Here is a 57,671-nt window from a genome sequence, read left to right as displayed (position 1 = left end):
ACAACTAACTCAAAGCCTTGGAAAATGACTGCATTTAATATAGCAACTACGATTGCTAGGATCATTAGTGGAATTGTTGGTAGTTTACGAATTGCACCAAATAAGATGATCATTGGAGGAAGAAGTAAAAGAATATTTAAGCTGAATAGTTGGTCTAAATTTGCAAGAATCGCTGTGATTTTTTCAGGTGTTGCTGCTGAAACTGAGCTATCACCAGCAAAGAAAAAGACAGTTGCAGCTAATAGAAATGCAGGGATTGTTGTCCAAAGCATATGTTGAATATGTGCATAAAGTGTTGTGCCAGCAACAACAGGAGCAAAGTTAGTTGAATCAGACAACGGTGAAATTTTATCCCCAAAGTAGGCACCAGAAACAACAGCACCAGCAACAGCGGCAAGATTAGCTTCCATACCAGCTGCAACACCCATTAATGCCACACCAACAGTACCTGCAGATCCCCAAGATGTACCAGTACACAGTGAAACCAAGCTTGTAACTAAAAATGAAGTTAAAATAAGGTATTCAGGACTAATAACATCTAGACCGTAATATACAAGCATTGGAATTGTGCCGCCAATCATCCAGCTACCAATCAAACCACCGACTAATACAAGAATAAATACTGCGGGTAATGCTTTAGCAAGGCGATTGATGATTGCATCTTGAATTTCGTTCCATGTGTAACCGAGCTTCCAGGCGACTGTAGATGCGACAATGGCAGAAGCGATAAGTAATGACTCGATCGGTAAACCAAAGAGGCCATAACCAACGACTAAAAATAGAAGCATTGTACCAATAGGTAGCAAGGCTAGTGTTGTTGATGGTGTTGCTTTAGAATTGTCCATGTAATTTACATCCAATGTTTGTTATTATGAGTGTCTGTGCTGCATAGTACATGAGGATAATTAAGCATTCTGTGACGAGATTCACTAATGTAATATTATGTAACCCAATGTAATTTACATGGAGAGTTTATGACAACGATAAAGAAAGTCGCCCAAAGAGCTGGCGTTTCCACCGCGACGGTATCAAGAGTGATCAATGGTTCAAGTAAAGTATTGTTTCATACTGTAGATGCTGTTGAACAAGCGATGAAAGAAGTCGGGTATACCGTATCTGGAAATCAAAGACTGACGATTAACCAAAGTTCAGATACCGTTGGTTTAGTGATTAGTAAATTAAACTCTCCTTTCTATGGCTTATTGAGTCAAGGTGTCGAAAAAGTCGTTAAGAAACACAACAAAATGATGTTGGTGATTAATACTAACTACATTGCAGAAGAAGAAATTAATGCGATTGAATTTCTTCTTAGCAAAGGGTGTAAAAATATTATTTTACACAGTAAAGGCTTAAGTGATTCACAGCTTATTGAGTATGCAAAGAAGATCCCAACACTCACGATTGTTAACCGATATATAAAACAAATAGAAAAGCAGTGTGTTTGGTTAGATAACTCAGAAGGGACATACCTTGCAACTCTTCACCTGATAGAACAAGGGCACACTCGAATTGCCTATATTTCTTGTGAAGCAGAAATTGATGATAAAACACTTCGTTTTGATGGATATTGTCGTGCTTTAGAGAGTGCGGGGTTGACTGTTAATCCTGATTGGGTCGAAGAAGCTCCTTTTGGTGATAATGGCGGAGTGATTGCAGCAAGTAACCTATTAAATAAAGGGTTACCCGTTACTGCTATAGTTTCTTATAATGATTACTTTGCCGCAGCAGCGATGCAAGTGTTTAAATCTCATGATATTGATATACCAAATGAAATATCGATTGTGGGGTTTGATGATATTTTACCTCAATGTTATTTTTCTCCGGCTTTAACTACGATTAGAAACCCGATTGAAAGTATGGCTTCTAATGCAACATTAATTTCATTGAATGGATTTAGTTCTGAGATTTCTCGAGAGTTCCACCCTATTTTAATTAAGAGGGATAGTGTAAAGAGAGTGGAAAGTTAAACTATCCCAATTAACATTGTTTTCATATATAAATAAAGACGTCTTCGTGCGTCTTTAGGGCTGAATACTTTTTTGATAACCATGAATCAGGTCGAGAAATAAAAATAGTCCTCAATATGTTTAAGTGATGAAGCTGATCTTACTGTGAACACTATTTTTCTTTCTGACCCACCAGAAGTGCGAAGCACTGGCGGTAGGTTTTTTCATTGTTATTCTTAATTCTAAGCTAGGCTTCACCACCAAAATTTCAAACGCTATGTTGTCTTACCTTTTTCATATTGTGTAGTTTAAATTAGATTCTGTATTACGGTTAGTTGTCTATCATACTATAAACTATCTAATATTATTGAGTTGAACGTACTTGCATAGGAACTGTGGAAGCGCTCTATACTCGTTTACATTCAATTCATCGCTCAAACTACGATGAATAAAGTCTAAAATGAGCATTATATCGCAGATATAATGCAAAGTTCATATAAACTGCATTTTAGTGTTTGTGCTCTATTTTCTTTTTGATTGTTTTGTGTATAATTCGCGCCTATTTTTTGCTCAATGATTGATAAGATGACACAATTATCCAACTCAAAGTTCGCTGTTCTTATTGCAGCATTATTACTATCTGCTTGTGATAGTGGAGGTAGCTCCTCTAGTGATACAAGTGCAAATTCTGGTGACCACCAACTTTTAAATGCCACTGTTATTGACGGTTACCTGACGAATGCAAATGTTTGGTTAGATTTAAATCATAACTATATGCAAGATAACGATGAACCTACGGCTATTTCAGGCGCTGGCGGTCAAGCATCCCTAGATGTGACAGGGATTGAAAGCCCAGAAAACTACCCACTTATTGCAGAATCTAAAATTGGAATGACAGTTGATGAAAGTACTGAGCAGTCTGTTGCTCAAGACTTCTTTTTAGTTGCTTCTGCTGGTCAAAGTGCTATTACACCTTTATCTACATTGGTTGATATTGATACGCAGCAAAGTCTTACGGGATCTGAGGATCAAGCGCAAAGACAAGAAATTCAAAGCAATGCTATTGAAGCTGTTGCAGGCAGTTTAGGTCTTGCTTCTGACGAAATTTTAGGTGACTACATTTCAAATGGTTATTCAGATGTTCAATATGCAGCAGAGAATATTGTTGCGTCAGGCGTTTTACCTAAGACACAAGATGAATTGATGTTGGTCGTTGATGAATCGGCTGATTCAGAGTTTAACCAATCTATCCGTGCCGTAAATCAAACGATTAAGAATTCCATTGAGCATATTAATGCTACAGGTGATGATTTTTCAGATCAGAGTCCGTTGTTTGTACCAAGTGATAATGGAAGCTGTTTACAAGGTTATGCATATATCAGTGGAATATGTGGGATTGATACTGATAATGATGGACAGGCTGATGTAGTAGATACTGATGATGATAATGATGGTCTTAGTGATATTGCTGAACAAGAAACTGGAACAGATTCATTGATGCTTGATACTGATGGCGATGGGGTTAATGATAATGACGATGCATTTCCACTAGATAAAGACTTATCCGAGTCGATTCCTTCGACACCGATTGGCCCATCAACATGTTCTGAAGGGTTTGCACCTAATGCTCAAGGTCAATGTTCCGTCGACACAGATAAAGATGGGGTTGCTGATGTTATTGATACTGATGATGATAATGACGGCGTAAGTGATATTGATGAGCAGAAAAATGGTACTAATTCATTAAATGCAGATACCGATGGTGATGGAGTTAATGATAATGAAGATGCATTTCCACTAGATAAAGATTTATCCGAGTCGGTACCGTCGACACCAATTGGTCCATCAACGTGTGCTGATGGATTTGCTCTTGCAAATGGAGTGTGCTCACTTGATACAGATAAAGATGGTGTTGCTGATGTTATCGATACTGATGATGATAATGATGGTGTGCTTGATATAGATGATGCATTTCCATTGGATAAAGATTTATCTGTCTCAATTCCTTCAGTACCAGTTACTCCATCAACCTGTACTGATGGTTTTGCTCTTGTTGATGGAGTGTGTTTAGTAGATACGGATAAAGATGGTGCTGCTGATGTTATTGATACTGATGATGATAATGACGGTGTAATTGACAGTGAAGATGCTTATCCTTTAGATGAGAGCAAATCTGACTTCTATGATGTTGCTAATATTCAGTCTACTACTTATGCATTTGCAGCATTAGCTAATAATGGACATGTAACTGCATGGGGAAAAGCAACTTATGGTGCAGATGTAAATAATACAACAAATAGTAATTCACTGCTGCCTTCTCAAAAAATAGTATCAACTTATTCAGCTTTTTCCTCCATCCAAAGTGACGGAAGTGTGTTTTCATGGGGGAGTCCTGCTTCCGGAGGCGATATAAGTGCGGTTTTTGAACAATTAAATGGAGATGTTCCTGTTCTTAACATTGTTTCGACTGATTATGCTTTTGCAGCACTACGTGATGATGGATCTGTAATTGTATGGGGGAACCCTAATTATGGTGGTGATGCGAGTGCAGTTATTGAACAATTAAATGGAGATAACCCTGTTGTTAAGATAATTAGTAATCAGTTTGCATTTTCAGCAATTAGATCTGATGGTTCAATTATATCTTGGGGGGACCCTTCTTTTGGTGGTGATTTTATTGATTTAACCTCAAGAAGTATTATAAATGCTTATGCAACACAGGGAGCATTTTTAGCGGTGCTTGCTAATAATGATGTATTAACATGGGGTAGCTCAAATTCTGGAGCAGATATATCTGTAGTACATGATAAGTTAACTGCTCAATCAATTTTACAGGTATTTGCAAGTAATGATGCTTTTGCTTCCATAATGGAAGATGGTTCAGTAGTTTCATGGGGTGATGTTGAAATACCAGATGATAAGCAAAGTGAACTTTCTGCAGAGTATGATTATCAAAAAGTTGTAAAGATAGTGGCTTCTGATGGTGCTTTTTCTGCCTTAAGATCAAATGGCTCCGTAATTTCTTGGGGAAGTGTGCCATATGGTGGAGACAATTGTATTTCATATAATGCATATTCATGCACATCATCCTCATCGGTTGATGATGAGATAAATGGTGTGATTCCTGTTATCGATATTATTGCTAGTAATGCATGTATAGCAGCTTTAAGGGAAGATGGAAGTGTTATAAGTTGGGGTAATGGTCAAACTGCATCTAATCATAATGGCAAATTTACAATGTGTGGCAGTACTGGATCGATGAATAATGAACTTTATAATATAACAAAGCTTCTCTCTACAGATTATGGTGTTTTGGGGGGCTTTCGAGATGATGGGGTACTTATTACCTGGGGACTTACTCAAGCGGGGGGCTATCAACAAATTGGTGATAGTAATAATAATGTTATCGCTATTTATGGGACTACTACAGGATTAGCTGCTTTAATGATGGATGGTTCAATTCAAATGAAAGGTAAAGGTGATGACTCACGAATACCCTCAGAAGAGTATTTTTATGTTGATGGCATTGATGGGAATGAGCCTAACTAGCTTCAGTTATACCTATTCTTTTCAGAATAACTCACTCTAAGTTAGATAGGTACTCCCCCTGTATAGCTGGTAGACAGGGAGTATGTACGTATAAAGTACAGGCTCTTTTACCTAATAGTGCGTAAAGCCTCGCCCAAGGAGTGGGGAGAAGTCAGTCCAAGATAAAGGAGTGCAACTAGGTAGGCCTAATGCCGATACTTTAAACGGTTCAAGCATAAGAATATGAAAGAATTGAGAGTTCAAAGTAATGGTAAGCCTATACGAGTATTTTATGTGTTTGATCCTGAAAGAACTGGGATTGTGTTGTGTGGTGGTGATAAAACGGGTGATAAACGTTTCTATAAGAAAATGATACCTATCGCTGATGCCGAATATGACGAGCATTTAGAGGAGTTATAAGATATGGCTAAAAAAAGTAAACCTCTTAGTGAATTAGATAAAAAGTTATCTTCTCATGTTTTGAAAGAAGCCAAGATCAAAGCTGAAAATATGCTCCTAGATCTCAGACTTGCTGAATTACGTGAATTAACTGAAAAATCTTAAGTTCAAATAGCAGAGGCTATGGGGGTGACTCAACCTACAATTGCAAGCTTAGAAAAGAAAGGCAAAGATGCACGTCTTTTAACACTAAAGCGTTATATTGAGGCCGCTGGGTGCAAATTAAGGATTGATATTGAAATGCCTGACGGCTCTAGCCGAGGTTTTCCGCTATAAGTTCTATTTTTGGGTATTCCTAAAATAGAACTACCCAAATTTATGGTAATTTGAGTGTGGCTATAACAGTCGTGTCTAAATGTAAGTTAACTGCACACTCTAAATTAGCACTGTTATCTTATTTTCTTCGATTAATATCCGCACTCTGTTCAGTTTTCGACATTACATTCTTCAATCATTATAATTACGCTAATCTAATTTTCCTTGGTAAACATTAAAAGAGGGAATGAAGCAAAAAGGGGCTCTGTAAGGCAACTTTTTCATGATCTTAGGTTCTATTAATGTGGCTACTTCTCAAGAATGTGACAACAAAGTTTGAAATTAATTATGAACATTTTTAATTTTCGAGCGCTCTACTTTCGATTTGTGAATATTCATCATTGGTGAATTTAAATTTACTGAAACCTTACTATAGGTCTCATGTTTTATCTCAAATCTATTGTGTCTATACCGTACTCAATCATCTAATCTTTTTATCGCTTTACGGTAAACTTCGCTACGTTCGCGTTTTCCGACTGCTAAGACGGTTACGATTATAACATCGTCTTCAACTTTGTAGACTAGGCGGTAGCCCGATTGGCGCAGCTTAATTTTATACAAACTATCAGCTCCAGATAGTTTTGAAGCAGGGACGTGTGGATTATCTAAGCGCTCGATTAACTTTTTCTTAAATTGCTGTTGTAAGGTTGAACCAAGCTTTTTCCACTCTTTTAATGCGCTCTTTTTAAAATCGAGTTTATAGGTCATCAATGTTTACCGAAATGCTTTCTTCATCTTCACGTTCTTTAGCAAGGGCTAATAGTTCAAAATCTTCGAGTTTGTCCATCATCATTTCATATGCTTCGGCAGGTACGCAATAAAATACAGGCTCATTTCGGTTCAATACAGCAACAGGTTCACCATAAGCACTAGTTGCAACTTTCATAGGGTTAGCTTTCAACTCAGTAATGCTTGCGGCAACATCAGCCAAAATTCTAGTGGTCATATAATCGGTCTCTTAAGTGGTCTTTGTATTGGTTATTTTAGCGGTAACCAATCGACATAACAAGTCAATCAATTGAGAGAAATACGTTTAGAATTGCTGATGTTTTTTTAAAACTGAGAGCTGTTTTAAAATATCGATTATTTCTCGTATGTTCATTCATGACTTAGCCTATGACTCAATTAACTTTAGAAATTCACTAAATCTTCTTTAAGTTAATTGAGCCTATAAGACTAATTTTTGATACGCAGCACATCATGTTACTCACACATCATCCAAACCAAACATATCAACTTGCTCACCAAATCGATTCTTAGGTTGCTGAATTGTAGATTCTATTAATGGACGTACTTCTGGAATAAGATGAGGAACTGACTCTACCGGTACAAGGCGATGCGGGTGCTCGGGTTTTTTATAATGATAAAAAGCAAGATAGTAATCATTTTGGTTTTTTTCTAAAATCGTTAGCTTGATATTATTTTTTCCTGTGATTTTTTGAATGGGTATATTACTGAGTTGGTTCAAAGAGATACAGTATAACCCTTCTTTAGCTGTTTTTATTTCTACGATTGGAAGTGCTATCGCTGAACCTGTTGAAACCGTTGAACTAAGTAAACAGACATTGCCTTCACTAACATACAGGAAAATATAACCTTCTTTTTTTACTTCTCCCATTTTGAGGAGAGCTGCAATTTCATCGCGTAAGACAGAATTACTTAATATCAGTGTAGACACTTTTTTGCCCGACGTTTTTTTGAGCTCTTTATATATACGAACCTCTGCTGATGATAATGTAAAGGTCATTTCACTGTTCGAATACACTAATTGCTCATCATTACAATAGATGTCTAAATCGTCTTGGCGATTTTGTTGTAATGCTGCTTGGATATGATTAATGATATTTGGGGTTAACATTAAGTTGGTTTCTAATTCAAGATCTGATGGATGATCTTCAGAATGAATACTTTTACCGACTAATATATTGATTTTATTTTCTTTTGTGATCTCAATGACATCAAAAGAGGGATGTTGTGCGGCGATTTTAATTATTTCATTTAAAGTTGAACGTTTAATTTTATATCGTGGACTTTGATTATAGTTTTTGAAGAAATGGACATGTTTTTCGCAAAGCGGCAGGTTTTTAAAAAAGCGAATCGATTCAAACTTGGTGGTTCCTTGAAGCTGAAACCCTACCTCTAAATGGTTTTCTAAAATATTTAAAGTAAGGAACTGATTATTTAGCGTTGTGGTGTCTTGTTGCTCTAACCAACTACGAAAAGCGGTCGCCTCAATAGAAAACCCTTCACCAAGAAAAGGGAGATCGGCTTCTTTTTCTAGTGTGAACATGAATAAATTATCACTCTGACCACCAATCATGTAAATCTTATCCTCACTAATTATGAAAGAGATAAACATGTTTTTTTCATCTCGAGGTGTTGATTTACACATCGATTTTATACTGGAATACATATGGATTGGAAAATTAAGCTGTTGCATAGTGCTTCCTTATTATTTGCGTAATGAGTCAATATTTTTGTTCCACCAATCGATAAAAGGTGTGATGGAGACAGGGGTGATTTCGAATTGGCGAGCTAATTTACTTTCTAACTTAATCGTCATTTCAAGATAACTCTTTCCCGTTGCGATGATGTTTCTATGGCATATTTCACCTCTTTTTTTAAATTGTTCATTAATGATCTCCCACTTGTGACTCCCTGTTTGTTTACGGTTTTGATATAAGGTAAAGCTGGCTTTAAACGCTAATGGGGAAACCCTTAATAGCGTTAAAGCGGTGAGTGTTTTTTGATTACATGGGCAACAAAAGATCGCGGTATCTTCTTTATCTTCTTTTAAGGACAGGTGGCCAAGTTGCTGTAAGGCATACCATTGTGTTTTTGTGAAATGAATCTCTTTATGCTTTCCAAAAACATGCCATGCGTGACTGAAATCCTCAAAGCTCAAGGTATTATCTATAACACGTTTGACGTTGGGTCCGTTTTGCCACATAAAAGGTGGGAATGTCTCATGTTGTTCAGAGTGAGGCGCGAGCGTTGATACCCATTGTTTTCGCCAATGATCATGGTCAACGGTATCTTTATGATGATCATTTTTATTGTTGAGAATATCGGGTTTAACCGATGGCATCTTTTTACTGATCCTCTCAATAAGATCTTTATCATTAATGAGAGAAGAGTAAGATTTCTTCTCTTGAGTTGAGAGTGTTTTATAATGAGGATCGAGCTGGCCAATAATACGAGAGACATCATTGGATGCGGGAGAAAGGTCGAGAATATACCTAAGCTGTGCATGCGTATAGTGCCGTGATGAAGAAACAAAAACAGGGGTGACCCACTCAAGTCCATGTAAATAGGATAATCGAGTTGTCGCATAATAAGTGTGTCCGATCTCTTTACTCATCAAGTCAAATAAAATGGAGTGATTCAGATCATCAAAATCTCGATTATCAAGCCAGAAGTTAAAACGCTTTTCTGCCATATCAATAGTAAGAAAGTCGCGAGTATATTTTCCTTTCGCTTCTAACCACTCATCTGGAACCGCATTGTTTATCAATGAGAATCCTTGTTGGTACATTAACTTTGCACCGGAATGACGAAAGTGTTGAAAACGTGCTTTTTTACCAAACAGATATTTCATGGCGCGACTCACCGGTTGTAAGTAGTGACGCTCACGTGAGGCCATGTTTTCTCCCATGAGGCTAATTAATGGCGTATTGCGTGGGCACGTTTGTTTTATTAGAAGTATCGAGCGAATGATCTGAGCGGCTATCTCTGGCATCACAACATGCACCTCTCTGGTTTTATTGCCCTTTGTTGTTCCCTCATCGGTATTGGTGATGACCAAGTGAAACGCTTGACCTTTTTCATGGATACAATAGATATCCTTGATGCGTAAACGAAGCACTTCACCTCGTCGAAGCTTTCCATAAAAAGCTAAAATGACCGTGCTGATTGAAAAGAGAATTTGCAGGGGTTGCGCCTTGGCACTGAGAAGCACCTCTATAATTTGGTGAACGTCATCAATACTTAATGAGAGGGCATCAACAATGATATTTGGCGTGGGTTTCTTAAAAGCATTCAAATCGAGGTGTTCTGTCATGCTATTTTGTGTCATAAAGCAGAAAAATTGATAAAGATGATAACGATCCATCGGTGAATCAACGTTATCAAAGACCATTTTGGCCCATTGTTGTAATGTTTGATGTTGAGACGCGACATCGTAACTCAGTGGGTTTTCGGCAAGCACTTTTGCTATTTGTGTATAGCGTTGTATTGAACTGCTAGCAAGTTGGCTTTTTCTTATTCCGCCATGTTCAATCAGATCGTCTATGTACTCCAGCAATAGAATGGGCGTGATATTATTTTTATCCAGTAATGGGATTGCTGATTGAGTCAGACTTGAATCTTTTAATTGTTTAATACGTTTGTTATGAGGCCAATTTCGATGTGACGCGATTTTTACTCTATCTTCACGCGGTGCAAATTGAGGCTGTGCAAAGAAATCTATATCATCGAGTGATGCGATATTAGCGATGTCTTTGGACGCCTGGCGCTTCATTTCATTGAGTAACTCACTGGTATGTCGCAAAGGATCTGAGTGATCTTTTAACATCTCAGGTGGTAAGTGGAAATTATGCTTAGCAAGACATTGAAAGGCTTTATTCCATTTTGAGGCCGAGAGCTTAACTTGCGATGGAAAATATTGTTGATAGCATTGATTGAGTGCATTTAGTGCGTGTTTGATGGTGACGGTATGGTTCTCTTTGGATTTCCAATTTGAAATGGCTCTTGCGACAAGAGGAGATACAGTCACACTTGTATAGCTCTGGGGTTCATGTTTTGGAAAATAAGAGAGCCCTTTAGGATGGTAAAATAAAATGATGAACTGTCCATTAAACGTGATGATGTCATCATCGTTACTAAGAAATTCACACCAGTAATGGATTGGAAAGGGTAAGCCATCAATCATAATGGTGAGTAAGAGCCAAGCGAGGTTATCATTATCACGCGACGTATACTGCAATGCAGACATATCTTTATAAATAGCATTGATGTTTGAGGCCAACGCACTTTGTTGATAAATGCTCTGTATAAAACCACCTTGTCCATCTTGATTCGTGTTTAATCGTGATCTGTCGACCTTCCAGCCACCGTGTTGTTCAAGGTAACGCAGTATGATATTAAGGCTCTGCTTTGCATCATATTGCCCCCTTGTCATCTGCGCTAAGTTTCTTTTGATATTGATGAGATCATGTTGAGATATTGAGCCGCTTGTTTGGCAAACATCATTTATCAAACTTAATATGAAATGAATGCAATCTTGAGTAATCGATATTTGAGTTCTCGAATGACAATACGCATAAACTTGTTTTGTTGTATTTTTCGCATTCATCATTTGTCATCCTCTTCTCTTCTTTTCACTTAAAAACAGCACTCAAGTGGTGCCTAAATATTTTGTCTTCTATTTAATTCTAGATAGGGCATATGGGCAAAAGCCGAAATAAGCGACCCATTTTTGCGGTTTAAGAAAATAATTCTTCAAAAAATCGATTGATTTCTTCTTTTTGATTCAAAAAATCGATTAATAAGGTGTTTTACGAGAAATCAGCGGCTTTTTTGATTTAAAGGTAATCATCGACGTGAGGTGAAAAATGAGGTCGAAAAAGAAGAGTAGTATTGAGGTGATAATGTCATCATGAGAGTGAATAGGGTAAAGATGATTCTTCTTTCTGATCCAATAAAAGTGCGAAACACTGACGGTAGATTTTATCGCTATCAACGAGATGGACATATCATGTTGGTGACTCTATTTCATCGTGAACTTGGCAACTAATTTCTCAAAGATGTTTTTGATCGAATACTTGTTTGGCAGGAGAATGTGAGCGAAGAATGAAAAGTGGATATTTTTGTCAAAAGAAAGTCGATAAAGGGGATTGTATTGTGTTTGTCCAAGACCTAAAGAATCTCGGAAATGAACCTAAACAAAGTCAGAGAGCAGTATTGTGCTGGCGATTTGGCTTTAAGCTTTTCTATATTACAAACAACTCGTCGAAAATGTAATTGAGTCACATCACGAGCTAACGATTACCTTATTGGGGGAATGTTTAGTATTTTCATAAAGTTCTATTTGGTACTGAATACTTGCTCATAACAACGCGCTAGCTATGGGCTAGATTGATTCGTTTGTTTACTCACTCCCGTTAAGCTAAGCCATAACCATGAAGCTTGAAATCTTAAACATAGATATATCAAGCTCCATGGTTGGTAATCGCTATTATCGCGCATGATTCTTACTTTTTTTAGGCGAATAGCATGATGGAAGGTTAAGGCGCTCGGGCCATCGATTTAAGTGTTCCATGAGTTTATGTTGTATTTTTGGTGTTGCATAATAATCCTCAATACCTTCACCTTGTTCAAAGTGCCCCATTAAATAGTCGATTTGTTGTGTAGGAAGACGAGGTGCTGAAGCTAACAAGGCGTGTTGAGCAAAGCTATGACGTAGTTGATAAGGAACCACTTTTGCTTTTGTATTAGGAAAGCAACGTTGCCATGCGTCATTCATGTATTCTCTTAACGTTTTCGCTGTTAATGGAATGCCGTCATTATCGTCATTAATGAGGTACCACATTAAATGGCGGGTTTTAAGCTGTGTTTTATCGATACTCATTTTCTTGAGAAGCTGATGTTGAACGAGCAAATAATCATTAATCGCAGATGCTAAATAGTCGCAAAGGTAAATGAGTCGCTCTCGTCCTTTATCTTTAATGAGCGCGCTTTTTATTTCAAAGCAGCTATGTATATTGAAAGTAATATGATGGTTTGGTCTTGCCCCTGTTAAAAGAACAAATAACAACCCCAGCTCAAAAGTTCGTGCATTATAATACTCCCTTAACTCATCGATAGATTGCGCTTTTTTGGGGCGATATCGTTCTATATCCTGACGAATGAAGTTAAAAAAAGAGGTTAAATTTTCTTGAGATAAGGCTCGAATAGAACCATGTTGCAGTGCAGGTATTGCTTCCATTTGCCATGTGCTGTCGAAATTCATTCTATTATAAGCGAGGATTTCGCCTTTTTTAGATAGGTGTGTAGGAAACTCAACGCCAACGGCTAAGATAGGCAGCCTTTTATGATCAGCCATGGAAAAGTCTCGATAGTCAGCACATTTGGTATCATTTATATAGGGGACTAATCGATTTAGGTACGCCTCATGAGCTTGAAATAAGTCATAACGGATTTGATTACTATTTAGTGACTGATAATAAATAGCATATCGGTGATGTAATCGACCATTTAATAAAATATCTTTCACGGGCGTGGATAAGTAAGGATCCATCCTTGTTTGTTTTATCATGTAATCAAAAAACAGATCTTTTTTTAGGCGCACAATATTATTGATAGGAGAAGGCGCACGCCATTTTTTCACTTTTAATGCATTAAATAGATTCTCTTTTTCTATTTTGCTTAAGGTGAGTGTGTTGTGTTTATCTATCCATGCAATAAATAGATGAACAATTGCAGATGGAAGGGGCTGCCATTGAGACAATTCTCCGTTACGCGTTTGAAAGGTCATCGCATATTCTATCCATCGTTTATTTGAGCGGTACATCCGTCGTAAACGATGAGGTTGGCAACTATCAGCACCTGTTACAACAATAAGGTCTGGAATATCAGCAGGAGACGATAATGAATTAATCGATCCCGTGATCCAAAGATAGATAAAATATAGGTATTCTGCGCTCAATTCTGTCGGTTGATTAGGGCGTTTATTTGATGATCGTGGTTTTAATTCTTTTAATGCATTGATCAGTGCTAAAACGACTTTATAGCCCTCAGCTGGTACGCCCCCGGCATTTTTTGCTCGATTTCGTTTTTTTTCTTGAGTTCTTCGGTTGAAAATGAGCGTTAATTTTATGACAGAGTGCTCAATACAACCTATTGCTCTATGATGAGTCATATGAATCGCTGATTTGAAAATCAGTAGAAGTGAAAGTAACGCTTGCTTTAGGGTATATAGGTAAAGCATCAAAGACTTTTTCCCGTACTTGATGCTGTTTTTCTTCTTTATAGTGATGACATTTATCATAACTTGACCTCTATGGTTAATATTATCGTTTCAAAACCAAGGGGAAATAAACGGTTACTAGGATGACAACCTAATACTCGACAAGTTTATTTTGCCCCTGAGCAATGATTAGCCTTCTTTTATATTTGATTTTAGAATAGTGAAATGGTGTAAAAGCCATTTAAGCGACCCATTTTTGCGGTTTAAGAAAATAGTTTGATGCAATGATGATTAGTCAGAGCGTTTTAACTCTTCTTTTTGACTCAATTGAAGATGGACGAGTAAAGAGGCGCTTTTTGAGGTATAGGGAATAATTGAATTGGGGGAAATATTAGGTCGAGGAATAAAAATAGTTCTCGATATGTTTAAGTAATGAAGCCAATTTTACTGTTAACGCTATTTTTCTTTCTGACCCACCAGAAGTGAGAAGCACTGGCGGTAGGCTTTGTTTAATCGAATCATCAGATTAATGCTTGGTGCAGAGTCATAACAAGAAATTGCCCAATAGTTTTTTAGAGGAGTGTTCTATCAAGTTATAAATGAAGGCACTCTGCTTAATACATCTCATTCTAATAACATCTAACGATGTGACCAAATTTAGCTACCATAACAATGTGACTAGACCTAGTATTGGAGCCTATTTAGGAGGTACATATTTTAACTCAAATCCACTTGAAACGTCGAAGAGCCAACAATCAGTGCATTTGCTGAAATAGAGAGAAAGCGTACTCTTGATCGTTGTAATGAAGATAGAGCAAAAGCTGAAGGTAAACATTTAGGTCGAAAGACGAATAGTGAGCTACACAGGCAAATTTTTGATCTAAATGAAAAAGGCGTGCCTAAGTCGCAAATAGTGGAGAGATTAAGTTGCAGCAGACAAACGTTTTATAATGCATTGGGTGATAATTGAACAACCAAATCAAGTGTAGTCAATACTATTTATCGTATTTTTGTGTATCTGCTGATTAAATCGCATTATCAAATAAAGTTCCCTAGTAATTATACTGGTTTCATATGATGTAATATTGTGCAAATATCTTTATAAATGTAGATTCCTTTTATTGCTGATAACAAGCAGACAATATGACAAAGAAACGGATTTCTTTAATGCTTTCAACTTTTAGAGATCCATTTATGACTAATAAAACACTTCTTGCTTTATCGATTGCCGCCGTTCTTTCTTCTCCTGTTTATGCGGATACAACAACTAATACTTTAATTACTAATAACGCAACAGGTACTATTGTACCTGATTCAAGCAATGGGCAGGTAACTGCAAATATTCAAAACTCTGGTGATTATACAATTACTAGTAATACTACGACTGTTGGTGAAAATAAAAAAAATGTATTAAATATTGGTGAAAATCAAGATGTGACATTAGACGGGGATATCAATTTTAATGGTGTTGCTAAGACCGCTATTTTAGTGAATTCTGGCGCAACATTAGATTCAAATACTGACATTAATGTTAATGGACTATCTCAAACCGGCATTGCGAACGAATCAAGTAGTGAAGGCAATACTGAGATTAATAATAATGGTAACATTAATGTTAATGGTGCAGGCTCTTTTGGTGTTCAGCTAAATACGACAGACTGTAAAACAGACGCATCTGAAAATTGTTATAACCCAGAAAACGGTGGAGATGGTTCTGGTGATATTACGGCAACTAACTCAGGAACTATCACAACAAATGCTATAGCATCAACAGCAATGCAAGCTAATGGTGAGAATAAAACCATTGTAAATAGTGATGATGGTCATGTTGTCGTTCAAGGAACATTATCTCGAGGTATGTCTGCAACAGATGGTGCTACTGCGACAAACAACGGTACGATCGATGTTAACGATCAGCAAGCCAATATCATTTCAGATGTGACCTTGACCGAAGACCAAACGAATACAATTCAAGCTGCTTTAGGTGAAAAACCTCTTGCTGCTCAATTAGTTTATGGTTTAGCTGATACTCAAGGCATGATTGCATTCCTTAATTCAGCTGCGGACATGACTGATATTGAAGCAAGAAATGAGCTTGTACATAATGTTCTTATTCAAGCTTACCCATCATATATGGGAGCATCAAAAGGTGATCAAGAGGTAGCAGCACAAAATATTGTTTCTTATATTGATAGCCTTGGGACCGATGAACAAGCAGCTGCAATCGAAACATTAAATTCAATTTCAATTTCATTTAGTGCAGATCAAAGTGATGGTTCATTTGGCTTGAGTCTTATGGACTTCGTTAATTGGCAAGCAAACCCATCTGAAGTACCTAACTTCCCAGAAAATGTCACACAACAAAACCTTAATTATATTATTGCTGCTCATAATATAAACTCACAAGCTCGCGAAGACCGTAATAATGGTTGGAACGCAGGTATGGTTGCTCGTGGGGAAGAAAGCGAAGCAAATAACACAGGTACGATTAATTTAAATGCGGATCATACTACGGGTATGCTAGCAGCTAATGGTGCAACAACTACGAACTCTGGCGATATAAACGTAAACGGTGATAATTCTGTTGGTATGTCGGCTCATGGTAAAACAGAGCTTTCTGGTGATGGACTTAATGCTAAGTTAGATGTGGCTTCTGATCATGTGGCAAATAATGAAGACTTATCGAAACCAGCAGCAGCTGCGAGACAAGCCGCAATTGTTACAGCAAGAGGTGTGGTAAATAGTTCGATAGATACATTAAACTCTGGTGATGACCTCACTGGTGACAAGGTGAATTTAGCACTTACAGGACATGATACAGCTCAGAAGGTTGCAAGTGGCGTTATTAAAACAATAAATACCTTGAGTACCACTGAGGGAACTATCGATAACCAAGGAACAATCAATGTTTCTGGTGATAACTCTGTTGGTATGCAGGTTGGCAACGAACGAGTAAGCGCAGTTAACGTAGTTAAAAATACAGTTCAGTGGGGAACTGATGTGCATGCGGTAGATGCACAAGCAGGCTTAACTGGTAATGCGTTGAATGGTGTTGATGATAATGGCAACAATACTTCCAATGGTGCAGCAACAGAAGCAGGACAGCAATGGCTTTCTGCAACATTTGATGCGAATTCAACAGCTCAACAGCTATTAAATTATGTCAAAGTTGGCTTATCTTATGATGGCCTTGAATATAATGGTAGTGAAATTACTAATGTAACTATTCAAGGTTTTGATGATATCAACTCTGAATTGAAGGGTACATTAGGCGGAGATGAGGTTCTTGCAGCCCTAGATAATGCTTGTAAAGAAACAGGATCAAATACATTACAGGTCTCTTTAACGGTTGACGGGCAAAGCGACCCAATAGAATATAACATTGTACGTATTGGTAGTACAAATGATACAGACGAACATTCATATCAATTACAAACAATGACTGGAGAGGTGATTACTCCGGATGGATTAGGCTCTGCAATTACAGCAAATGGCTTTACAGTCACTGATGGTAAAGTCCAGATAAATCGCAATGAAGATGGCTCATTAGCGATTTCAGATAACGCGAAAGTATTCAAAGGTGCGTCCGCAACTAATACCGGTGAAATTAACGTAACGGGTAAAGACTCTGTTGCTGTTTCTATGACACATAACAGTACTTTCACTAATGGTACAGCTGATGACAATCAAGATGCCGTTATCACTATCGGTGCTGATTCACATCTTCTAATGGTTGATGGTCAAACTGTGACTAAAGATGACTTTACCGTTAACGATGATGGCACAATTGTAGCAAAAGATAGTCATGGTATGACTGCTGAGCAGTTTAAAAACTACGGTGAAATTACTAAGCAGTTAAATGATGAAGATAACAAATTTGGTGTGACCTCTGTTACAGCAAATGGTGGTGAAACAGGTGAAGTCGGTACTGGAACTTATACAGCTAAAGCTAGTAATGACGAGTATGCATTAACAAAAGACGAAGATGGTAATTACCTTGCAACTGATGAAGATGGTACGGTTTATAAACTAACACTAAATGAAGATGGTACTTTGCAAGCTGAAACATCACAAACACCATTGGAACCATCAACACCAGTTGTACCGCAAACACCATTAAACCCATCTGCACCAATCGTTAACGGTGATTTTAATGATAGTTCAACAATTAATGTCGATACAGCAGGTGTTACAAATACTAAAGATGACACATTAGCGGTTGATAGCGCTATTGACCAAGATGGAGATGGTGATATTCACATTATTGAAGTCGGTGATAATGGTACAACAACAAATGATGATGGAACTAAGGATGAGAGTGTATCTGGATCATCATTTACTAATGAAGGCACAATCATTGTTAAAGATGAGTCATTAAATGATAGTACATCACTTGAGATGACTGCAGTTGATGTTGAGAATAATTCAGCCTTCACTAACGATGGAAATATTACGGTTGAAGAAGAGAATACAGTTGCGACAAGCGCAGAAACAGGCTCAACAATAACAAATAATGGTTCTATTACATTAGATAGCCCAGAAGAAGATGCTTATCATACCGTTGCTGTTGAGTTACATGATGGTGGTAGTGCAACCAATAATGGAGATATTACTGTTGAGGCTAGTGGCTCTGCAGCCGTTAACTTTGGTGATACTTCGGCTACATCTCAACCAACAGAGTATGCTGACTCTTCCGTTAATAGTGATGCGAACAGCTTCACCAATAGTGGCGATATTGTTGTTGATGGTGATGACTCTGTTGTTGTGAATGTTAACAGTGATAATACCAATAGCTCGTTCAATAATACTGGTAATATTGAGATTGGTGCAGACTCCCACTTCTTAGCAGAAAATGGAGAAGTTGTTGATCGTCAAGCTCTTGCAAATATGAGTACTGAGCAGCAAGAAAAGCTTACAAACAGCATTACTAATACGGGGACAGTGACTAAGCAATTAAATGAAAATGCTTATAACATTGCTTCGATAACAACAACTGGTACACAAACTCGTAGTTCTGGTGGTAATCAATCAGTAACTGCAACATCGACATCTGGTGTGGTATATGGCGTTAATGCATTGGGTGATAATCAATTCTCATTAAATAATGAAGGTACTGATTATACGTTCACTACCGATGATGAAGGTAATATAACTGGAAAATCGTTAAACACAATCAATGGTATTGATGCGAACGAATATACACGTAATGAATTACAAACTGCGACGTATATGTTGAATATGATCGATAGCAATGTCAGTGATCGTGTCGATGATTTATCGAATAACATTGATACTGGTGCATGGGCTCAGTTGAACTATACAGGTGGTAAGCAAGACGGTTCTTCACAGCATGCTGATACCAATAGTGGTGGTGTCACAGTAGGTTATGATGCTGCAGTTAATGAGAACTTAACATTAGGTGGCGCATTTACTTATGCAGATAACTCAAGTGATTATAATACTCAGCCAGACTCAAGTTCAGATAACTACTCATTCACGGTTTATGCTTATAACAAGCTTGTTAATGATTTATTCTTAGAAGCTAACGGAACGTATGCATACTCAAATTATGATATGGATGATGTTCAGCATGGTAACCCAGGTGGAACCAGCTTTAATACTCGTTTAGCGTTGGGGAATAACTTTAACTTCAACACAAATGGTAGCTTAGTTGTTAAAGGTATCTTTAACTTTAGTCGTGCAACCATGGATAGCTATTACCTTGGTGGTTTGAAGTATGATGCAAATGATTTAGATAAAACAGAATTAGGTTTATCTGCTCATTATGAAGATACTTTTACGTTATCAAACAAAGCGCAATTAATTCCATCTGTTGCTGTAAGTTATATGTATAACTTTGCTGATGATGAGAATTACACAACTGTGTCAGGCGGTAACCTATTAACGAAAGAAGATCTATATGGTGAAAATAATGATAACCGCTTCAATTCAGAGGTTGGTTTAAGTTATGTTACTGGTGCATTGAAAACTAAACTATCTTGGAACCACCTAACAAATGGTGATTACAACGATGACTCTGCAAATATTAACCTGTCTTACTCATTTAAGTAAGAATAAGGTTTAACACCGGAGGCCAACTATGATTTTAGTTGGCCTTTTTTATGGCACAAACCGGTATGGATTTGAATAGATTACACTTGATTAAAATAAAGTTTAATTCATTTTAATCGGATGCGCCCATGAACCTACGAGGCAATTTGTCAGTGTTTGAAATTCCCAGGTTGGAGTGTATCAATATCTGGTTCAGCTTTCGCTAACTCTTTCATGCACCTAACCAAGTAGTCGTAGAGGATAAGAGTGTTCGCTCTTGCGGTTTCGACAATGCTGTAAAGCATTGCATTCGCATCAGCCCCATTGGGTGTGTTAGAGAACAACCAGTTTTTTCTACCAATAACCAACGGTTTAATGGCTCGTTCAGTGCGATTATTATCAATAGATAAGTGACCATCATCAATGTAACGAATAAGCTTCGGCCATTGACTTACATATGTACTTAATCGCCTTGCCTAACGGACTTGATTTTATTACCTGTTGATTTATCATCCATTCATAAATAGTCATCCAGTATTGGCTTGGCATATTGTTGACGTTCGGTTTTCCGTTTGTCAGCAGTGTCACCTCTTAAGCGGGATTCTATCCCGTAGAGTTTTTGGATTTTAGCTAAAGCCATATCAGCTTTACCCGTTTTGCCTTTACCTTGAAGCTTTTTCGCATCCATGAACTGGCGCCGAGCATGAGCGAGACAACCCACATTACTTACTTGATGAAGCCCATCATAAGCACCATAACCATCCGTTTGTAAATAGCAATGATAGTCACTCAAGAAGAAAATTCATTGGGCACACTCCTTGCGCGACTATTTTGATAGTCGTACAAGACGATATTTTTTACATTGGGTAGTGCTGCACTGGGCGAGTCGGCACCTGAACAATATAATCACATGTAACATTGTTTATCATTCATTAATGTCATTGAGCGGCGTCTCATCGGCTTGAACTACCACTTGTTGAAGTAGACGCTCTTTCAAGGCGGCATATAGTGGAGTGAACTTCTTACTGACTTGGATAACCCATCTTGCCATGGTGGTGGTTACCTTCAACGTCTTCGTACTTAGCGGCTTCGCACTCGATCTCATTGACGAGGTCGCCTTGTTATTCATTGTAAGTCTTTAACGCCTCCGAACGTTTGGCGAACTGACGGTCGAAAGCAAGTCTGAGTTGTTCAAGTCACGATTGACGTTCTTGGCTCCATTTGCTTTTTTCCGACATCAGCGTTTTTACCATCGCTTGTAGCTCGGTAATATCTTGACTTTCTGGGTTGATATTTGGCGTCTTTTCCATGATATTTATTATACTGAAATCATTAGGGTAACGCTTGGTCTATATGACTCTGTTGTTGGCTAACTCATTGTAAAATAGTTTGTTTCAATAACTTTGTGGCCGATGGTCGTGAAGCCAGAAAGCAACCTATCAAGCTCACATTGACTCAAATGAAATACTTAATTTTTCTCTGCTGAGAGCCATTTATATTTTGCTTTCTCCAGGCGTTTACACCAAAGAGCAAAGCCGGTTTCATCCCAATACAGCACTTTGATTTTATCTTGCTGTTTATTAGTAAATAAAAAAAGAGCACCACGGAGAAGCGGTAAATTTGTGTCACTTTCGATGATGGCGGCAAGGCCGTTAATGGATTTTCTAAAATCGACACTTTTTCGATATAAATAAATCTCTGGGGCGCTGAGCATACGTTTCATATGAGCCCTTCTGCCAGGTAGTGAGTTGGCGTTCCTTGAGGAATGCTTAATTCAATATCATTCACGACAATAGTGATATTGGCTATGGGTATTGGAGTTGCTTGATATTTTGTTGTCTTTTCTATGACTTCTGCTTTGATAAAGCCAACTGACGTTGGCTGGTTTTCCTATTGAAGTTGATGAGGTTTTGAAAAAACGGCGATAGGTTTAGTCCGCTCTGTTCGCAGAAAACACGTTGAGTGATGCCGCTGCTCTCATAACTGTCGAATTGCCATCTCAGGTCTCCTATAAGTTGGAGACTTGATCTTATTATTTGAGCTGGTAAGTTAATTTGGTGGATTGGTTCGGTATTTCAGGTGTAGTGGTCAAGAAAATTTGGCCACAGTTTTATATTCATTCAAAGAAAGATGTTCTATTGCGTCTTTAGGGTAACAAGACTTTAAAAAAGGTGTATAGCTTAAAGCAATACACCCTGATTTGATTTTAATTAATGATTTAATTATTTAAGTCTATATTTACCCAAACCATACGGTGGTCAGAAGAAATATCTTTGCCTGTTCCATTCGAACCAATGCGACTATCATTCATAAGTAGTCGACCAGGTTCACCTGCTGCTGGCCAATACACACCAGTTTCTGTGACATTTAAATCACTTGATGGAATATTGAAGTCAACTCGTGTTGCCCAAGGTGTAAGCGTGTTATTTTCAAGATTAACATTTTCATTGCCTTGATAATCTTCTTCTAAGCCACCTTGACTTGATGGCGTTAATGTTCCATTAGATGCTTGAGTATTGACGTTGTGATGGTCTATCAATGACTTGATGGTATTATTGTATGACTCACCATTATAAGGGTCAGAATTTAGATCACCTAAGATGATAAATGAGTTACCTTCAGAAAGACCACCATACACACCATTGTCATCATACATATAAGACTCACCGTTGATATAATCAGCCCAGAATTGAATTTCATCTCTGTTCATCATCATATTGTGCTTAGAATATGTATCAAAAATAGCAGGGGTAGGGTGTGATAGTAATAAGTGAACGGGCTTATCACCTTCAATTGTCGGTATGTTTACGGTCACATCAACATGATTTTTAGATGAAAGACGGACAATCTCCCACTCTTCATCGGTGTACCAATTATCTCCACAGGCTAATGGCCCGACTACTGCATCTTTAAGTTCTGAGTTTGATAAATCGTCACATACACTTATCACTGGATTTTCTGCGCTTGGCATATCTTTCCATTTGAATGTTTGGAACGTTCTTAAGCTGTCGTCCTCTAATTCAAAGCGGGAAAATACAGCCATTGCATATTGACCATGATAAAAACCAAACCCAAATGTATCATCAGGATCATTTGCATTGACAATACCGTCATTATCAAAATCCATACCGGTATGTAAACCAGTATTTGTCGCAAAAGTCTTCTTGAAAGGGTATTGAATAGGCTCAAGCAAATCGCCACCATCAATACTATTTGGACTTTGAGGAATACTTAAATAATTATCTTGAAAACCATTAATGGCCGTTAAGTCTTCACCAGTACCATCATTATTAAATTCATTGATTAATAAAACATCAGGTCTGTTTGTTTGAATAATTGCTGCGATATTGCGAATTTGAATAATTTTTGCAGCTGTGGTTTGGTCGCTTTCAACCATTTCTTCTTTATTGTTTACATACTCGTTAATAAGACTATCTTGCTCAGTCTTTGTTATGACCATTTGATTAGCAAGATCTTCAAAATTACTACGATCAAAAGAGACGTTAAACGTTGCTACTTTAACTTCTGAAACCGTTTCCGAATTACTATTTGGGGAGGAATTGTTGTCATTATTATCATTACATCCAGAAAGAAGTGCTGCACCAATAACGATAGCAGCTAAAGATTTTTTCAATACCATGAGGATTTCCTTATTTTATTTATTATTAGATCGCGCATTTTACGCAACCGATTGCTAAATGGAATGCAAAATTTACAGATTGTTACATCTGGTTCCAGTATTATAAGAACTGGTTATATATGAATGGACGTGCAATAGACTTTAGTATTATTCATTTTTATATTTGTACTGGTGATCATGGAATAGACTGCTTATCCATGAGACAACAGTACGTCAATCTATTAACGGTGTCTTCATTGAGCAAAATAGTAAAGCTGAGAATGGTGGCTCATCAAACAAAAAAGGCCCCTTAGTCGCAGGAGCCTTAGTCGTTTATTCTACATGTTTAATTACTCTACAGAGTGGCCATATTCATAAGCTACATCACCCAAATCACCATTTTCATCTAGTCGATGAATAGTCACTGGAAGTTTTCCTTTTGCTTGAATATTACCCATAATAATATTTGGAATTTCAATAACAGATGGACCTCTTAAATAGCCATAGTCATAACCAAAGTAATTATAAGTAGCTAATGCGACATCAGAAACATCATCAAAACTTGCGATGTCATAAGGTGCGCGTAGGCTAACTAAAATAGTTTTCTTACCATTTTCTTTTGCATATTCAAGTGCATAACGAGCAAATTGACTATCAGAAATCTCTGAGCTTCTCACCATTGGTGATAACTGATTATCTTCCTCAACATTAAATACTAATGAGCCCGTATTATTTGGTGCAGTAAATAATGATTGAGAAAAACGACGTGTAACTGGTGCATCTGGATCGCCATCAATTTCTACAGGGCTAATACCCGATGATAATGTACCGATAATAATTGTATCGGCATGATCGATATTGGTTTTTTCTGTATTCCAGTCAGTAGCACTAAATTTAACATTTGTAATGCTTTCTGGAGCAACACCATTTTCTTCAAATGTCATTCTCATGGCAGTGCCTTGCTCTCCCCATGGGGTTAGCATATGAATTTTACCTAACTCATTAACACTCATTGGAATACTTGAATCAGTGTTTTTCACCAATGTAATTGCATTTTGAGCAATCTCTGTTTCAATTAACCTATGCTCTTGACTCCCAATGGTCGCATCCATGTTTTGGTAAATATCATCTAAAGAAGTATCACTATTATGGTTGAGAATATCTCGTTTGAGTTTAACTTCAACAATACGTTGAACTGACTCATCAAGATCGTGCTCGCTAATGTCACCACTTCTTACAGCATCTGCAACGGCATTGATAAGATCTTCAACTTGATGAGCATCATCTGCAACTCTAAACTGCGTTGGCATTAATGCGATATCAACACCAGCTTGGAATACTTTAATGACGGCATCAGTTTCTTCAAAGTAACCAGAGATACCATTCATATCCAATGCATCAGTAATCGTTAATCCTTGGTAATTAAGGTCACCACGTAAGATGTCATGTTGGATAACTCTAGAAAGGGTTGCTGGTACCAGCATCTCTTCACCATCTTTTGTGTAGACGAGAGTATCATCAAGAGATGGGTATTGAATATGAGCAGTCATGATCATGTCTGGTGCAATACCTTGATCAATTGCTTCTTTATAAGGTGCCAGATCGATGGCAAACGCCTCTTCTTTACTCTTATTGACGATAGGTAACCCATAGTGTGAATCAGTTGCTGTATCACCATGACCAGGGAAGTGCTTCATGGAGCCGATAACCCCTTCTGATGCCATCCCTTTAGCGACTTCGCCACCAAGTAGTCCTACAAGTTCTGGATTTTCGCCGTAAGAGCGGACATTAATCACTGGATTTAATGGATTTGTTTGCACATCAACAACTGGAGCCATATTAAAGTTGAAGCCAACAGAGGAAACTTCAGCACCTAAAACCTGTCCTTCTTTATAGGCAAGTGAAGCATCATTTGTCGCAAGATAAGCAGCGCCTAGCGCCATATTACCTGGCATATTTGTGGCTTGATCTCTAGGTAAACGAACAACGTTACCACCTTCTTGATCTAATGCCATAAATAATCCAAGTTTTTCATCATCTTGAACTGCATCTTGCATATCGTAAACTAATTTAGCTGTTGATCTTAAATCTGGCTGATTATTTGCAAATAAGATAACGCCACCAAGTTTGTTATCTTGAATAACATCATGGATCGTGTTGTTTATTTCTGTCATACCATCAGTACAAGATGAATTGGTATCTTCACACCAATATCGAAAACTCATCATTAATTTTTGTGCAACTTTTTCTTCTATCGACATTGACTGAACAATACTTTGTGCATCTCTTGATATTGTACTGATATCATCAGAATCAGAGTTACAACCCATTAATGTTAATGTTGTGCCAATAACTAAAGCCAGCTTTTTTAATCTCATTTACAAATATTCCATATAAGGTAATTAGATAACAAACAAATATTAATAATAATCACAAAATAAGTATGTGATTAAGCGCATGTTTTACTTCGGTTTTTTGATGGATTATTCATTAATTGTGATCCTTGTTGGAATTTTTAATTCTTCCTAGGGAGGGGGAATGAGAAAATACGCTTATATTACTGAATTACATGGATTTAAATTTGTTGAATTTTAGAGTACTGACTTCTTTGTTAATTTTCTTTGAAAATAATTGAGCGTTTGTCGTGGGGATTGTTTGGATATAAGGATAGAGGTTTCGAATAGCTCCATACCCCTTTGCTACTTATTCATCAATATTATCAAGAAATCTTTATTTAATAATTTCAATTCTAGTGGATTCATGTCGTTAATTTGTCTTTGTTCTATTGTTGATTAAAGTCGAATTCAATCAAGATTTAAGCTGACTAATTTAGGCTCTCTTTTACTGTACTGAGAGTGATAACAATGGGTAAAAGTATTTTATACAACGACGTGAGGGTTTAACTTTTAGATACTTATCACAATACTCTACCGTAAGCCTTGATGTTGAATGTTCATGTGTAGTTAAATTTATATCACTGACTTGTTATTATTGTGTAAATGGATGTTGAAATGATTGATTTGGAAAAATATATCGAAATAAGAAAAAAAATTCACCGCAACCCAGAATTAAAGTATGAGGAATTTGATACAGCTAAATTAGTATCTGAACATTTACGTGACTTAGGCTACGAAGTTACTACTGGTATTGGTAAAACGGGTGTTAAGGCTGTTTTATATACAAATAAACCAGGACCAACAATTGCATTTCGCGCTGATCTTGATGCATTACCAATAATTGAAGCGAATAATTTCGAACATAAATCGTGTAATCATGGGAAAATGCATGCTTGTGGTCATGATGGACACACAGCCAGTTTACTTTGTGCTGCAGAATCATTAATGAAAAATAAAGAGAGTTATTCTGGGAATATAGTGATTATCATGCAACCTGCTGAGGAAGGGGGAGCAGGAGCTAAAGCTATGATCGATGATGGGGTATTGGAAAACCCTTATGTGGATAAGATCTTTGGATTCCATAATCGGCCAGGATTTGATGAAGGGTTTGTTTTTGCTAAATCAGGCTCTGCGATGGGCGGGAATGATACCATTGAGATTAATATCTTAGGGAAAGGCGGGCATGCTGCTATGCCTCATATGGCCTGTGATCCTATCGTCGCTGGTGCTAATTTTATTTCTCAGGCACAAACTATTATCTCTCGTAAACTCTCTCCCTTAAATTCAGCAGCGATTACTGTCGCAACATTTAATGCAGGTAAAGCTCATAATGTGATTAGTGATCACGCAAAACTTATATTGAGTGTTAGATCTGACTGTAAGCCAACGAAGGATTTGTTGATAAAAGAAATAGAGCTTGCGATTAAATCAAGCTGTCTTCAACAAGGGTGTACTTATCAGATGGGTACACTGATTTCTATACCTGCTTTAGTTAATCATAAACTAGAAACCAAAGAATTTATTCAAGCATGCAGTACTGTCTTTTCTGACGGTGATATTGAAGAGATTGATTACATGCCGACAATGGGGGCGGAAGATTTCAGTTTTTACTTATTAGAAAGACCCGGTTGTTATTTCTTTATTGGAAACGGTAAAGAAGGTGCCTATCTTCATAATCCTCACTATGACTTTAATGACGCTATTATACCTGTGGCAAATCAGGCTTATTTAGCTTTGGCAGATTATTATTTAGGGAAGAAGTAATGGAAAATATAAAGCAATTACAGCCTGAGACAATTAAGGATAGCCGTTTCTTATCTTGGGTTGAAAGAACAGGAAATAAGTTACCACATCCGTTTTTCTTATTCGTTTATTTAGCGATAGGTATTATTTTTATCTCCGCAGTTTTAAATTATCTTGGTGTGACGACATATAACCCGAAGACGACGGAGAGTTATGTTGTTAAGTCATTAGTCTCTGGTGAAGGTGTACAGTATATATTCACGAGTTTTGTTAAGAACTTCGTATCATTTCCACCTTTAGGTACCATCATTGTAGTGATGCTAGGGATTGGTCTTGCTGAGCGAGTAGGGCTTCTATCTACTTTGTTAACTCAAACTGTTGCTAAAGCACCTAAGTCCTTACTTACTTTTTTAGTTTTTGTGGCCGGTATTTGTGGCTCAATTGCGAGTGATGCAAACTATCTTATTCTTATACCGTTAGTTGCAATGGTGTTCCATAGTGTAGGTAGAAATCCTCTTGCAGGAGCTGCTGCTGCCTATGCTGCTGCAGGGGCTGGTTTTGATGCTAGTTTATTCGTGACTGTTGGTGATGCTTTATTTGCTGGAATCGCAACCGATGCGGCAAGGATAGTTGATCCTGATGCATATGTGAGTGCTGTTGATAATTATTATTTCGTCGCCCCATCGGTTATTATTTTAGCGATTGTAGGCACATTAATTATTGATAAAATTGTTGAGCCTAGGTTAAATAAATTACATCCTATTTCTTCGATGGTTAAGGATAAGCCTACCTCTACAATTACAATGACCGTTAAAGAAAAATTAGGGTTAAAGCGTGTAGCCATCTTTACGCTAGCTTACATTGCTCTCATTTTTGCATTGGTATTCCCGGAAAATTCATCTCTTCGTAATCCTGATGGAGGTTTAATCCCATCACCATTTCTGAAGTCGCTAGTAACGTTTATGTTTTTTTACTTTTTGGGTATTGGAGTCATATACGGAAAAACGGTTGGAAAAATATCTAAAATTGAAGATATTCCTGACTTAATGGCATCTTCAGTAAAAGCACTTGCAACGACTCTTGTTTTGTTTTTAGCGATAAGTCAATTTATTGCTTATTTCAAATGGACAGGAATTGGGAACCTTATTGCTTTTGAAGGCGCTCATCTGCTTCAAAGTGTTGGTTTTGATGGGTATCTGTTAATTATTAGCTTTATTTTAATTACTTGTATTTGTAATGTATTCATGACAAGTGGAAGTGCACAATTTGCTTTATTTGCACCCATATTTATTCCAATGTTAATGCAATTGAATATTGACCCAGCCTTTACACTTGCTATGTTTAGAATTGGAGATAGTAGTACTAATATTATCTCTCCTATGTCTCCCTACTTTTCAGTGGCACTAGTTTATATGCAGAGTTATAAACCTGACTTACGGATTGGCACTTTAATGGCAACAATGTTGCCTCTTGCGATCGGCTTTCTTGTTTGTTGGACAGCTTTTCTCTTACTTTGGACTGGCTTAGGTTTAGATGTAGGCCCTGGTGTTTCAATGTACATCAATTAAATGCATTTGAAGTCACTTTTTATGAAATCATTTGATAAACGTCAAAGCCGTTAAGTTAGCGGCTTTATTTTTTACTAAATAAACTAAAGATTACCTCGATAGAAAGTTCGCCACAATCGAAAATGTGTTCTAGATAAGATGGTTTGTATACCTAGAATTACTTCCTATTTAGCAGAAAAAATGGCAGAAACAGTATTCTAACTCACTTATTTTGAATTCAATAATTAAATGAAAATTGACATTAAAGTCTTTAATGCCTAGAGTGTTTAATGAATTGATTGCACTTGCTTTTTGGCATTTTATATAAGCTTCTAATAAGGTGAAGCGTATCTACAGAACACCATAAATGTTCTACTATAAGATGATGAAAAACTGTTGAAACCCATCTTATATTTGATGTGTCAAGAGTGAGTAAAACGTTATGCGATGCTCATAGATACGTTAAACAGTGAATGTAAAGATGTTGATATTCTCTTAATTATGGAATTTGTAGAATATTGTTTGTCATCTCCGTCTTTATTAATATCCTATCTATGAAGTATCAATTTTTATCTACTTTTATAGGGAAGAAAAAATGAAAAAGTTGTTACTGACGAGCGCCATTCTATTAGCCTCATTTCAAGTTGTTGCAAAGCAGCAGCCTATTGTGCTTCAAGGCGCGATGGATATTGAGGTTGATTACATGATTCAACAATTAGAGAATAAAAAAGAATTAACGTTAGGCTCTTGGACATTTTGGCAGGGAACGATTGATAACTATCCAGTTGTTGTCTCTAGAACGGAAGTAGGGATAGCAAATGCGGCTGCATCAACTACCTTAGCAGTGACTGAGTTTTCACCAGCAATGATTATTAACCAAGGAACGTCTGGTGGGCATGATCCTAAACTTTATCGTGGTGACATTGTGTTAGCAGAAAAAAGTTTCAATATGGGCTCGTATCGTTCTGAATTTAAAAAAGCAGGTGATGGCGTTAATTCTAAAGATTGGTCTAATTTTCAAGTAACAATGCGGCTTAGAGAGAAAGGCGAATTTGTTGAACATGATGGTTTTTATGCTGATAAAGAATTACTAGAATTTGCATATGATAACATCCCTCATATTGAAGATAAGAATAAGGTCGTGAAAGGGGTTATTGGTACCGCTGATGAATGGAATAGAGAAGTCGATAGAATTAATTGGTTACATAAAACCTATAATACTTCAGCAGAGGAAATGGAAACATCATCTGCAGCTTTAGTTGCTGAAGCCTATCAAGTTCCATTTATTGGTATTAGAATATTATCAAACACCGATCTTCACCAACAAGATTTTGATCCTAAGACGGCAGAAACAAGTCAAAAGTATACAATTAAATTTGTAAAAGCTTGGATTGATGCTAATTATAAATAATTTGAGATAATATAATTACCTCATAAAGCATTGTTAAAAAAGATCTTTTGACAATGCTTTTTTGCTTTAATAGACTACGCAAGTCAAGTCAAGTCAAGTCAAGTCAAGTCAAGTCAAGTCAAGTCAAGTCAAGTCAAGTCAAGTCAATATTTACTCTCTGTAAGCGATTTTAAATTATTGAATAATAATTAGATTAGCCAAAGTTTATATCGTTTATTTAAATAAAAAAGATAGAACATCAAATGATACTCTATCTTTAAAATTAACCATACGAGGGTCCAAACTGTACTAGGATTTTCGGTTAAAAAGCATATTGTACGCCAGCACCGCCAGATACTTCAGAGTAAGAACCTGTTGTTACATTTACTGTCATACTAGTTGACCAGTTTTCTGTCAACGCATGCGCGGCTCCAACAGCGACTGCTGAACTATCACCAGCAAAACCAACACCTACACCAATGGCTGTCTGACCAGTACCTGAAAGATAAGGTCGTGCATTGTTGATAGCATGAGTACCAGCCATAACACCATCCATTTTTTCGTCTAGGCGGTCAATTTCGTTGTACAGGTTATCAATATCAGCAGCTTGCTCTTGGAATGCAGCATTAAGATCATCAATTTGTGACTGTGTGTTATCTTGAGCAGTTTGAGAATACTCTCGTACAATCCCGTCACCAGTTTGACCAAGTTTAGGTTCGCCGATAACTGGAGCTTCTTCTACAGGAGACTTATCTTTAAGATTCTGTTTCTTTTCATTTACCCATTCCCCACGTGTAGGTACAGTTGGTTCGTTTTCAATTGGGTCTGTGATAACTCCAGTTAGTTCTTTCTTTTTATCTCCAATTGGATCGAACCCTTCAATAGGTTTACCTGTTTCATGTTTTAGGTAATTGTTATCCTGCATCTTATCTAGCAGTGAGTCTTGACCTGCAATGTTTATAGAAGCTAGAACGTCTAATGCTTTTTGCTTATCACGTGGGTTTAGTTCATTTAAAGCTTCTTCAATGTCGGAGTAAGCACTATCAACATGTTCAAACCATTTCTCGTTGCGAATTTCTTCGATTGCTTCAGGGGTATAAGCAATACCTTTCGCATCTAAGATATTTTCAATATCAGAGGTAGAAGTTTCATTTATAACCATCATTTTTACGACTGCTTCTGCATTATCTTTTCCAGCAATTAATAGTAATTCTTTATAACCTTTTAGGTCGATAGGGGAAATATTCATTGCATCAACCAAACGCTTTGCGTTTTCTCCGTTATTGTGCTCAAAGCTTGTTGCTGTTGATGGCATTGCTAAAATTGTCGTTGATACTAGAGTCTGTTGATCTTTGCTGTACATTTCGCGTTCAACAATACATCGGTAGCCACATTAACATGAATGCCAGTGATAACATGCTGGCATAATTCCTTTCTAGCTTGTCATATCTACTTGAAATGGCTCGATAATGCTTAATTCTCCCAAAGGCATTTTCGACCAAATGACGATACTTGTATAGACACCAATCCATACTGTCTTTGTCTATATCTTGGCCGTAATTGCGCTTAGCAATGACCGTTTCTCCGCCACGTTCCCTAACAAAAGTACGGAAAGGTTCGCTGTCATATCCTTTATCACAAATGATGGTATTAACTTCATCGAGTTGCTCAACTAAGCTTTCAGCATACATTATATCGTGGCGTTGGCCTTCTGATAAATCAAAGCAAATCGGCAGGCCACCACTATCCACGGCTAAGTGAATTTTAGTTGAGTTGCCCCCGCGACTTTTACCTATTTGCTCTGAGCTTTCTGTCGCTGCACCTGTACTATGCTGATGCGCTCGAACTATAGAGCCATCAAGAAAGACCCATTCAAAATCAGCCATTCTAGATAATATCTTGAAAAGATTATCTAAAACGCCTTTCTTTGACCAAAGATTAAATCGTCTGTAAACAGTGCTCCACTCTCCGAATTCAGAGGGTAGATCCCGCCAAGGGATACCTGTTCTCATTCGATAAAGTATTCCTTCAAAGGTCATTCGATGCGTCGTTTTATCGTAAATACGACCTGTACTTTTCATAACTTGGAGTAGCAATTCCCTGCGAATATCAGTTAACATTGTTCTTAGCATGGTATTGGTTATGGTTTTCCTTTTGGTGAAGTAAATTATAACTCTTTACCATGCTGTTCAAAAAATATTCACGAAAGATCAACACGCCCTAGTACATCAGTCGTACCATCACGATCGGTATCTACAGAGCAAACTCTATTCGTATCAGGAGCATAGCCCTCAACACACGTTGCTGGGTTGAGCGGTGATATGCCGATTTATCTGCATCTAGTAGGAAAGTACCTGCGTTATCGGGGTAACCATCATTGTCGTCATCAGGGTCTGTTGTGTTAGGGATGCCATCGCTATCGGTATCTAATAAACAATTATCATCGATTGAAACGTACCCCTCAACGCATTGTGATGGGCCAATCGGTGTGCTTGTAATGGATTCAGATAATGTTGGGTCTAATGGAAACGCATCATTAATGTCTAATACGCCATCATTAGCACCGTTTGTATTTGCGCTGCTTATTCCACTGCTTTATCCATTCCTAGTGCCACTAGGTTTACACTGGCCTTTAAACGCATTAATGCTTATTAACATTCAAACTCTTGGTTATGACTTCATTCAAGGTCCAATGGGTGTATGGAACTTTGCATGTTTCGGTGCAACAGCGGGTGTATTACTTATCTCAATTAAAGAGAAAGATAAGATGATGCGTCAAACCTCATTTGGTGCGCTGGCTGCTGGTCTATTTGGTGGTATTTCTGAACCATCACTATATGGTATTCACTTACGATTCAAGCGTATCTACTCTCGCATGCTGCCAGGTTGTGTAGCGGGTGGTTTAGTTATTGCAACATTAGGTGCTCACTACCATGGCGTTAAGACTAAAGCTTTTGCATTCACATCATTACTTACAATCCCTGTATTTAATCCTATGTGGGTCTATGCGTTAGCGATTACAGTTGCATTTATCGTTCCAATTCTATTGATTCTATTCTTTGATTACCGCTCAGCAGAAGAGAAAGCGGCAGCACAACAGAATAATCAATAATTAGGCTCTTCAATATTATTAAAAACCGACTTGTTCCATATTATTACTAAATGGCAAGTCGGTTTTCTTTTAACTGCCCTCTTCTCTCTTTATTCACTTCCCTTTATAATCCGCGCGTTTAAGCGTTGTTAATAATTAGGAATAAAATGATAGAAGTATTAGTTTTAGCTGTTGCATTAAGTATGGATGCATTTGCAGTAGCGATAGGCATTGGCACAAAAAACCATCAAAATCGACTAGCAATGGCAATTAAAGTCGCCCTCTTTTTTGGCTTCTTCCAAGGTTTCATGCCGCTGATTGGGTATCTAGGCGGGAACTCTATTTTCGGTTGGGTAGAAAAACATGCCTCTATTATTGCTTTTATTCTTCTCTTCTTTATCGGTGCTAAAATGTTGTATGAAGCGTTCTCTCATTCTGATGAAGATGATGATGAATTTGAAGGTCTCACCAATAAAACCTTATTGACTCTTGCCATCGCCACTAGTATTGATGCAATGGCAGCAGGGTTTTCATTAACACTGTTAGATTTTGATCCACTGCTTTCTTGTTTAATTATTGGTGTTGTGACACTTATATTTAGCTTGGGTGGTGTATTTATTGGCAATAAAAGTAGCCAATGGATGGAGAGCAAGGCTGAAATATTGGGTGGTGTGGTACTGATATTGTTAGCATTTAAAATGCTATTCGTTTAATTTTTAACACGCTAACTTATATATAATTCATGTATGAGTTAGCGTGTTTTATCTTTAAAAGTGCTGATTCATTTTCTTGAGCATAGATGTCAATTGGTGAACTTCTGTTTCAGAGAGTTCATGCGTTAAGTTTTTTACCAACTCATGATGCAACTGATTATGTTGACGATGAATCGCCTCCCCCTCTTCAGTCAGGTTTACAACAATTGCGCGTCTATCTTCTGGATGTGTGCCTCGCTCAACTAAATTAAGGGCTACCAACTTTTCTATCTGTACTGTCAATGTACCTGTAGTGATACCTAACTTTTCGGCTAACTCTTTCATGCGTAGTGAGCCATGCTCTCCCAAAACTTCAATAGTATGAACTTGAGCTAAGGTGTATCCAGTCTCTTTAACAACAGACTGCTCCCAAGAAGACATTTTGTCATAGAACTCAGTGATTAGTTGGTTCAGCTGTTTTAGTTGTTTCATTCTTCGTCTCATGTAACTCAAGGGTCAGGTGTACTATTTTATCAAAATCTTGTAGAAGTACCCTATATTCTTTAAGCGATAACTCTGAATTATTATTAATAGATACCGCCGCTGAGTAATGATGGCCATCAACTTTCCAAATATGTAGATCGGTAACAGTACCGTAAGGTGAAATAGTGTAAACTACTTTCTCTCGATAACTCTCTTCAATATTTTCATCTAACAGTATTGGGCTAGTTTGATTCACAAGATTGAAAGTCCACTTCAGAATGACGACAGCACCCACCATTCCCATAATCGCATCTAACCAATTCCAGCCATAATACTTACCAAAAAACAGGGCAACAATAGCTAACACTGACGTCAATGCATCGGCTAGAACGTGAAGGTAAGCAGCTCTTAAGTTGTGATCATGGTGATGTTCGTGATGGTGGTGATCATGTCCATGGTCGTGTCCATGATGGTGATCGCCTAACAAAAACATACTAACAACATTTACGGTCAGACCTAAAAATGCAACCGCAATTGCTTCATTAAATTGAATATTTTCTGGATGGAAGAGTCGATAAACCGATTCAATAAACATTAATAAGGCAACAATACCCAGAGCAATTGCACTGGTATATCCGCCTAATACACTGACTTTACCTGTACCGAAAGAGAATCGATCATTGTTTGCATTTTTTTTAGCGTAACGATAAGCAAAAAGAGTGATACAAAAAGCCGCTGCATGTGTCCCCATATGCCAACCATCAGCGAGGAGTGCCATTGAGCCAAAAAGCGATCCTGCTGTAATCTCAACCACCATGGTGACAACAGTTAACAGCAAGACATAAAGTGTTCGCTTCTCCCCTTGATGATTATGATGAGAGAAGTCATGAGTATGTTTCGGTGAATAATTCAAGCTAGAACCTTTGTTTGACAATCAAAATACTTGACTGAAGTATAGTTTGATAGTCAAATTAAGTCAAAAAGTAGCATGTACTGATAACAAGAGATGAATAAGGATAAATATAGTTTATGTGAGTAAATCATTAATATTGTTATTGGGAGGTGTAAAAAAAGCTCCATATAGGAGCTTTTTTCTCATTTTTTGTAAACTAAGACCAAACAATATCACGATAAGCGTCTGGGTTTGTATCACCTTCAGTATTAAATATAAGGATAACAGACTCTTCATTAATTCCTATATCATCTAAAGAGGCAGTATTAGATTCTTTAGCGAGGTTATATAAGAGCCCCTGTAGTGGTAGCAAAAGGCCAAGATGGCAGTACTAATTATGCAGAAGTGAATTATAAAAATGGAGAAACAACCAAGTTTAGTCGAGCTAACAGGGTAGAGCTAAGTCAAGGTGATAGAATTACTCTTGTGACTGCTAATGGTGGTGGATGGGGTAAGCCTAATGAACGAGATCCAAAGGAGATTGGTTTAGATATACTAAATGGTTACCTGACGCAAGAAGAAGCAGATATATTATACAATAAGAAAAGTTAAGCGTTGGCTTATATCTAAGCTAGATAATTCATTTTCTAATATTTCAATGATAATTAGATTTAAACCTAAAACAGCTTTTAAAGATGAACATGGGTTATAGGGTATTATTGTAGTCGGTAAGTTAAGTGCCGGTTGGTTGTTGATTAAGAGGGCAGTGTCATTGACGTTGTTCATATTATTGGAATGTGAGAGTTGATTGTACTAATAAGGCAGATCCCTCTGCCTTATTATACCCGTCTTACTTGAAGTTGCTAGGTTGTTGGCTGTACTCATTCGCCCCAATCATATAGAGCGCCTATATTCATGGGGCCTCATTCACTTGCCGCCTACTAGCAACTCCAATTACTTTAGGTATAGAAGTTTTTATTCATTTATTTCAACGTTGCATTTATTAACTTTATTAATGTTGACTCACTTTAAATACTCTTATTACCAGCTTTCAGTAACTGGACTGTTTTCTCGTTACGTTCTAATAGAGCATGAAAGTCTGCTTCATTAATTGGCAGCTGTCCTTTATCCTTGAGTATTCTACCATCTACTATCACGTACTCAACATTGATAGGTTCAGCATTAAATGGAATCTGAGCTAACTCGTTATGGTTGATCCCCATATTGGTTGTTGCTGGATCAATAATGATTAAGTCGGCTCTCTTGCCAACAGTTAATGATCCAATCTTGTCTTCCATTCCTATTACTTTTGCTCCACCCATGGTTGAAAGATAAAGAACATCTTCTACTGTCGGGAACACTTTCGGATCTTGATGATATGCTCGCTGCAGACCAATCGCTGCTTTCATCAACGCAAAATAGTTAGAGTTATCAGATGTTCCACCATCTAATCCCATACCAATATCAATTCCAGCTTTGTACATTTTCTCCACAGGAGCAATTCCCGATGCTAAACGCATGTTACTCAAGGCATTGTAGCTAACCTTTGCTCCGCTTTTTGCCATCATTTCAATTTCTTCATCATTAACATCGACTACATGGTTGAGAACTAAACGAACATCAGTTGCACCTGTATTAAGTAAAATATCTGTTTGCTTGTCTAATCGATCTTTTTTGTTTTCCGCATAATGAAAGTTTAGCGTCGTATCCATCTCCTTCGCTATATCGACAGCATTCTTGACGGTATCTTGCATGTAAATTGCAGGGTGTGAAGCTAATTGGAATGAACCTAGTACATCCTTGTCTACCTGTGTTTTGGTCATTTTAGCATGGGCATTATTAAGTGGATTCAGATTGTAGGTATAAACATAACGCATCCCTGAATCCTGCAACGCCTTTATATTACCCTCAACAAACCTAGCATTATAGGCATGAGACCAGTCAACAACTGTTGTTACACCCGTATTGATAAGATCTAAGGTACTTAAAGTAACAGCATCATACGTTTGCTGGAAATTAAATGAGATTGGAAAAACACAAGGAGGAAGCCAGTCTTTAACGTCTTTGTCGATACCGCACCCTCTGATAGTAGATTGCCATAAATGGTTATGAACATCGATAAGCCCAGGCATCACTATTTTTCCACTAGCATTAATGATTTGAGAGTTTTCGCTTGATAAGCCCTTACCGATAGCTACGATTTGACCATCTTCAATCATTATGTCTTGTTTATAAAGTCTTCCAGTTAGATCTTTATCTGTTGATTGCATTGAAATAATCAAAGAAGCATCTTTGATCAATAGTGGTGCACTGTTAACCATTAATGGTGCACATACCAGTGCTGTGCATATGGTTTTCTTATATCTAATCATCATTATGTACTCAATCTGGGGGAATGCATTAAGTGATGCAACAGGTGTGCCATAAGTTTTTAGTTAGACAGAATGCAATTTATTTATACAATTATGATTTTTTACGACGTTTATTGTCTGTGTCGAAAAAATGCTCAAACATGGTAACAAATCACTCATATTATCAGCAATGAGATCGATTATGTTCGTAAGCTAAAATGAGGGATTAGATGTTTATGGGTTGATTGGCATACTTATTTAATCCACTTTAATCAGAGAATGTCATAAAAACTTAAGTGCCGTCATAATTGTGATGTGATGTGATGTGATGTGATGTGATGAATTGATTCTTACTCGTCAAAAAGAGATGACAATAAAAGCGAACTATTCTCGTCTTCAAAAAATCAGAATTTAGATCTAAGACCTTAATGGTTTTAATAACCTTCAACAGGCTGGTCTACTCTGATATGTTAGCTTGTTGAGTAAGTCATTATGCGCTCATAACGAGTCGTAAAGTAACTGCCCCATGAACAACGCATGCTAATCGCTCTCCTAGAATAATTAGATCAAATATCCAAAGCCAATATCACCATTGTCGTGAATGATATTGAATTGAGCATTCCTCAAAGAGCGCCAATCCACTATCTCGCAGAGCTCATCGAGGCATTATCATGAAAGTATGCTCAGCTCCCCAAAGATTTACTTATATCGAAAGAGTGTCGATTTTAGAAAATCCATTAACGGCCTTGCCGCCATCATCGAAAGTGACATATATTTACCGCTTCTCAGTGGTGCACTTTTTTATATAGTGATAAACAGCGGGATAAAATCAAAGTGTTGTATTGGGATGAAACACGTTTTACTCTCTGGTATAAATGCCTCGGAACAACCAATGGATATTATTGAATCTCTTTTAGAAAATGAGCCTAACTCTGATAGAGAAAATATCATTGCGCTTACCTCCGAAGAGTGGAGACATATACATGAAGGTGTATTAGCTCGGTATGGTATTAGACCTTCTCAATAAAAAATGGCGTGACATGCAAAACTTAACGTTATAATTGCTATTGCACAGCGATATTCAGAGCGAGTTTATTCAACCTTCAATTTACTTTTGTCCATTATTGAGTTAGTTAAATCGTCATCGGCTAACTCATTTCTGTTTCTTAGTTTATATACGTAGTGGTAATATCAATCTAGAGTAAATGTTGCAGGATAATAATTTGAATATTAAAAGAGTACGGTGGGGAATTGCAGGATTGGGTAATATTGCACATCGCTTTGTTGCCGACTTAAAGGGGCAGGCTAAAAATGCAGAACTTTATGCGGTCGCGGCGCGGGATAAACAACGAGCTGAAAGCTTTTCAAGCCAATATGATTGTCAAACAAGTTATGGCTCATACTCAGAACTAGCCAATGACGTTAATGTAGATATTGTCTACATTGCGACAATTCACCCATTCCACAAAAGCTTGGTTGAATTATTTTTAAACCACGGAAAGCATGTTTTAATTGAGAAGCCCGCATTTACCAATTTAAACGATTGGGATGGAATGTCGAGGCTTGCTGAAGAAAAAGGCTTACTGTTAGCTGAAGCAATGAAGACGGTGACATTTCCAGCATATCAAGCAATGAAACAGTTTATTAAAGAAAAACAGGTGGAATTAACGTCTATAGAAGCGTCATTCGGCAATTGGCATGAGTTTGATAGTGAGTGGCATTTATTTAATCCAGCGTTATGTGGCGGTGCGACGTTAGATGTTGGGGTATACGGTCTTTGGCTATACGTTGATTTGTGCCAACTTATCAATGCGCCTGTTTTAAAACCCATTGCGAAGTACACGAAGGATAATCTTCAAAGTGAAGTCGATGAGAATGTGGTATTCAACTTTGATGGTCAAATAAAGGGTGAAATTGGTGCATCAATCACACGTGATCTTAAACGAGAAGCGATTATTCGAGGCCCCGATCTAGAGATTATTATCCATGATAAATGGTGGAACCCTAAAACAATCGACATATCATTTAAAGGTGAGCAAGTACAACTTTCAACTATTGTTGAGGGTGGGGGATTTGAATACGAGATTGAACATATATCTTCGTTGATCCTAAATAAGCAACGCTATTCAGATGTACTGTGTAAAGCAACGAGTCGTCAGGTTATCTCGATCATGGAAGAGTCTCTAGTGGATAATGGATTTGACTACTTAGCTTACCCGACAATCGCGAACCGTTAATTTTAGATAAGTGACCCACTGAAAGGGAGGCTAGAGGTTGCTTTATATGTATGATAAAGACGCTCGAAGTCTGACTTTTAGCGTCATTAATTCGAAATTTTAATTAGCGATGATTACTGGGGAGCTATCATCTTCAACGACGTGACAATGAGCATGATTTTATATCAAACTCTCGATAAGTTTTATGGTAGAGTTTTGATATATTACTTTTTATTTTAACATCTTAAAATAAAAATGATCATGCGAAGAGGCTTTTGAAGGTGTTATGGGTGTAACCATTAAAAACGTTGCTGAGGCTGCTGGTGTATCCATTACTACAGTCTCTCAAGTTATCAATAAAAAGGGAAAAATCTCTCAAAAGACGATTGATAAAGTCAATAAAGTGGCACAAGAGCTAGGTTATGTTGCAAATGTTTCTGCATCCAATCTAAGAAAGTCAAAACCAGAGAAACATATCGTTGTCATTTTAGACAGTGGCGTTGATTATGCAATCTCTATTCCGTTATATCGTTCTTTAAAACAAACACTCTCCAATCAAGATATCGAAACGTTATATATTCAGTTTGAACATGATATCGATGTGCTGGAAGTCATGTTTAATTTCATATTAAGCAATCAAGTGCTTGCGATTATCCCTATTTCAATTGATATGGAATTAGACTCATTATTGAACAAGCACAGTAAAAAGCCATTGCTTATTGGTATTGCATTTACTGATGTGAATAATACGTATAACACAATTGTGATTAATAATCGTGTCGCAGGCGTGAGGGCGGCGAGAGGACTTTTAGAGCAGAGACAAAATCAAGTCCTGATGATTGTTGAGCCTAATGATATCGTTGGCTTAGAGCGAGTAATTGGTTTTGAAAATGAAATGCGAGATATTCCAATTCTCTATGATGTCGTTTATGGATTTGATCGTTCACAGATCCAAGATTTATTATTAACGGGCAATATTACATCCATTGTTTGTGGCTCAACCTCAATGATTGATGATGTTTTATCGTTGATGAGTGCATTAAATATTTCGATAGGCCCAAGAGGAATATTTAATCATAAAATCTCTATTTTAGGATTTGGCGATTGTGATAATACTATTAAAAATATCCCCCTCTCATTTGATATTATCAGTGAAGAAGTGATGCGTATGCTGTCAGAAAAGTCAGTAGGGCACAAAGTGGTTATCTCGCCTTAAACAACTAATTAACTGATTTTTGTGAGGTAAAAGGTTTTACCTTATGCGTTTACCTGTTTATTTTAATCTTTTTCTCTATGATTTTAGGCATCTTAATCAAATGGAGTATGAGTAACATGCTTAAGAACGTATCTTCTATATTATCAAAGATGTCCCTGATTGGACGCTCTTTGATGCTACCTATTTCTTTGTTGCCAGCTGCGGGGCTGTTGTTAGCTTTTGGCGATAAATTCGATTTACCTCTTATGCTAAACGCGGGTGGTGTCATTTTTGATAACTTACCTCTTTTATTTGCTATCGGCGCGGCTGTGGGTTTATCTGGAGAGTCGGGCATAGCAGCACTATCAGCGGCAGTCTCAATGTTGATTGTGAATACAACGGTGAGTTCATTGATGGGGATCACGCCTGAAATGGCAGCTGAAGGGGGGCGTTATGCGCTAGTTCTCGGTATTCCAACATTGCAAATGGGTGTTTTTGGTGGCTTGATTTGCGGTATTCTTGCGGCTGTTTGTTATAACAAGTACCACAATATTAAATTACCGGAGTTTCTTGGTTTCTTTGCCGGTAAACGTTTTGTTCCTATCGTGACAGCCCTGTCTTCATTTGTTTTAGGTTTAATTTTGCCCTACATCTGGGGTTATGTGCAAGATGGAATTAATGCATTATCGGTTGTCGTGAATGGAGATAACCAAGCACTGTCGACATTTATCTTTGGTTTGGTTGAGCGTGCATTGATCCCTTTGGGTCTACATCACATTTGGTACCCTTCATTCTGGTATAGTTTTGGCGAATATACGGCATTAAATGGCGTGACGGTACATGGTGATCAAACTATCTGGTTTAAGATGTTATCTGATGGTGTAACTTCATTTAGTAGTGATTCTTATCAAGGTGCGGGTAAATTTATGCAAGGAGAGTTTCCTCTCATGTTATTTGCATTACCTGCAGCTTGTTTAGCTATGTACCATGAAGCCTTCTCAAAAAATCAAAAAGTGGCTGCGGGTATTTTATTTTCTGCTGCATTAACCTGTTTTATTACCGGTATTACCGAGCCAGTTGAGTTTACGTTTATCTTTGTGGCGCCTATCTTATACGTCTTTAACAGTATTATGGCGGGTCTATCGTACATGTGTATGTATCTACTCGATGCGCACATGGCGAAGTCTTTCTCTGCTGGTTTTATTGATTTTATCTCTTTAGGTGTTATTCCATCACTCAATGGCTTTGAAACGAACTATTTCAATGTATTCATTGTTGGTATTCCGATGGCGGTGATTTATTACGGTACCTTTAGATTTGTTATCCGTCGTTTTAATTGCAAAACACCAGGACGTATCGATAACACTTCAAACATTGATGATGTGTCAGACGAGAAACTGAGTGAATTAATCTTAGCCAATATTGGTGGATTACAAAATGTGAAATCTTCTGCAGCCTGTATTACTCGATTACGCTTGGAAGTTGCTGATGAAGCGTTGGTTTCAAAAGAAGGACTGGAAAAGCTGGGTGCGAAAGGCATTGTTTATGTTGGTAGCCATGGTATTCAAGTTATTCTGGGATCAAGAGCTCAATTTATCTCGGAAGTGATTCAAAAAGAGATGGTTAAAAACACCAATCAAAGAATAGTATCTCCAGCTTAATGGCTTAAGGTTGAAATTTCTAAAATAAAGGAAGAGCACTGATCATTAGGTCCGTGCTCTTTTTTGTTATAACCAGATTAGAATATAGAAATAAAATTATTCTGAAAATAATGAGCTAGGTAGTCGTCGAGCCTAGCGCTTTAAGATTATCAGTAACTTTTTGTTCTTCTTTTGAATATCAAAACAGAGGCTTTTTGCCTTTGAGTTCATAACGCCAAGAAAATAATTCAGGTTTAATAAACGATATCGATTTTTCAAATAATGTATTATTGATATTCACGGTTCGCTCAACACGAACGAGCGGTGATCCGGTTGGAAGAGATAAAATTTGCTCAGCACCTGCATTACCAATAACAACTGACAGCAACTCTTCACCATCATCAAAATAGAGCTGGTAATCCTGAGTGATAATGTCATAGAGGGAGCTATTGTTATTTATTTTATCCAAAAAGTTTGGAAGAACATCGCTGGCGAGGTAATTCAACTCATAAATCCCTTTGTTACCATTGATGGTGCGTGTGCGAATAATTTTATATACGGTCGGACATGTAAATTGAGAAAGTTCATCAAATCCAGTAATAGATATTTTGTCAGTATCAATAATTTTGGTTTCAATCGTTTTTCCAATGCTTTTCATGTCATTGGTTAAACTATAAAAACCGGCATTCAGATTTTGAACCAAATCCCCATTTTTGACATAGATCCCATCTCCTTGTTTAATGTGTAATAAGCCTCGTTCTTTTAATTCAAAAATAGCCTTTCGAATGGTTGAGCGACTGACTGATAACATCTCTGCTAACGTTCTTTCATCCGGCAGCTTTTCATTGGGTGTGCGCTCTAAAATAATTTGATGAATTTGGGCTGCGATTTTTTGATAGAGATACACAATGACTCCTGGATAAGGATAGAAAAGACAAAAGGTAGAATAGATGACTATTACAGAAAGCAAAATAAGAGTACAGTTTTTTCCTTAATATCATAAGGCTGTACTCTTAATGAACGGTGATAAAGTAAATATTGCTAATTAGCGACGAAGACCAATTCTACGGTAAGTGTGACGCTTTCCTCTGATCGCAATGGAGCAATACTTGATATTTTCTGGATCGGCAATTCCTGCAAAACCCGCGTCACCAATATGGATAATGTCAGCACCTGCTGTTTTTGAATTTAATGCAATTTGCTCAACAATGGTTCTGTCTGAGCCTTCTTGAGAGGTTCCCATTGCACACAATGCCATTTTTCCTTCTTCATGCACAACTGCAATCATTTCGCTAGCAAGGGCGAGTGACATTTTGGGTGTTGTAAAAGGGGCTGGAATCATAATGATATCAGCACCGGCTTTACAGTAATTTCTGATCGTGTCTAAGGATTCAGTATTGCCTGTGCCAGCACCGTGCATTTTTCCTGCAATAACCAACAGTTCATTATTTGATGCTTCTTTGGCAGAGCGAATTGCATCAGTTATGCCAGCTTCTGTGATCATGGTATTTGGATTACCGGTAATGACGACATAATCCAAGCCTAGCTGATGGGCAGTTTGAAAGTTTTGATACGTGGCTTTGTAACCTTCGGGATAAGAGATATTCTCTGGCACCGGTTCTAAATTACAGCCAACAAAGCGACCAATGATGTTCTTTAAATCGGAGATACAGTTTTTTTGACTCATGCGATGAATAAAATCAGCATGTTTTTGGTATTTCTCCGACAGTGTTGACCATTGATAATCTTCTTCGTATAAACCTTCAATGTAGGGCGCTGTCAAATCTAAAGTGTTGAGGGTGATCATATCAGCACCAAAGGCTGCGGCCAGTTCAGGGTTACTCACCCCTTCAGAAAATGGTGCGCAACTAATGACAGTTTCAGCCATTAATGTGCGGCCTTCTGTGTGCAAAATACGATTGAGTAAGGTCTCTTTATTGGTTTCTAATACATCGTTTGATGTTAATTCGAACATCCGTTTCATCAATATTCTTCCTTTTCGTTATTTACACTTTAGTCGGCGATCAAAATGATTATAAATATAATCATTATCAAAACCATCGACATTTTGACTGCTAAAGACCAAAGGCGTGACACCTTGCTCAAGGGCTAACTTTTGTGATTCCACCGTTAATGTATTAATTAACGCCATTCCTGCAATGCTAGAGAATGCCCCAGTTATTTTGTTATTCACTGTGCATAAGCCATCACCTGATGGGACTAAATTATCAAGCACAATATCTGCGACATCCATGAGCTTCTTATTTGAATGATGACGGCTTGGGTATTGGGATGATTGCTGTTCAGACGTGATGGCAATCACGGTATGACCTTCTTTTTTTGCTCGCATAGCAAATTCAATAGGCAAAGCATTACGACCCGAGTTAGAGACGACAATAATCAGATCACCTGCTTCAATATTTTGATCATCCCATAAGATATCGGCAAGACCATCCAGTTTTTCAAGTGCAGAGCCTCGTAGTGCACCATCTGATGTTAAAATGGTTGAGTCTAGAATCGCATTAATGTTCCCTAATCCGCCAGCTCGGATAAAGCCTTCTAACCCTACCATATGAGAATGGCCGGTCCCTAAAATTTGGATCATTTTATCGTCGACAATAACTTGAGCGAAAGCCTTGATGGCCAAAGACAAACTTTCTTTATTCTTTTCTTCTAGAAGTCGTAATTGCTGTTGTAGGTTATCTAAATATTCAAACATAAGAACTATCCATCGTAATTATCAAATTGGTTCGTACCAATTAATATACCAAAAATATAAAGAGATGCACGTATTAAACTATCTTTTGAGTGATGTATCACATATTGTTAATAACAATATATTTGATAACCTACGATAAATAGAGGGATTTTGTGATTTACGTCTAATTAGTAACCGCATTTGAAATGATAATGTTAATTAAGATCACAGATAATATACTCATGTATAGAAAAATACGTCATATCCATTAGTATATTATCTCGATATTGGTACGAACCAAATGGAGAGGAAGATGGAAAATACACTGAATATGGATTTAGTTGACAAGCATGTGATGCCTGTTGCAGAAAAGATAAGTAACAATAAATACTTAATGGCAATCCGTGATGGTATTGCATTAATGATGCCCTTTATGATTATTGGCTCCTTTTTCTTAATACTCGCCTTTTTGCCAATACCGGGTTATGACACCTTTATGGCCTCTGTTTTTGGTGAGACTTGGATGGATAAAGTCCTTTACCCTGTTGGGGCGACGTATGATCTGATTGCGATTTTTGCTTCAGTGGGAACGGCTTATCGATTAGCGCAGCGTTATAATGGATTAGAGCCGATTATTGCTGCTGCAATCACTATCGCAGCTTATATGTTAGTGACACCTTATGCCATTGACTTTACCGTAGAGGCAACAGGCAGTCAGCATGAAGTCTATGGTTTAGCGATTGATTACTTAGGCAGTAAAGGCATGTTCTTAGGGATTATTATCGCTATCTATTCAACCGAAGTTTATCGTTGGATGGTATCGAGAAATATCACCTTTAAACTACCCGATAGCGTACCACCGGCTGTATTAAAATCATTTTCTGCACTATTGCCAGCATTTGTCGTTATTACCTCTCTTGCAATATTACGCATTGCCATTGAAGCGGTTGACTTAGTAAGTTTACATGCCATTGTAACAACTGTGGTGTCTGCACCGTTAACGGCACTCGGTAGCAGCGTGATTGGAACAATGTTAGCTGAGTTTGCAGAGCATGCATTATGGGCAACAGGTATTCATGGTAGCTCGGTTGTAGGCAGTGTCATGTCACCGATTTGGTTGACGTTAACGGATGAAAACCGTATGGCATTTCAAGCTGGCTTAGAAATCCCGAATATTATCAACCAACAGTTTGTTGAAATCTTCATTTGGTTTGGTGGCTCAGGCGGTATTTTAGCCCTTGTTTTATTGCTTGTATTTCGCTCGCGTAGTGCACAATGTAAATCAATTGGAAAGTTAGGTTTTGGGGCGTCTATTTTTAATATTTCAGAACCTATCATGTTTGGCTTACCGGTCGTTTTGAACCCTATTCTTATTATTCCCTTTATTATTACCCCAATGGTGTGTGTACTAACCACTTATTTTGCCATGGCGTCAGGGTTGGTCGCTTTACCTGCAGGTATTGCCGTTCCTTGGACAACACCCATATTTTTGAGTGGGTATCTTGTGACGGGAGGACATGTTTCTGGTGCCATATTACAGTTGTTTAATTTAGCATTAGCGATGGCAATATATTATCCTTTCTTTAGAAAGTGGGATGGTATATGTTTGAATAGTGAAACAAAATAATTAACGGGAGGGAGCGAAAGCTCCCTTGGTAATACATGAAAGTATATATATTAGCTGCAGGACAAGGTCTACGTCTTTGGCCTTATAATGAAAATAGAATTAAAACGCTAATGCCGATAAGTGGACAACCGATTATCGCCCATACGGTTGAGCGATTAATTCGTCAAGGCATGACTGAGATTGTCATTGGTGTCAGAAAACAAAAAAGAAGAGTTACTCTCTTGCTTTTATCGTCATGCACAGATTAATCCATTATTGAAATCATCGCAGATCTCTGTGGTTGAGGTTGGAGATACACAAGGGCCTGCAGAGACATTGAGATCACTCATACGTCATGAAGCCTCAAACTCTTCAGAAGAAGCGCTTGTACTGTATGGTGACACACTGCTTTCTGAGCGTGATTTAGCACAACTTCTCCATTCTCAATCCTCTCTTTCATTATTATTTAACCCATTAAAAGAAGAAAAAAGTGCAGACCGCATTGCATTTAAGCTATCACTAGGTTTTGAGTTTAAGTACCACCCAAGAAGAGCGGGGTACATTTATGAACTGATTGGTATGAAAGTCAAACATCAATGGTTAGCGCGATTAGAGTTTGGCTTACCGACTATTTATGAACATATTCAATGTGGCATGATGCCATCAGATGAAAAATTTTTAGAACCTATTTTAAATGAGTTTGTGAGGGAAAATAATGATACAGACACATTAATCGCAAACGACCCGATCTTTAATCTCGATTATCCATGGGATATCTTAGAAGCGAATCATCAATTAAATCAGTTTTTTTGTGATGATATTGCAACCAATAGTGTCGGCGAAGGAAGCGAAATCTCATCGCGAGCCATTATTCGAGGCGCGGTTAAAATGGGACGAAATAGCTATATTGGCGATAATGTGATTATTCAAGGTAACGTCATCATCGGCGATAATTCCCAAGTGATTGATGGTGCAATTATTGGGTCTAATGTCATTATTGGTGATCACTGCGTTGTAAAAGAATATTGCAAGATCTTCGATAATACGACGATTGGCAATAACGCCATCATTGGGCATGGCGCTGAAGTTGAAGGGCTTGTGCTTAATAACACCTATTTATACCATTATTGTGAGATTTTCGGCTTGCTTGGGCAATCTGTTGATATTGGTGCAGGGACAACCTTTGGTTCTTTACGTTTTGATGATGTGAAAGTCACTCATAACATTCAAGGAAAACGGATCACACCGTCTGTTTATAGCAACGCGGTCTATATCGGTGATTTTGTTCGTACAGGGGTGAATACGACGATTATGCCAGGTGTGAAGGTTGGAAATAAATCGGTCGTCTCAGCGAACCTTTGTCTTACTCAAGATTTGAAAGATAGAAAAATTGCACTTTTGAAACAGGAAGTGGTTGAGAAAGATTGGGGTGAACATAAATACGGACTATAAGTCCACACTTAAATATTAATAAGAGAAATCCATTTTATTATCAAATACGAATGGATTTCCTATTGGGACTGTAAGTCATAATTGGATATAAAAGCCTCGATAATTAACATTCATCGCTACTCTTATAGCATTAAAGACTAGAGGTAAATCATCTTACCTCCAGTCAATGCCTGATTAACTCGCTTTTTTCTGCAAGGTCGTTTCAATCTGATTTAATTGCGCTTGGTGTCGAATAATTAACGACTCTTCGGTTTTATCCGCAAATAAGTGGACTTCATTCATATCAAATCGAAGATAAACTTCTTCCATGACTTGGGGTAACCAGTCTGTTGTGGATGGGGATCGTACCACAAAGGTGTCACCATTGACTTTGCAGTGCAGTAAATTCTCATTTCCCATTCTCTCTACATTCGTGATGTAAGCCGGGATATTACTGTCACTTGCATTGCGTTCGACAAGAATATGTTCAGAGCGTAAACCAAACCAAATCTTATCTTGATTGTAGTGCTTCATCTTCGCCCGTAAATGAGCAGGAATCGCCAATGGAGAACCAATGCCTAAATTCACACTGGTTGAATCTGAATGATAATCGACATGAAGTAAGTTCATTGATGGACTGCCAATAAAACCAGCTACAAACTTATTGTCAGGGTAGTGGTAGAGATTGATTGGGGTATCTACCTGCATGACATTGCCTTTATTGAGGACACAAATTCGATCCCCCATGGTCATCGCTTCAACCTGATCGTGAGTCACGTAGATCATCGTCGAGCTTACCCCTTCTGCTTTCAGTTGTCGGTGCAACTCCATCAGACTGACACGCATGGTGACACGCAACTTTGCATCAAGGTTTGATAGTGGTTCATCAAATAAGAAGACTTCAGGCTTTCGAACAATCGCACGCCCAACCGCAACACGCTGGCACTGACCTCCAGACATTTCTTTGGGTTTTCTGTCTAATAAATCGGTTATCTCTAACTTATCCGCGGCATCCATTACGCGGGCATGGATTTCATCTTTTGGGTATCTCATGTTTTTGAGTCCAAAAGCCATGTTCTCATAAGTTGTCATATGAGGGTAAAGTGCATAGTTTTGAAATACCATCGAGATCCCACGATCTTTTGGTAGAAAACCATTTACGCATTGATCGCCAATCCAGATGTCACCGCCAGTATTACTTTCAAGACCGGCAATCATTCGAAGTGTTGTGGATTTAGCGCAACCAGATGGTCCAACAAAGACCATAAATTCGCCATCTTCAATATCTAAATCAATCCCATGAACAGCTTTAAATCCATTAGGGTATGTTTTTTCTATTTTTTTTAATTTTACGCCTGCCATTTTCCCTTCCTTGAATTAGCCTTTCACGCCAGCACTTGCCACACCTTGGATAAAGTGCTTTTGAAATAAAATATATAATAATAACATTGGAATAATTGCCATTAAGGCACCTGCCATTAGCATTGGGTACTCGACTCCAGCTCGACTTGATAAAGAGGCCAATCCGACGGGCAAGGTCATCTTATCAAATGAGGTGTTCACGATGAGTGGCCACATAAGGTTATTCCAACTCCATAAACCATTAATAATGACACAAGCAATAATGCCGGGTTTAATTAACGGTAACATCACTTTGAAGAAAATTTGAAAATGATTCAATCCATCAATTAGCGCGGCTTCTTCAATTTCTTTTGGCACACTGACAAAAAATTGTCTTAATAAAAATGCGCCATAAATGCTAAATAATCCAGGAAGAACCAGCCCTGTTAAGGTATTTAATAATCCCATTTCTTGAATAATCAAAAACTGAGGGATTAAGAATATCTGCCCTGGCACCATCAGAATGGAGATACACACCATAAAGATCACATCACGACCTGGAAACTTTAATCGCGCAAAGCCATAGGCTGCCATGGCCGCAATTAAGGTTTGTAAGAAGACCATCGCTAATGTGACCAAGATGGAGTTAACATAAAATTGAATAAACGGGAGCTCTTCAATAATCTTTGCATACGCGGAAAGCTGCCATTCATCAGGTAATACTTTCGGTGGAATGGCGAGTGCTTCGCTTTGTGTTTTGACCGACGTTAAGATCATCCAAATAAATGGTGTGACCGTGGCTATTGTCGCAAGGATCATAAACCCGTAGACCATCACTTTTTCAAGCGAGAATCGTTGCGGTTTTCTCTGCTTCTTTTTTGTTGTTTTTATGGAGATGACATCTGAAGTCATTGTACTTTCCTTAGTGATTTAATCGTTTCCCAAGCCATAACTGAACCATGGTAATCAACATGGTGATGATAAATAAAGCCACAGCAATCGCTGACGCATACCCTTTCTCTTGGTATACAAAGGCGTATTTATAGAAGAGATAAACAATGGTCATGGTTTGCTCTTCAACAAAAGAACCTTCACCAAAAAGAAGATAAATCACATCAAATGTTTGGAGAATTTCAATAAATGCGATGATAGAGACAAAGAAAAGGGTCGGGATCATCATGGGTAATGTAATGGCAAAGAATCGACGAATCGGACCGGCACAATCAATTGCTGCGGCTTCATAAAGTTGACTTGGAATACCTTGCAATCCCGCAAGCAAAATAATCATTTTAAGAGCAATGGAAGACCAGATCACCACAATTGCAGAGCTGACTCTCACCATGTCAGGGTCTGATAACCACGCGATAGACTCGATACCCATCCCATTGAGTAATTGATTCAATAATCCAAAGTCGCTGTTGTATAGCCATTTCCAAACCATGGCAACGGCAGCGGGCATGGTTACCGCAGGTAGGAAAAGTAAGGTACGAAAGGTGCTTAAACCGGAGATTTTCTGGTTAATACCTATCGCAAGTAATAAGGAGATAAACACAATAAATGGCACGCAGACAACAACATAAAATAGGGTATTAATTAATGCGCCCCAAAATTCTTCATCTTCCACGAGGTATTGATAGTTCTCTAAACTGATGGTGTGCCAGATTTCAAATTCACCTAAATCAGTAAAACTATAAAAAACGTTTTGAAAAAAAGGAAAGAAGAAAAAGATAGCCATACCAATCACTAAGGGGGAGATCATCACCAATCCCCAAAAGCGAGAATCCTTCTCGAGTTGGCTAAGTGCAGGTTTAACGTTCGTCTGCATAAAAAAGTCCTTTGTATTTTTATTCTATTGAAAAAAATAGGTGAAAGAGAAGCCCTCTTTCACCTTATTATTCACGTTCAGTGATTAACCTTTTTTCAATATACGGTCAATACGTTTAGAGACTTTTGGCATCACAGATTCAGGCTCTGCACCTAACCAAACTTTCTTTAAACCATCATTTAGCATTGAATGCCATTTTGCCGTATTTGCCGCCGTTGGGTACTGATGAGCCGTTTTTAGTGCCACGGTATAAGCCGAAACATCAACGGTATCGAAAGCATCTACCCATTGATTACTGACTGTTGTTTTTGCTGGGATCACAGTGCGAGATTTAGCGAGAATAGATTGAGCCTCATCGCTGCTTAAGAACTCCATTAATTTCCAAGCTTCATCTTTATGCGGTGTCTTTTCGGCCATTACGTAGGCGATACTGTGAGAAACACCGGCATCACGCTCAATTTTTGGCATGGTAACGACGCCAATGTGATCGTTGATTTCAGGGTTTGTTGAGAAAGGCAGGGCATTCCATGAACCGGAGTAAGCAATGGCAGCGCGACCAGATTGGAATAGCTCACTCATGCGTAATTCACTGATTTTTTGTGCGCTAGGCAGTAGACCTTGCTCCATTAATGATTGAACTTTTTTATAAGCTACCATTGAATGTTCAGAGGCAACGTTTGTTGACTTTTTATCGTCTTGAACGATTTCATCGCCTGCTTGTAAAATGATGTTGAAGTAAGTTTCTTGGCCATCAGTCAAGTTCATCATGATAGGGTAGATGGAATCATCTGTTGCAACTTTAATTGCGGCAGCTTTGCTTTCCATGTCTTCCCAAGTCCAATCGTTATTTGGGTATTCAATGCCAGCTTTGTCAAAAAGCGCTTTGTTATACCACACAGCAATGGCATCGATATCACGAGGAATACCGTATTGATGGCCTTGGGTGTGATAGGCTTGAACCGAACTTTGAACAAACGCATCAAGACTTGTATTCGAGCTTTTCAGGTAAGTGTCAATAGGAGCGAGTAAACCATGCTTAGTATAAGTACTAAAGTTTGGCATGTTCATCCAGAATACATCGGGTGTGACACCACCACTGGCTGCTGCATTGAGTTTTACAAAGTATTGTTTATAAGGGGTCAGTTCAATTTCAACATCAATGTTTGGATTTTTTTGTTCAAAACGCTCAACAATTTGCTCAACGGCAGGTAATTGATTTCTATCCCAAATGCCGTAACGAATTTCGACTTTGTCATTGGCGATGGCACTTGTGGCCATGAATACTGATGAACACAGAAGCGTTTGTTTAAATAATTTTTTATAGTTCATTTTAATTCCTTTTAATTTAGCACATTACTTTTAACACAATGAAGGGAATAAGAATGTGATACAAATCGAACTATTTTTCATTTGTTGACATTTTGTTTCATTGGTTAATAAATAATATGCAACTAGATCCTTTTTGTTTTGATTTTATTAGTGATTTGGATCTCATTTTGATGAAAAAGAAATGTTAATACCACAAATCTGCGGCTTTTTAGTTGTAGAAAGCGCAATTAACTTTCAATATTTGTCTTTAATTTTGTTTAATATTTAAAAATGAAGGAAGTGCGTGATGGGAAGCCAACCAATTACTGTTGTTGTTATCGGAGGTGGAGCTCGAGGAGAGTTGTACGCTAAATATGCTTTAGAACATCCCGATAAGATGAAAGTGATTGCCGTCGCTGAGCCAAGAGAAGCCTATCGTCAATCAATGGCTGAGCAACATAACATTTCCAGTGATAAGTCATTTACGACATGGGAAGAGGTCATCGCCGCTGGGAAAATGGCTGATGCGGTGATGATTTGTACTCAAGACCGACTTCATACTGAGCCCGCTATTGCATTTGCAAAACAAAAGTACAATATTCTTCTTGAGAAACCGATGTCTCCAAGTGCAGATGAATGCCGTGAGATTGTTAAAGCTGCTGAAGAAAATGAGGTTATTTTTAGTGTATGCCATGTTCTTCGTTATACCCAATATACAACAAAATTAAAGTCGATTCTTAATGATGGGCTGATTGGCGATGTGGTTAGCATGCAACATTTAGAGCCTGTTGGCTGGTGGCATCAAGCGCATTCCTTTGTTCGTGGTAATTGGCGTAATGAAGAAGAATCGGCATTTATGCTATTAGCCAAAGCATGTCATGATTTAGATTGGATCCGCTTTATTATGGATGAACCAGTCGAGTCTGTTCACTCTTTTGGTGGCCTTTATCATTTTAAAGAAGAAAATAAACCGCAAGGTGCCGGAAAAAACTGCTTTGATTGTGACGTTGAATCGACATGCCCATATTCTGCTAAGAAAATTTATATAGAAAATGAATACGGTGGTGATTACTTTAAGAAGATCATTACACCTGAAGAAGGGATTGATGCCGTACAAACAGCGTTAGAAAATGGGCCATACGGACGCTGTGTTTACCAATGTGATAATGATGTTGTTGATCACCAAGTTGTGAATTTACAATTTAACAAAGGTAAATCAGCATCATTTACCATGACAGCATTCACAGAATATGCGGAGCGAAAAACGCGTATTTTTGGTACTCATGGTCAACTTGAAGGCGATGGTAAAACCATTAAAGTGCTTGATTTTACAACGGGTAAAGAGAGCATTTACGATGTGACTGCCGTTGAGTCTAACACCTCAATGAGTGGGCATGGTGGGGGCGATTACTACATGATGCAACACTTTATTGATGCGCTGATCCATAATGATCCCACACTTGTATTATCAGGGCCGAAAGAGTCGTTAGAAACCCACTTAACTGTTTTTGCTGCAGAAGAATCAAGACATAGTAAAAAAGTCATTGATGTCACGTTATAAAGCATCATTGCTGATGTTCTTGATATTAACCCAATGAATAAATGGATAAAGTCACTTGCAATGAGTGACTTTATTCCCATAAAAAAATAAAAATGATAATCCGATGAAAAATTTAGTCCATACTGCGAAACAATTTTTACCCGATAGCGACATATTATCGATTGAACCTTTTGGTACCGGTCATATTAACGATACTTTTCAAGTGATGATAAAAGATGAATCAGACAGTTTTATCTTACAACGCATTAATCACCACATATTTCCTAATGTTCCAAAGCTAATGGATAATATCGGGAAAGTGACGAACCATCTTCGAAATAAATTTCATCATCTCCCAAATAAAGATCCGAAAAAAAACACACTCACCTTTATTCCTTGTCTCACCGATGCACTTTACTACCAAGATGTACATGGCGACTATTGGCGCATGATGGAGACCATTTCACCGGCTACCTCTTATGATAAAGTTGATACCCAAGCTCAAGCTTTTCAAGCAGCTGTCGGCATTGGTGAATTTCAAGCATTATTGTCAGACTTTAATGGTGATGCCTTGTATGAAGTGATCCCAGACTTCCATAATATGACAACGCGATTGAATACGTTTTATCAGGTGATAGAGAAAAACCCGGTTAATCGAGTTGAGCTCGCTAAAGAGATGATAGAATTTGTTGAGTTACGTGCCGAGTTAATGCAAACCCTTGTCCATTTAGGCGATAAAAACCAGCTTCCTATTCGCGTTACACATAATGACACTAAAATTAATAATGTGTTATTAGATCAAGAGGACAATGCGCTTTGTGTCATCGATTTAGACACGGTCATGCCAGGTTTTGTCCATTATGATTTCGGTGATGCGATTAGAACCTCGACAAATACAGGGGCAGAAGACGATTCGAATTTGGATAATGTGGAGATGGACATTGATTTATTCCGTGCCTACACAGAAGGCTTTCTTTCTCAAACCGTAGAAATACTCACACCCATTGAAATTGAGTACTTGCCCTTATCAGCAAAAATAATGACCTTTATCATTGGGTTAAGATTCTTAACAGATTATCTGGATGGGGATAATTATTTCAAAGTGCATCATGAGCACCATAATTTACAACGCGCTAAAGCACAATTTAAGCTGGTTCAAAGTATGGAAAGACAGTTTGATGACATGAAAGATATCGTGACCAAAGCGGCGGCAGTTCCTGCGTAATCGTGGTGAACAATCTGATGGATGTAATCTGAAAAAGGGCAAAGAAATGGATGATACTTCACAATTAAAGCGAACTCGTATCTCGTCTAAACAATTAGATGCGTTGTACAACAATGCATTGATTAATGGCTATTTATCAAGAGAGGCTTTAGAAGGAAATGAGAGATTACATTTCTTTGATGTGAATGATGAAATTGATTACCGTATTCAAATTAATCATGTGCGCTCAAGGTACAGTAAAAGCGTTGTTGGGGTCAAAAAGTTGCCATTACCTGATGAGGCATTGTGTGCCATTTGCAAAGAAAACATTGGTAGTAAAGGAAAAGAAAACCTAGAACATTTAACGTTACAATTAGGTGATGATCCTTATTTTATACAACTGACGCCTTTTCCTTTGTATCACCATCATTTTGTTTTAATCTCTGAGCAACACCAACCGATGACGGTGTCGGTTGATAGCTTTAAAAAGCAGCTTCAATTTTTAGATCAGTTTCCTGAATATACTGTTTGTTCAAATAGCGACAGAGAAGGGGCGGGAGCATCTATTTTATCTCATCTTCACTTTCAAGTGTTTAAGAAACTCAGGCTTCCTATTTTTGATACACAAGCAAAGGCTTCATTTCATCGAGAGGAAGTAGAATATTCGCTTTGTCAGTATCCAATGACCGTAATTAAAATCCAATCTAAAAGCGGTTCGAAACACCTAGCAGCGTTTAATCATGTATTAAGCACATGGCGACAAGATTCATCAGAAAATACCTTTAATCTAGCGACCCGTAAAAATAACGGTATGTATGAGACCTTTATTATCCTTCGTAATGCCAAATTTAATACCCCTGAGCCGCTCTTGAAATATAAATATGAAGGCGTTGGTGTGATAGAGGCATGTGGTGAGGGGATTTTACCGACACCTGAAGGGGAAGAGGCCGAAGAGTTAAATGAAAATATTCGTTTAGAAGGGCGTATTATTTTAAAAGATATTTTAACTAGCTTAAATCCATTAACAGAGAAAGAATCAAGTTTGTTTTTTGATTTGTTATAGAAAAATTTAATGGCACCAATATTATAAAAAACATTATTTTTAAGTGTATTAATAAAAACTCTCATTACATGTGATCTTTATCATATTTCTTATGTTAATGTTTCATCATGTTGCGGCATTGATCTTTTTTGTGAG

45 protein-coding genes, 5 pseudogenes and 1 riboswitch (1 of these 51 running past the window's edge) are annotated in these 57,671 nt (G+C 37.7%); of the genes and pseudogenes, 26 read left to right on the top strand and 24 right to left on the bottom strand.

Features of this window, described 5'->3' with window-relative positions; translation table 11 throughout:
- Positions 1–845 carry the 5' portion of a Na+/H+ antiporter NhaC gene (gene nhaC, locus L0B53_RS16145; protein WP_235060627.1) on the bottom strand. The gene continues 610 nt to the left of window position 1, outside the view, so only the first 845 of its 1,455 coding nucleotides appear in the window; the start codon lies at positions 843–845; the stop codon falls past the left edge of the window.
- A gap of 129 nt (positions 846–974) precedes the next feature.
- On the opposite strand from nhaC, the gene L0B53_RS16140 reads away from it, so the two are divergent.
- The 5 genes from L0B53_RS16140 to L0B53_RS16120 all read left to right on the top strand — a co-directional run bounded on the left by L0B53_RS16140 (position 975) and on the right by L0B53_RS16120 (position 6,209).
- Entirely contained in the window at positions 975–1,967 is a 993-nt protein-coding gene (locus L0B53_RS16140) for a substrate-binding domain-containing protein (RefSeq protein ID WP_235060626.1), read from the top strand.
- Between the two features lie 564 nt (positions 1,968–2,531).
- Positions 2,532–5,495: a hypothetical protein gene (locus L0B53_RS16135; RefSeq protein WP_235060625.1), complete on the top strand. Its 2,964-nt coding sequence runs from the start codon at positions 2,532–2,534 to the stop codon at positions 5,493–5,495.
- 222 nt (positions 5,496–5,717) lie between these two features.
- Positions 5,718–5,894: a type II toxin-antitoxin system RelE/ParE family toxin gene (locus L0B53_RS16130; protein ID WP_235060624.1), complete on the top strand. Its 177-nt coding sequence runs from the start codon at positions 5,718–5,720 to the stop codon at positions 5,892–5,894.
- Between the two features lie 3 nt (positions 5,895–5,897).
- Positions 5,898–6,038 (top strand): hypothetical protein, encoded by a 141-nt coding sequence (locus L0B53_RS16125; RefSeq protein WP_235060623.1) that lies wholly within the window; start codon positions 5,898–5,900, stop codon positions 6,036–6,038.
- Between the two features lie 6 nt (positions 6,039–6,044).
- A complete protein-coding gene (locus L0B53_RS16120; RefSeq protein WP_260115594.1) occupies positions 6,045–6,209 on the top strand; it encodes a helix-turn-helix domain-containing protein in 165 nt (54 codons plus the stop codon).
- A 456-nt stretch (positions 6,210–6,665) separates the two neighbouring features.
- Here the strand turns inward: L0B53_RS16120 and L0B53_RS16115 are convergent, their stop codons facing one another.
- The 5 genes from L0B53_RS16115 to L0B53_RS16095 form a co-directional block, all read right to left on the bottom strand.
- Positions 6,666–6,956, bottom strand: coding sequence for a type II toxin-antitoxin system RelE/ParE family toxin (locus tag L0B53_RS16115; RefSeq protein WP_235060621.1), 291 nt, complete (start codon positions 6,954–6,956; stop codon positions 6,666–6,668).
- Positions 6,946–7,194 carry a type II toxin-antitoxin system Phd/YefM family antitoxin gene (locus tag L0B53_RS16110; RefSeq protein WP_235060620.1) on the bottom strand — a complete coding sequence of 83 codons (249 nt, stop codon included), beginning with the start codon at positions 7,192–7,194 and terminating at the stop codon, positions 6,946–6,948. Before L0B53_RS16110 ends, L0B53_RS16115 begins: the two co-directional genes overlap by 11 nt.
- 261 nt (positions 7,195–7,455) lie before the next feature.
- The gene (locus L0B53_RS16105; protein WP_235060619.1) at positions 7,456–8,688 is read right to left on the bottom strand and encodes a hypothetical protein; all 1,233 of its coding nucleotides are present in this window, start codon (positions 8,686–8,688) and stop codon (positions 7,456–7,458) included.
- A 12-nt stretch (positions 8,689–8,700) separates the two neighbouring features.
- The gene (locus tag L0B53_RS16100; protein ID WP_235060618.1) at positions 8,701–11,604 is read right to left on the bottom strand and encodes a site-specific integrase; all 2,904 of its coding nucleotides are present in this window, start codon (positions 11,602–11,604) and stop codon (positions 8,701–8,703) included.
- Between the two features lie 879 nt (positions 11,605–12,483).
- Positions 12,484–14,295: a site-specific integrase gene (locus L0B53_RS16095; RefSeq protein WP_235060617.1), complete on the bottom strand. Its 1,812-nt coding sequence runs from the start codon at positions 14,293–14,295 to the stop codon at positions 12,484–12,486.
- A 673-nt stretch (positions 14,296–14,968) separates the two neighbouring features.
- On the opposite strand from L0B53_RS16095, the gene L0B53_RS19460 reads away from it, so the two are divergent.
- Together L0B53_RS19460 and L0B53_RS16085 are read left to right on the top strand one after the other, a co-directional pair.
- Positions 14,969–15,184 (top strand): helix-turn-helix domain-containing protein, encoded by a 216-nt coding sequence (locus L0B53_RS19460; RefSeq protein ID WP_311197325.1) that lies wholly within the window; start codon positions 14,969–14,971, stop codon positions 15,182–15,184.
- A gap of 224 nt (positions 15,185–15,408) precedes the next feature.
- Positions 15,409–20,286 (top strand): autotransporter domain-containing protein, encoded by a 4,878-nt coding sequence (locus L0B53_RS16085; protein ID WP_235060616.1) that lies wholly within the window; start codon positions 15,409–15,411, stop codon positions 20,284–20,286.
- Positions 20,287–20,435: 149 nt separating this feature from the next.
- Here the strand turns inward: L0B53_RS16085 and L0B53_RS19455 are convergent.
- The 6 genes and pseudogenes from L0B53_RS19455 to L0B53_RS16060 form a co-directional block, all read right to left on the bottom strand.
- Positions 20,436–20,714: pseudogene (locus L0B53_RS19455) on the bottom strand (transposase); the annotation flags it as partial.
- A 68-nt stretch (positions 20,715–20,782) separates the two neighbouring features.
- A pseudogene (locus L0B53_RS19450) lies at positions 20,783–21,316 on the bottom strand (transposase).
- Positions 21,317–21,733: 417 nt separating this feature from the next.
- The gene (gene tnpB / locus L0B53_RS16075) at positions 21,734–21,988 is read right to left on the bottom strand and encodes an IS66 family insertion sequence element accessory protein TnpB (RefSeq protein ID WP_235060615.1); all 255 of its coding nucleotides are present in this window, start codon (positions 21,986–21,988) and stop codon (positions 21,734–21,736) included.
- A pseudogene (locus L0B53_RS16070) lies at positions 21,985–22,277 on the bottom strand (IS66 family insertion sequence element accessory protein TnpB). Before L0B53_RS16070 ends, tnpB (L0B53_RS16075) begins: the two are co-directional and overlap by 4 nt.
- A 206-nt stretch (positions 22,278–22,483) precedes the next feature.
- Positions 22,484–23,905 (bottom strand): endonuclease/exonuclease/phosphatase family protein, encoded by a 1,422-nt coding sequence (locus L0B53_RS16065; protein WP_235060614.1) that lies wholly within the window; start codon positions 23,903–23,905, stop codon positions 22,484–22,486.
- A gap of 329 nt (positions 23,906–24,234) precedes the next feature.
- A complete protein-coding gene (locus L0B53_RS16060) occupies positions 24,235–26,262 on the bottom strand; it encodes a glycoside hydrolase family 3 protein (RefSeq protein WP_235060613.1) in 2,028 nt (675 codons plus the stop codon).
- Between the two features lie 633 nt (positions 26,263–26,895).
- Here L0B53_RS16060 and L0B53_RS16055 point away from each other — a divergent pair.
- The 3 genes from L0B53_RS16055 (at position 26,896) to mtnN (ending at position 30,981) form a co-directional block, all read left to right on the top strand.
- Positions 26,896–28,044 carry a M20 family metallopeptidase gene (locus L0B53_RS16055; RefSeq protein WP_235060612.1) on the top strand — a complete coding sequence of 383 codons (1,149 nt, stop codon included), beginning with the start codon at positions 26,896–26,898 and terminating at the stop codon, positions 28,042–28,044.
- Positions 28,044–29,591 carry an AbgT family transporter gene (locus tag L0B53_RS16050; RefSeq protein ID WP_235060611.1) on the top strand — a complete coding sequence of 516 codons (1,548 nt, stop codon included), beginning with the start codon at positions 28,044–28,046 and terminating at the stop codon, positions 29,589–29,591. The genes L0B53_RS16055 and L0B53_RS16050 overlap by 1 nt, the downstream gene beginning before the upstream one ends.
- Positions 29,592–29,870: 279 nt before the next feature.
- Positions 29,871–29,968, top strand: a riboswitch (purine riboswitch).
- Between the two features lie 197 nt (positions 29,969–30,165).
- The gene (gene mtnN, locus L0B53_RS16045) at positions 30,166–30,981 is read left to right on the top strand and encodes a 5'-methylthioadenosine/S-adenosylhomocysteine nucleosidase (RefSeq protein ID WP_235060610.1); all 816 of its coding nucleotides are present in this window, start codon (positions 30,166–30,168) and stop codon (positions 30,979–30,981) included.
- Positions 30,982–31,282: 301 nt separating this feature from the next.
- Here mtnN and L0B53_RS16040 read toward each other — a convergent pair whose 3' ends face one another.
- Both L0B53_RS16040 and L0B53_RS16035 read right to left on the bottom strand, forming a co-directional pair.
- Entirely contained in the window at positions 31,283–32,323 is a 1,041-nt protein-coding gene (locus L0B53_RS16040) for a YadA C-terminal domain-containing protein (RefSeq protein ID WP_235060609.1), read from the bottom strand.
- Between the two features lie 7 nt (positions 32,324–32,330).
- On the bottom strand, positions 32,331–33,092 hold the full coding sequence (locus tag L0B53_RS16035; protein ID WP_235060608.1) for an IS5 family transposase: 762 nt from the start codon (positions 33,090–33,092) through the stop codon (positions 32,331–32,333).
- Between the two features lie 245 nt (positions 33,093–33,337).
- Between L0B53_RS16035 and L0B53_RS16030 the strand changes: the two genes are divergently transcribed.
- Positions 33,338–34,072, top strand: a complete 735-nt coding sequence (locus tag L0B53_RS16030) for a PTS transporter subunit EIIC (RefSeq protein WP_235060607.1) — start codon at positions 33,338–33,340, stop codon at positions 34,070–34,072.
- 146 nt (positions 34,073–34,218) lie between these two features.
- Positions 34,219–34,764, top strand: a complete 546-nt coding sequence (locus L0B53_RS16025; protein WP_235060606.1) for a manganese efflux pump MntP family protein — start codon at positions 34,219–34,221, stop codon at positions 34,762–34,764.
- A 54-nt stretch (positions 34,765–34,818) separates the two neighbouring features.
- Here the strand turns inward: L0B53_RS16025 and L0B53_RS16020 are convergent, their stop codons facing one another.
- Together L0B53_RS16020 and dmeF are read right to left on the bottom strand one after the other, a co-directional pair.
- Complete coding sequence (locus tag L0B53_RS16020; protein WP_235060605.1) at positions 34,819–35,235, bottom strand: MarR family winged helix-turn-helix transcriptional regulator; 417 nt, start codon at positions 35,233–35,235, stop codon at positions 34,819–34,821.
- Positions 35,198–36,139: a CDF family Co(II)/Ni(II) efflux transporter DmeF gene (dmeF, locus tag L0B53_RS16015; protein WP_235060604.1), complete on the bottom strand. Its 942-nt coding sequence runs from the start codon at positions 36,137–36,139 to the stop codon at positions 35,198–35,200. Before dmeF ends, L0B53_RS16020 begins: the two co-directional genes overlap by 38 nt.
- Positions 36,140–36,481: 342 nt before the next feature.
- On the opposite strand from dmeF, the gene L0B53_RS16010 reads away from it, so the two are divergent.
- A complete protein-coding gene (locus tag L0B53_RS16010) occupies positions 36,482–36,730 on the top strand; it encodes a hypothetical protein (RefSeq protein ID WP_235060603.1) in 249 nt (82 codons plus the stop codon).
- Between the two features lie 416 nt (positions 36,731–37,146).
- Here the strand turns inward: L0B53_RS16010 and L0B53_RS16005 are convergent, their stop codons facing one another.
- On the bottom strand, positions 37,147–38,400 hold the full coding sequence (locus L0B53_RS16005) for an amidohydrolase family protein (RefSeq protein WP_235060602.1): 1,254 nt from the start codon (positions 38,398–38,400) through the stop codon (positions 37,147–37,149).
- A gap of 10 nt (positions 38,401–38,410) precedes the next feature.
- On the opposite strand from L0B53_RS16005, the gene L0B53_RS19445 reads away from it, so the two are divergent.
- From L0B53_RS19445 to L0B53_RS15980, 7 genes and pseudogenes are all read left to right on the top strand, one after another.
- Positions 38,411–38,545 (top strand): hypothetical protein, encoded by a 135-nt coding sequence (locus L0B53_RS19445; RefSeq protein ID WP_260115560.1) that lies wholly within the window; start codon positions 38,411–38,413, stop codon positions 38,543–38,545.
- A gap of 491 nt (positions 38,546–39,036) precedes the next feature.
- Positions 39,037–39,144, top strand: a pseudogene (locus L0B53_RS16000) (IS66 family insertion sequence element accessory protein TnpB); the annotation flags it as partial.
- A 4-nt stretch (positions 39,145–39,148) separates the two neighbouring features.
- Positions 39,149–39,375 (top strand): annotated as a pseudogene (tnpB, locus tag L0B53_RS19620) (IS66 family insertion sequence element accessory protein TnpB).
- On the top strand, positions 39,317–39,496 hold the full coding sequence (locus L0B53_RS15995) for a hypothetical protein (RefSeq protein WP_235060601.1): 180 nt from the start codon (positions 39,317–39,319) through the stop codon (positions 39,494–39,496). Before tnpB (L0B53_RS19620) ends, L0B53_RS15995 begins: the two are co-directional and overlap by 59 nt.
- 196 nt (positions 39,497–39,692) lie before the next feature.
- Positions 39,693–40,706 carry a Gfo/Idh/MocA family protein gene (locus L0B53_RS15990; protein ID WP_235060600.1) on the top strand — a complete coding sequence of 338 codons (1,014 nt, stop codon included), beginning with the start codon at positions 39,693–39,695 and terminating at the stop codon, positions 40,704–40,706.
- A 265-nt stretch (positions 40,707–40,971) separates the two neighbouring features.
- A complete protein-coding gene (locus L0B53_RS15985; protein WP_235060599.1) occupies positions 40,972–41,901 on the top strand; it encodes a LacI family DNA-binding transcriptional regulator in 930 nt (309 codons plus the stop codon).
- 116 nt (positions 41,902–42,017) lie between these two features.
- Positions 42,018–43,541 carry a PTS transporter subunit EIIC gene (locus L0B53_RS15980; protein WP_235060598.1) on the top strand — a complete coding sequence of 508 codons (1,524 nt, stop codon included), beginning with the start codon at positions 42,018–42,020 and terminating at the stop codon, positions 43,539–43,541.
- A gap of 178 nt (positions 43,542–43,719) precedes the next feature.
- On the opposite strand, the gene L0B53_RS15975 is transcribed toward L0B53_RS15980, so the two are convergent.
- The 3 genes from L0B53_RS15975 to L0B53_RS15965 form a co-directional block, all read right to left on the bottom strand.
- Positions 43,720–44,427: a GntR family transcriptional regulator gene (locus L0B53_RS15975; RefSeq protein WP_235060597.1), complete on the bottom strand. Its 708-nt coding sequence runs from the start codon at positions 44,425–44,427 to the stop codon at positions 43,720–43,722.
- 138 nt (positions 44,428–44,565) lie between these two features.
- The gene (locus L0B53_RS15970) at positions 44,566–45,504 is read right to left on the bottom strand and encodes a dihydrodipicolinate synthase (RefSeq protein WP_235060596.1); all 939 of its coding nucleotides are present in this window, start codon (positions 45,502–45,504) and stop codon (positions 44,566–44,568) included.
- 18 nt (positions 45,505–45,522) lie between these two features.
- Positions 45,523–46,239, bottom strand: a complete 717-nt coding sequence (locus L0B53_RS15965; RefSeq protein WP_235060595.1) for a sugar isomerase domain-containing protein — start codon at positions 46,237–46,239, stop codon at positions 45,523–45,525.
- A 292-nt stretch (positions 46,240–46,531) separates the two neighbouring features.
- On the opposite strand from L0B53_RS15965, the gene celB reads away from it, so the two are divergent.
- The 3 genes from celB to L0B53_RS15950 are packed head-to-tail and all read left to right on the top strand — an operon-like array spanning position 46,532 to position 49,276.
- Complete coding sequence (gene celB, locus L0B53_RS15960; protein ID WP_235060594.1) at positions 46,532–47,845, top strand: PTS cellobiose transporter subunit IIC; 1,314 nt, start codon at positions 46,532–46,534, stop codon at positions 47,843–47,845.
- Between the two features lie 35 nt (positions 47,846–47,880).
- Positions 47,881–48,093: a sugar phosphate nucleotidyltransferase gene (locus tag L0B53_RS15955; RefSeq protein WP_235060593.1), complete on the top strand. Its 213-nt coding sequence runs from the start codon at positions 47,881–47,883 to the stop codon at positions 48,091–48,093.
- Complete coding sequence (locus tag L0B53_RS15950; protein WP_235060592.1) at positions 48,035–49,276, top strand: hypothetical protein; 1,242 nt, start codon at positions 48,035–48,037, stop codon at positions 49,274–49,276. Before L0B53_RS15955 ends, L0B53_RS15950 begins: the two co-directional genes overlap by 59 nt.
- A gap of 174 nt (positions 49,277–49,450) precedes the next feature.
- Here L0B53_RS15950 and L0B53_RS15945 read toward each other — a convergent pair whose 3' ends face one another.
- The 4 genes from L0B53_RS15945 to L0B53_RS15930 form a co-directional block, all read right to left on the bottom strand.
- On the bottom strand, positions 49,451–50,617 hold the full coding sequence (locus tag L0B53_RS15945) for an ABC transporter ATP-binding protein (protein WP_235060591.1): 1,167 nt from the start codon (positions 50,615–50,617) through the stop codon (positions 49,451–49,453).
- A 15-nt stretch (positions 50,618–50,632) separates the two neighbouring features.
- Positions 50,633–51,508, bottom strand: coding sequence for a carbohydrate ABC transporter permease (locus L0B53_RS15940; RefSeq protein ID WP_235060590.1), 876 nt, complete (start codon positions 51,506–51,508; stop codon positions 50,633–50,635).
- Positions 51,509–51,518: 10 nt separating this feature from the next.
- On the bottom strand, positions 51,519–52,421 hold the full coding sequence (locus L0B53_RS15935; RefSeq protein WP_235060589.1) for a carbohydrate ABC transporter permease: 903 nt from the start codon (positions 52,419–52,421) through the stop codon (positions 51,519–51,521).
- 84 nt (positions 52,422–52,505) lie between these two features.
- Positions 52,506–53,750: a sugar ABC transporter substrate-binding protein gene (locus L0B53_RS15930; RefSeq protein ID WP_235060588.1), complete on the bottom strand. Its 1,245-nt coding sequence runs from the start codon at positions 53,748–53,750 to the stop codon at positions 52,506–52,508.
- Between the two features lie 286 nt (positions 53,751–54,036).
- Between L0B53_RS15930 and L0B53_RS15925 the strand changes: the two genes are divergently transcribed.
- The 3 genes from L0B53_RS15925 (at position 54,037) to L0B53_RS15915 (ending at position 57,536) form a co-directional block, all read left to right on the top strand.
- Positions 54,037–55,290 carry a Gfo/Idh/MocA family protein gene (locus tag L0B53_RS15925; RefSeq protein ID WP_235062274.1) on the top strand — a complete coding sequence of 418 codons (1,254 nt, stop codon included), beginning with the start codon at positions 54,037–54,039 and terminating at the stop codon, positions 55,288–55,290.
- Positions 55,291–55,393: 103 nt separating this feature from the next.
- Positions 55,394–56,494 carry a phosphotransferase enzyme family protein gene (locus L0B53_RS15920; protein ID WP_235060587.1) on the top strand — a complete coding sequence of 367 codons (1,101 nt, stop codon included), beginning with the start codon at positions 55,394–55,396 and terminating at the stop codon, positions 56,492–56,494.
- A gap of 46 nt (positions 56,495–56,540) precedes the next feature.
- Positions 56,541–57,536 carry a DUF4922 domain-containing protein gene (locus tag L0B53_RS15915; protein ID WP_235060586.1) on the top strand — a complete coding sequence of 332 codons (996 nt, stop codon included), beginning with the start codon at positions 56,541–56,543 and terminating at the stop codon, positions 57,534–57,536.
- Positions 57,537–57,671: the final 135 nt, after the last annotated feature.

The organism is Vibrio sp. SS-MA-C1-2 (assembly GCF_021513135.1).
In the GTDB taxonomy this organism is placed as follows: domain Bacteria; phylum Pseudomonadota; class Gammaproteobacteria; order Enterobacterales; family Vibrionaceae.
The sequence above is the reverse complement of the archived record's forward strand: the minus strand, read 5'-3'. Positions and strand labels throughout refer to the sequence as shown.

Bases quoted from the DNA above. Each gene is read 5' to 3' on its own strand.
- L0B53_RS16140 (WP_235060626.1), top strand. From the start codon at position 975: ATGACAACGATAAAGAAAGTCGCCCAAAGAGCTGGCGTTTCCACCGCG.
- L0B53_RS16135 (WP_235060625.1), top strand. From the start codon at position 2,532: ATGACACAATTATCCAACTCAAAGTTCGCTGTTCTTATTGCAGCATTA.
- L0B53_RS16130 (WP_235060624.1), top strand. From the start codon at position 5,718: ATGAAAGAATTGAGAGTTCAAAGTAATGGTAAGCCTATACGAGTATTT.
- L0B53_RS16125 (WP_235060623.1), top strand. From the start codon at position 5,898: ATGGCTAAAAAAAGTAAACCTCTTAGTGAATTAGATAAAAAGTTATCT.
- L0B53_RS16115 (WP_235060621.1), bottom strand. From the start codon at position 6,956: ATGACCTATAAACTCGATTTTAAAAAGAGCGCATTAAAAGAGTGGAAA.
- L0B53_RS16110 (WP_235060620.1), bottom strand. From the start codon at position 7,194: ATGACCACTAGAATTTTGGCTGATGTTGCCGCAAGCATTACTGAGTTG.
- L0B53_RS16105 (WP_235060619.1), bottom strand. From the start codon at position 8,688: ATGCAACAGCTTAATTTTCCAATCCATATGTATTCCAGTATAAAATCG.
- L0B53_RS16100 (WP_235060618.1), bottom strand. From the start codon at position 11,604: ATGATGAATGCGAAAAATACAACAAAACAAGTTTATGCGTATTGTCAT.
- L0B53_RS16095 (WP_235060617.1), bottom strand. From the start codon at position 14,295: ATGATAAATGTCATCACTATAAAGAAGAAAAACAGCATCAAGTACGGG.
- L0B53_RS16085 (WP_235060616.1), top strand. From the start codon at position 15,409: ATGACTAATAAAACACTTCTTGCTTTATCGATTGCCGCCGTTCTTTCT.
- tnpB (WP_235060615.1), bottom strand. From the start codon at position 21,988: ATGAAACGTATGCTCAGCGCCCCAGAGATTTATTTATATCGAAAAAGT.
- L0B53_RS16065 (WP_235060614.1), bottom strand. From the start codon at position 23,905: ATGGTATTGAAAAAATCTTTAGCTGCTATCGTTATTGGTGCAGCACTT.
- L0B53_RS16060 (WP_235060613.1), bottom strand. From the start codon at position 26,262: ATGAGATTAAAAAAGCTGGCTTTAGTTATTGGCACAACATTAACATTA.
- L0B53_RS16055 (WP_235060612.1), top strand. From the start codon at position 26,896: ATGATTGATTTGGAAAAATATATCGAAATAAGAAAAAAAATTCACCGC.
- L0B53_RS16050 (WP_235060611.1), top strand. From the start codon at position 28,044: ATGGAAAATATAAAGCAATTACAGCCTGAGACAATTAAGGATAGCCGT.
- mtnN (WP_235060610.1), top strand. From the start codon at position 30,166: ATGAAAAAGTTGTTACTGACGAGCGCCATTCTATTAGCCTCATTTCAA.
- L0B53_RS16040 (WP_235060609.1), bottom strand. From the start codon at position 32,323: ATGTACAGCAAAGATCAACAGACTCTAGTATCAACGACAATTTTAGCA.
- L0B53_RS16035 (WP_235060608.1), bottom strand. From the start codon at position 33,092: ATGCTAAGAACAATGTTAACTGATATTCGCAGGGAATTGCTACTCCAA.
- L0B53_RS16025 (WP_235060606.1), top strand. From the start codon at position 34,219: ATGATAGAAGTATTAGTTTTAGCTGTTGCATTAAGTATGGATGCATTT.
- L0B53_RS16020 (WP_235060605.1), bottom strand. From the start codon at position 35,235: ATGAAACAACTAAAACAGCTGAACCAACTAATCACTGAGTTCTATGAC.
- L0B53_RS15995 (WP_235060601.1), top strand. From the start codon at position 39,317: ATGAAACACGTTTTACTCTCTGGTATAAATGCCTCGGAACAACCAATG.
- L0B53_RS15985 (WP_235060599.1), top strand. From the start codon at position 40,972: ATGGGTGTAACCATTAAAAACGTTGCTGAGGCTGCTGGTGTATCCATT.
- L0B53_RS15980 (WP_235060598.1), top strand. From the start codon at position 42,018: ATGCTTAAGAACGTATCTTCTATATTATCAAAGATGTCCCTGATTGGA.
- L0B53_RS15970 (WP_235060596.1), bottom strand. From the start codon at position 45,504: ATGAAACGGATGTTCGAATTAACATCAAACGATGTATTAGAAACCAAT.
- L0B53_RS15965 (WP_235060595.1), bottom strand. From the start codon at position 46,239: ATGTTTGAATATTTAGATAACCTACAACAGCAATTACGACTTCTAGAA.
- celB (WP_235060594.1), top strand. From the start codon at position 46,532: ATGGAAAATACACTGAATATGGATTTAGTTGACAAGCATGTGATGCCT.
- L0B53_RS15955 (WP_235060593.1), top strand. From the start codon at position 47,881: ATGAAAGTATATATATTAGCTGCAGGACAAGGTCTACGTCTTTGGCCT.
- L0B53_RS15945 (WP_235060591.1), bottom strand. From the start codon at position 50,617: ATGGCAGGCGTAAAATTAAAAAAAATAGAAAAAACATACCCTAATGGA.
- L0B53_RS15940 (WP_235060590.1), bottom strand. From the start codon at position 51,508: ATGACTTCAGATGTCATCTCCATAAAAACAACAAAAAAGAAGCAGAGA.
- L0B53_RS15935 (WP_235060589.1), bottom strand. From the start codon at position 52,421: ATGCAGACGAACGTTAAACCTGCACTTAGCCAACTCGAGAAGGATTCT.
- L0B53_RS15930 (WP_235060588.1), bottom strand. From the start codon at position 53,750: ATGAACTATAAAAAATTATTTAAACAAACGCTTCTGTGTTCATCAGTA.
- L0B53_RS15925 (WP_235062274.1), top strand. From the start codon at position 54,037: ATGGGAAGCCAACCAATTACTGTTGTTGTTATCGGAGGTGGAGCTCGA.
- L0B53_RS15920 (WP_235060587.1), top strand. From the start codon at position 55,394: ATGAAAAATTTAGTCCATACTGCGAAACAATTTTTACCCGATAGCGAC.
- L0B53_RS15915 (WP_235060586.1), top strand. From the start codon at position 56,541: ATGGATGATACTTCACAATTAAAGCGAACTCGTATCTCGTCTAAACAA.